Annotated in this window: 63 protein-coding genes, 1 tRNA gene and 1 pseudogene (2 of these 65 cut by a window edge); 38 read left to right on the forward strand and 27 right to left on the reverse strand. The window is 72.7% G+C overall.

Going from position 1 to position 54,718, the window contains the following annotated elements:
• Together O7611_RS01415 and O7611_RS01420 are read left to right on the forward strand one after the other, a co-directional pair.
• Positions 1-96, forward strand: the 3' portion of a protein-coding gene (locus tag O7611_RS01415; protein ID WP_194798740.1) for a hypothetical protein. Its footprint begins 528 nt before the window's first position; the window shows 96 of its 624 coding nt (coding positions 529-624); its start codon lies off the left edge, out of view; its stop codon occupies positions 94-96.
• A 66-nt stretch (positions 97-162) separates the two neighbouring features.
• Entirely contained in the window at positions 163-915 is a 753-nt protein-coding gene (locus O7611_RS01420) for an SDR family NAD(P)-dependent oxidoreductase (RefSeq protein ID WP_194798739.1), read from the forward strand.
• Between the two features lie 28 nt (positions 916-943).
• Here the strand turns inward: O7611_RS01420 and O7611_RS01425 are convergent, their stop codons facing one another.
• On the reverse strand, positions 944-1,735 hold the full coding sequence (locus tag O7611_RS01425; RefSeq protein WP_194798738.1) for an enoyl-CoA hydratase/isomerase family protein: 792 nt from the start codon (positions 1,733-1,735) through the stop codon (positions 944-946).
• 3 nt (positions 1,736-1,738) lie between these two features.
• Positions 1,739-2,557 (reverse strand): PaaX family transcriptional regulator, encoded by an 819-nt coding sequence (locus O7611_RS01430; protein WP_018788949.1) that lies wholly within the window; start codon positions 2,555-2,557, stop codon positions 1,739-1,741.
• A 190-nt stretch (positions 2,558-2,747) separates the two neighbouring features.
• On the opposite strand from O7611_RS01430, the gene O7611_RS01435 reads away from it, so the two are divergent.
• On the forward strand, positions 2,748-2,915 hold the full coding sequence (locus O7611_RS01435; protein WP_013283866.1) for a DUF3117 domain-containing protein: 168 nt from the start codon (positions 2,748-2,750) through the stop codon (positions 2,913-2,915).
• A gap of 145 nt (positions 2,916-3,060) precedes the next feature.
• Positions 3,061-4,560 carry a leucyl aminopeptidase family protein gene (locus O7611_RS01440; RefSeq protein WP_194798737.1) on the forward strand — a complete coding sequence of 500 codons (1,500 nt, stop codon included), beginning with the start codon at positions 3,061-3,063 and terminating at the stop codon, positions 4,558-4,560.
• A gap of 66 nt (positions 4,561-4,626) precedes the next feature.
• On the opposite strand, the gene O7611_RS01445 is transcribed toward O7611_RS01440, so the two are convergent.
• The gene (locus O7611_RS01445) at positions 4,627-5,277 is read right to left on the reverse strand and encodes an O-methyltransferase (RefSeq protein WP_082171245.1); all 651 of its coding nucleotides are present in this window, start codon (positions 5,275-5,277) and stop codon (positions 4,627-4,629) included.
• A 212-nt stretch (positions 5,278-5,489) separates the two neighbouring features.
• On the opposite strand from O7611_RS01445, the gene O7611_RS01450 reads away from it, so the two are divergent.
• Positions 5,490-6,794, forward strand: coding sequence for a S1C family serine protease (locus O7611_RS01450; protein WP_194798736.1), 1,305 nt, complete (start codon positions 5,490-5,492; stop codon positions 6,792-6,794).
• A gap of 72 nt (positions 6,795-6,866) precedes the next feature.
• Positions 6,867-7,283, forward strand: a complete 417-nt coding sequence (locus O7611_RS01455) for a preprotein translocase subunit TatB (protein WP_194798735.1) — start codon at positions 6,867-6,869, stop codon at positions 7,281-7,283.
• Between the two features lie 96 nt (positions 7,284-7,379).
• On the opposite strand, the gene O7611_RS01460 is transcribed toward O7611_RS01455, so the two are convergent.
• The 4 genes from O7611_RS01460 to O7611_RS01475 all read right to left on the reverse strand — a co-directional run bounded on the left by O7611_RS01460 (position 7,380) and on the right by O7611_RS01475 (position 11,701).
• On the reverse strand, positions 7,380-8,483 hold the full coding sequence (locus tag O7611_RS01460; protein ID WP_194803567.1) for an IS30 family transposase: 1,104 nt from the start codon (positions 8,481-8,483) through the stop codon (positions 7,380-7,382).
• A 107-nt stretch (positions 8,484-8,590) separates the two neighbouring features.
• Positions 8,591-9,739 carry an Mrp/NBP35 family ATP-binding protein gene (locus O7611_RS01465; protein WP_013473894.1) on the reverse strand — a complete coding sequence of 383 codons (1,149 nt, stop codon included), beginning with the start codon at positions 9,737-9,739 and terminating at the stop codon, positions 8,591-8,593.
• Between the two features lie 74 nt (positions 9,740-9,813).
• Positions 9,814-10,422: a DUF1003 domain-containing protein gene (locus tag O7611_RS01470; protein ID WP_194798734.1), complete on the reverse strand. Its 609-nt coding sequence runs from the start codon at positions 10,420-10,422 to the stop codon at positions 9,814-9,816.
• A complete protein-coding gene (locus tag O7611_RS01475; protein WP_194798733.1) occupies positions 10,415-11,701 on the reverse strand; it encodes a magnesium transporter MgtE N-terminal domain-containing protein in 1,287 nt (428 codons plus the stop codon). The genes O7611_RS01470 and O7611_RS01475 overlap by 8 nt, the downstream gene beginning before the upstream one ends.
• A gap of 33 nt (positions 11,702-11,734) precedes the next feature.
• Here O7611_RS01475 and O7611_RS01480 point away from each other — a divergent pair, with 33 nt between their 5' ends.
• Together O7611_RS01480 and O7611_RS01485 are read left to right on the forward strand one after the other, a co-directional pair.
• On the forward strand, positions 11,735-12,604 hold the full coding sequence (locus O7611_RS01480; RefSeq protein WP_194798732.1) for a PhzF family phenazine biosynthesis protein: 870 nt from the start codon (positions 11,735-11,737) through the stop codon (positions 12,602-12,604).
• Positions 12,605-12,614: 10 nt separating this feature from the next.
• On the forward strand, positions 12,615-13,148 hold the full coding sequence (locus O7611_RS01485) for a hypothetical protein (RefSeq protein ID WP_194798731.1): 534 nt from the start codon (positions 12,615-12,617) through the stop codon (positions 13,146-13,148).
• A gap of 58 nt (positions 13,149-13,206) precedes the next feature.
• Here O7611_RS01485 and O7611_RS01490 read toward each other — a convergent pair whose 3' ends face one another.
• Positions 13,207-13,902, reverse strand: coding sequence for an HAD family hydrolase (locus tag O7611_RS01490; protein ID WP_194798730.1), 696 nt, complete (start codon positions 13,900-13,902; stop codon positions 13,207-13,209).
• A 108-nt stretch (positions 13,903-14,010) separates the two neighbouring features.
• On the opposite strand from O7611_RS01490, the gene O7611_RS01495 reads away from it, so the two are divergent.
• Positions 14,011-14,967, forward strand: a complete 957-nt coding sequence (locus tag O7611_RS01495) for a DMT family transporter (protein WP_269696073.1) — start codon at positions 14,011-14,013, stop codon at positions 14,965-14,967.
• A gap of 113 nt (positions 14,968-15,080) precedes the next feature.
• Positions 15,081-17,216, forward strand: coding sequence for an APC family permease (locus O7611_RS01500; RefSeq protein WP_269696074.1), 2,136 nt, complete (start codon positions 15,081-15,083; stop codon positions 17,214-17,216).
• A 3-nt stretch (positions 17,217-17,219) separates the two neighbouring features.
• On the opposite strand, the gene O7611_RS01505 is transcribed toward O7611_RS01500, so the two are convergent.
• From O7611_RS01505 to O7611_RS01515, 3 genes are all read right to left on the reverse strand, one after another.
• The gene (locus O7611_RS01505; RefSeq protein WP_269696075.1) at positions 17,220-17,864 is read right to left on the reverse strand and encodes a hypothetical protein; all 645 of its coding nucleotides are present in this window, start codon (positions 17,862-17,864) and stop codon (positions 17,220-17,222) included.
• An 84-nt stretch (positions 17,865-17,948) separates the two neighbouring features.
• The gene (locus O7611_RS01510; RefSeq protein ID WP_194798726.1) at positions 17,949-18,236 is read right to left on the reverse strand and encodes a hypothetical protein; all 288 of its coding nucleotides are present in this window, start codon (positions 18,234-18,236) and stop codon (positions 17,949-17,951) included.
• A gap of 18 nt (positions 18,237-18,254) precedes the next feature.
• Positions 18,255-19,079, reverse strand: coding sequence for an SDR family NAD(P)-dependent oxidoreductase (locus O7611_RS01515; protein WP_269696076.1), 825 nt, complete (start codon positions 19,077-19,079; stop codon positions 18,255-18,257).
• 124 nt (positions 19,080-19,203) lie between these two features.
• Between O7611_RS01515 and O7611_RS01520 the strand changes: the two genes are divergently transcribed.
• Positions 19,204-20,160 (forward strand): HpcH/HpaI aldolase/citrate lyase family protein, encoded by a 957-nt coding sequence (locus O7611_RS01520; RefSeq protein ID WP_135243191.1) that lies wholly within the window; start codon positions 19,204-19,206, stop codon positions 20,158-20,160.
• A gap of 43 nt (positions 20,161-20,203) precedes the next feature.
• Here O7611_RS01520 and O7611_RS01525 read toward each other — a convergent pair whose 3' ends face one another.
• A complete protein-coding gene (locus O7611_RS01525; protein WP_194798724.1) occupies positions 20,204-20,725 on the reverse strand; it encodes a DUF4190 domain-containing protein in 522 nt (173 codons plus the stop codon).
• Between the two features lie 116 nt (positions 20,726-20,841).
• Here O7611_RS01525 and O7611_RS01530 point away from each other — a divergent pair, with 116 nt between their 5' ends.
• Positions 20,842-21,732, forward strand: a complete 891-nt coding sequence (locus O7611_RS01530; RefSeq protein WP_036311415.1) for an SDR family NAD(P)-dependent oxidoreductase — start codon at positions 20,842-20,844, stop codon at positions 21,730-21,732.
• Between the two features lie 4 nt (positions 21,733-21,736).
• Here O7611_RS01530 and O7611_RS01535 read toward each other — a convergent pair whose 3' ends face one another.
• Complete coding sequence (locus O7611_RS01535) at positions 21,737-22,138, reverse strand: DUF4190 domain-containing protein (RefSeq protein ID WP_269696077.1); 402 nt, start codon at positions 22,136-22,138, stop codon at positions 21,737-21,739.
• Positions 22,139-22,310: 172 nt separating this feature from the next.
• On the opposite strand from O7611_RS01535, the gene O7611_RS01540 reads away from it, so the two are divergent.
• Positions 22,311-23,507: an acyl-CoA dehydrogenase family protein gene (locus tag O7611_RS01540; protein WP_194798722.1), complete on the forward strand. Its 1,197-nt coding sequence runs from the start codon at positions 22,311-22,313 to the stop codon at positions 23,505-23,507.
• Between the two features lie 10 nt (positions 23,508-23,517).
• On the opposite strand, the gene O7611_RS01545 is transcribed toward O7611_RS01540, so the two are convergent.
• Positions 23,518-24,171, reverse strand: a complete 654-nt coding sequence (locus O7611_RS01545) for a hypothetical protein (RefSeq protein ID WP_194798721.1) — start codon at positions 24,169-24,171, stop codon at positions 23,518-23,520.
• Between the two features lie 87 nt (positions 24,172-24,258).
• On the opposite strand from O7611_RS01545, the gene O7611_RS01550 reads away from it, so the two are divergent.
• Positions 24,259-24,915, forward strand: a complete 657-nt coding sequence (locus tag O7611_RS01550; protein ID WP_194798720.1) for a TetR/AcrR family transcriptional regulator — start codon at positions 24,259-24,261, stop codon at positions 24,913-24,915.
• Here O7611_RS01550 and O7611_RS01555 read toward each other — a convergent pair.
• Complete coding sequence (locus O7611_RS01555; RefSeq protein ID WP_194798719.1) at positions 24,872-25,279, reverse strand: CoA-binding protein; 408 nt, start codon at positions 25,277-25,279, stop codon at positions 24,872-24,874. The two genes, O7611_RS01550 and O7611_RS01555, sit on opposite strands and share 44 nt — an antisense overlap.
• A gap of 108 nt (positions 25,280-25,387) precedes the next feature.
• Here O7611_RS01555 and O7611_RS01560 point away from each other — a divergent pair, with 108 nt between their 5' ends.
• The 3 genes from O7611_RS01560 (at position 25,388) to O7611_RS01570 (ending at position 27,784) form a co-directional block, all read left to right on the forward strand.
• Positions 25,388-26,479: an IS630 family transposase gene (locus O7611_RS01560; protein WP_269696078.1), complete on the forward strand. Its 1,092-nt coding sequence runs from the start codon at positions 25,388-25,390 to the stop codon at positions 26,477-26,479.
• A gap of 321 nt (positions 26,480-26,800) precedes the next feature.
• Positions 26,801-27,166 (forward strand): hypothetical protein, encoded by a 366-nt coding sequence (locus O7611_RS01565; protein ID WP_013283889.1) that lies wholly within the window; start codon positions 26,801-26,803, stop codon positions 27,164-27,166.
• 3 nt (positions 27,167-27,169) lie between these two features.
• Positions 27,170-27,784: a hypothetical protein gene (locus tag O7611_RS01570; RefSeq protein WP_269696079.1), complete on the forward strand. Its 615-nt coding sequence runs from the start codon at positions 27,170-27,172 to the stop codon at positions 27,782-27,784.
• Between the two features lie 169 nt (positions 27,785-27,953).
• Here the strand turns inward: O7611_RS01570 and O7611_RS01575 are convergent, their stop codons facing one another.
• Positions 27,954-29,999 carry an intein-containing Rv2578c family radical SAM protein gene (locus O7611_RS01575; RefSeq protein WP_269696080.1) on the reverse strand — a complete coding sequence of 682 codons (2,046 nt, stop codon included), beginning with the start codon at positions 29,997-29,999 and terminating at the stop codon, positions 27,954-27,956.
• A gap of 108 nt (positions 30,000-30,107) precedes the next feature.
• A complete protein-coding gene (gene trxA / locus O7611_RS01580; RefSeq protein WP_135243197.1) occupies positions 30,108-30,470 on the reverse strand; it encodes a thioredoxin in 363 nt (120 codons plus the stop codon).
• A 547-nt stretch (positions 30,471-31,017) separates the two neighbouring features.
• Here trxA and O7611_RS01585 point away from each other — a divergent pair.
• From O7611_RS01585 to O7611_RS01635, 11 genes are all read left to right on the forward strand, one after another.
• A complete protein-coding gene (locus O7611_RS01585; protein ID WP_013283894.1) occupies positions 31,018-31,533 on the forward strand; it encodes a MaoC family dehydratase in 516 nt (171 codons plus the stop codon).
• 96 nt (positions 31,534-31,629) lie between these two features.
• Positions 31,630-32,121 (forward strand): hypothetical protein, encoded by a 492-nt coding sequence (locus O7611_RS01590; RefSeq protein WP_194798716.1) that lies wholly within the window; start codon positions 31,630-31,632, stop codon positions 32,119-32,121.
• A gap of 34 nt (positions 32,122-32,155) precedes the next feature.
• Positions 32,156-32,779, forward strand: coding sequence for a TrmH family RNA methyltransferase (locus tag O7611_RS01595; protein ID WP_194798715.1), 624 nt, complete (start codon positions 32,156-32,158; stop codon positions 32,777-32,779).
• Positions 32,780-32,882: 103 nt separating this feature from the next.
• Complete coding sequence (locus tag O7611_RS01600) at positions 32,883-33,569, forward strand: DUF6758 family protein (protein ID WP_332367416.1); 687 nt, start codon at positions 32,883-32,885, stop codon at positions 33,567-33,569.
• A 118-nt stretch (positions 33,570-33,687) separates the two neighbouring features.
• Positions 33,688-33,846: a hypothetical protein gene (locus O7611_RS01605; RefSeq protein WP_013283898.1), complete on the forward strand. Its 159-nt coding sequence runs from the start codon at positions 33,688-33,690 to the stop codon at positions 33,844-33,846.
• A 6-nt stretch (positions 33,847-33,852) separates the two neighbouring features.
• Positions 33,853-34,704 (forward strand): PH domain-containing protein, encoded by an 852-nt coding sequence (locus tag O7611_RS01610; RefSeq protein ID WP_194798714.1) that lies wholly within the window; start codon positions 33,853-33,855, stop codon positions 34,702-34,704.
• 105 nt (positions 34,705-34,809) lie between these two features.
• Entirely contained in the window at positions 34,810-35,502 is a 693-nt protein-coding gene (locus O7611_RS01615; protein WP_269696081.1) for a SigE family RNA polymerase sigma factor, read from the forward strand.
• A gap of 56 nt (positions 35,503-35,558) precedes the next feature.
• Positions 35,559-36,776 carry a hypothetical protein gene (locus O7611_RS01620; RefSeq protein WP_269696082.1) on the forward strand — a complete coding sequence of 406 codons (1,218 nt, stop codon included), beginning with the start codon at positions 35,559-35,561 and terminating at the stop codon, positions 36,774-36,776.
• Positions 36,777-36,786: 10 nt separating this feature from the next.
• Positions 36,787-37,653 carry a PHP domain-containing protein gene (locus tag O7611_RS01625; protein WP_194798711.1) on the forward strand — a complete coding sequence of 289 codons (867 nt, stop codon included), beginning with the start codon at positions 36,787-36,789 and terminating at the stop codon, positions 37,651-37,653.
• Between the two features lie 31 nt (positions 37,654-37,684).
• Positions 37,685-38,299: a MarC family protein gene (locus tag O7611_RS01630; RefSeq protein WP_013283903.1), complete on the forward strand. Its 615-nt coding sequence runs from the start codon at positions 37,685-37,687 to the stop codon at positions 38,297-38,299.
• A 124-nt stretch (positions 38,300-38,423) separates the two neighbouring features.
• A complete protein-coding gene (locus tag O7611_RS01635; protein WP_228531357.1) occupies positions 38,424-39,257 on the forward strand; it encodes a RecB family exonuclease in 834 nt (277 codons plus the stop codon).
• 13 nt (positions 39,258-39,270) lie between these two features.
• Here the strand turns inward: O7611_RS01635 and O7611_RS01640 are convergent, their stop codons facing one another.
• Both O7611_RS01640 and O7611_RS01645 read right to left on the reverse strand, forming a co-directional pair.
• Complete coding sequence (locus O7611_RS01640) at positions 39,271-40,122, reverse strand: oxygenase MpaB family protein (protein WP_194798709.1); 852 nt, start codon at positions 40,120-40,122, stop codon at positions 39,271-39,273.
• 81 nt (positions 40,123-40,203) lie between these two features.
• Positions 40,204-40,632, reverse strand: a complete 429-nt coding sequence (locus tag O7611_RS01645; protein WP_194798708.1) for a Fur family transcriptional regulator — start codon at positions 40,630-40,632, stop codon at positions 40,204-40,206.
• A 161-nt stretch (positions 40,633-40,793) separates the two neighbouring features.
• Between O7611_RS01645 and O7611_RS01650 the strand changes: the two genes are divergently transcribed.
• On the forward strand, positions 40,794-41,276 hold the full coding sequence (locus O7611_RS01650) for a DUF2231 domain-containing protein (RefSeq protein WP_194798707.1): 483 nt from the start codon (positions 40,794-40,796) through the stop codon (positions 41,274-41,276).
• A gap of 9 nt (positions 41,277-41,285) precedes the next feature.
• Here O7611_RS01650 and O7611_RS01655 read toward each other — a convergent pair whose 3' ends face one another.
• Positions 41,286-42,062: a hypothetical protein gene (locus tag O7611_RS01655; protein WP_194798706.1), complete on the reverse strand. Its 777-nt coding sequence runs from the start codon at positions 42,060-42,062 to the stop codon at positions 41,286-41,288.
• 186 nt (positions 42,063-42,248) lie between these two features.
• On the opposite strand from O7611_RS01655, the gene O7611_RS01660 reads away from it, so the two are divergent.
• On the forward strand, positions 42,249-42,425 hold the full coding sequence (locus O7611_RS01660) for a hypothetical protein (RefSeq protein ID WP_194798979.1): 177 nt from the start codon (positions 42,249-42,251) through the stop codon (positions 42,423-42,425).
• Between the two features lie 32 nt (positions 42,426-42,457).
• On the opposite strand, the gene O7611_RS01665 is transcribed toward O7611_RS01660, so the two are convergent.
• A complete protein-coding gene (locus O7611_RS01665; protein WP_228531247.1) occupies positions 42,458-42,961 on the reverse strand; it encodes a flagellar biosynthesis protein FlgA in 504 nt (167 codons plus the stop codon).
• Between the two features lie 278 nt (positions 42,962-43,239).
• On the opposite strand from O7611_RS01665, the gene O7611_RS01670 reads away from it, so the two are divergent.
• Complete coding sequence (locus O7611_RS01670) at positions 43,240-43,461, forward strand: hypothetical protein (RefSeq protein ID WP_228531435.1); 222 nt, start codon at positions 43,240-43,242, stop codon at positions 43,459-43,461.
• A gap of 14 nt (positions 43,462-43,475) precedes the next feature.
• Here the strand turns inward: O7611_RS01670 and O7611_RS01675 are convergent.
• Together O7611_RS01675 and O7611_RS01680 are read right to left on the reverse strand one after the other, a co-directional pair.
• Positions 43,476-43,652 (reverse strand): annotated as a pseudogene (locus tag O7611_RS01675) (FmdB family zinc ribbon protein); the annotation flags it as partial.
• A gap of 27 nt (positions 43,653-43,679) precedes the next feature.
• The gene (locus O7611_RS01680) at positions 43,680-44,327 is read right to left on the reverse strand and encodes a 5-formyltetrahydrofolate cyclo-ligase (protein WP_370584815.1); all 648 of its coding nucleotides are present in this window, start codon (positions 44,325-44,327) and stop codon (positions 43,680-43,682) included.
• An 82-nt stretch (positions 44,328-44,409) separates the two neighbouring features.
• Here O7611_RS01680 and O7611_RS01685 point away from each other — a divergent pair, with 82 nt between their 5' ends.
• From O7611_RS01685 to O7611_RS01715, 7 genes are all read left to right on the forward strand, one after another.
• Positions 44,410-46,596, forward strand: coding sequence for a GGDEF domain-containing protein (locus O7611_RS01685; RefSeq protein ID WP_269696083.1), 2,187 nt, complete (start codon positions 44,410-44,412; stop codon positions 46,594-46,596).
• Positions 46,597-46,605: 9 nt separating this feature from the next.
• On the forward strand, positions 46,606-47,595 hold the full coding sequence (locus O7611_RS01690) for a UTP--glucose-1-phosphate uridylyltransferase (RefSeq protein ID WP_194798703.1): 990 nt from the start codon (positions 46,606-46,608) through the stop codon (positions 47,593-47,595).
• Complete coding sequence (locus O7611_RS01695) at positions 47,592-48,905, forward strand: molybdopterin molybdotransferase MoeA (RefSeq protein ID WP_194798702.1); 1,314 nt, start codon at positions 47,592-47,594, stop codon at positions 48,903-48,905. Before O7611_RS01690 ends, O7611_RS01695 begins: the two co-directional genes overlap by 4 nt.
• A 52-nt stretch (positions 48,906-48,957) precedes the next feature.
• Positions 48,958-49,599, forward strand: coding sequence for a GNAT family N-acetyltransferase (locus O7611_RS01700; RefSeq protein WP_269696084.1), 642 nt, complete (start codon positions 48,958-48,960; stop codon positions 49,597-49,599).
• 169 nt (positions 49,600-49,768) lie between these two features.
• Complete coding sequence (sepX, locus tag O7611_RS01705; protein WP_269696085.1) at positions 49,769-50,551, forward strand: divisome protein SepX/GlpR; 783 nt, start codon at positions 49,769-49,771, stop codon at positions 50,549-50,551.
• A 180-nt stretch (positions 50,552-50,731) separates the two neighbouring features.
• Positions 50,732-50,805 (forward strand) — tRNA-Ala (locus tag O7611_RS01710).
• Positions 50,806-50,924: 119 nt separating this feature from the next.
• Positions 50,925-51,512, forward strand: coding sequence for an adenylate kinase family protein (locus O7611_RS01715; RefSeq protein WP_194798699.1), 588 nt, complete (start codon positions 50,925-50,927; stop codon positions 51,510-51,512).
• Between the two features lie 134 nt (positions 51,513-51,646).
• On the opposite strand, the gene O7611_RS01720 is transcribed toward O7611_RS01715, so the two are convergent.
• From O7611_RS01720 to O7611_RS01735, 4 genes are all read right to left on the reverse strand, one after another.
• Positions 51,647-52,342: a proteasome protein gene (locus O7611_RS01720; RefSeq protein ID WP_194798698.1), complete on the reverse strand. Its 696-nt coding sequence runs from the start codon at positions 52,340-52,342 to the stop codon at positions 51,647-51,649.
• Between the two features lie 109 nt (positions 52,343-52,451).
• Positions 52,452-53,099 carry a DUF6461 domain-containing protein gene (locus O7611_RS01725; protein WP_269696086.1) on the reverse strand — a complete coding sequence of 216 codons (648 nt, stop codon included), beginning with the start codon at positions 53,097-53,099 and terminating at the stop codon, positions 52,452-52,454.
• Between the two features lie 307 nt (positions 53,100-53,406).
• A complete protein-coding gene (locus O7611_RS01730; RefSeq protein WP_269696087.1) occupies positions 53,407-54,135 on the reverse strand; it encodes a methyltransferase domain-containing protein in 729 nt (242 codons plus the stop codon).
• Between the two features lie 162 nt (positions 54,136-54,297).
• On the reverse strand, positions 54,298-54,718 hold the 3' portion of the coding sequence (locus O7611_RS01735) for an SRPBCC family protein (protein ID WP_194798695.1). Its footprint extends 59 nt past the window's final position; only the last 421 of its 480 coding nucleotides appear in the window; the start codon falls outside the window, past its right edge; its stop codon occupies positions 54,298-54,300.

Raw genomic sequence — 54,718 nt, forward strand, 5'->3', positions numbered from 1 at the left:
CTGCCGGCGTTCGTCTCGCCGTACGGCGACGAGCTGGCCATGCAGGCGTTCGTGCTGGGCGTCGAGGCCAACCAGGATCCGGAAGAGGACGACTGACCCCCCGTCACGGGCGGTAGCGTCCGGGAAGGGGCCGGCGCCGGCCGGCGTGGTGGAGGGGGTGCCATGCGGTTCCGGGACAAGGTCGTGCTGGTGACCGGTGGGGCGTCCGGCCTGGGCGAGGCGACGGCACGCCGGTTCGCCGCCGAGGGCGCCAAGCTGGTGATCGCCGACATCAACACCGAGGGCGCCGAGCGGGTGGCGGCGAGCCTGCCGGACGCGCTCGCGGTGACCGTGGACACCGGCGACGCCACCTCGGTCGAGCGCGGCATCGCCGAGGCGGTCGGCCGGTACGGCCGGCTCGACGTCGTCTTCAACAACGCCGGCATCGACGGGCAGCAGCAGGCGCTGCACGAGATGGACCTGGCGAACTGGGAGAAGGTCCGCCGGATCAACGGCGACGGGGTGTTCTACGTGTTGCGGTACGCCATCGACGCGATGCTGCGTACCGGCGGCGGCGCGATCGTCAACACCTCGTCGACTGCCGGGCTGACCGCGCAGGACAACATCTCGCCGTACACGTTCACCAAGGCCGGCATCGTCGGGCTGACCCGTTCCGCGGCGGTCGAGTACGCCGCCCGGGGGATTCGCGTCAACGCGGTCGCCCCGACCGTGGTGATGACGCCGCTCGTGGAGCACTTCATCGAGAACGCGCCGGACCCGGAGCAGATGCGCCGGCAGATGGAGTCGTTCAACCCGAAGCCCGGCATCCCCACCGCTGACGACGTGGCGGGCGTGGTCCTGTTCCTCGCCTCCGACGACGCGGCCTGGGTCACCGGGCACACCATCCCGATCGACGGCGGCTACGTGGCCCGCTGAGCGGGTGCGCGACGCGTTCCCGGTGCGGTCAGCGCCCCTCGAAGACCGGCTTCTGCTTGGCGACGAACGCTGCCGTGGCGGCCCGGTGGTCCGCGGTGGCGCCGCAGATCGCCTGCGCCTGTGCCTCGGCGGCCAGCGCGTCGGCGAGCGTGCCCGCGTCGGCGATGGAGAGCTGGCGCTTGATCGCCCCGTACGCGACGGTCGGGCCGGCGGCGAGCCGGGCGGCCAGTTCCTGCGCGGTCGGGAGCACCTGCTCGTCGTCGTCCACCAGCCTGGTCAGCAGGCCGAGCCGGCAGGCGTCGTCGGCGCCGACCGGCTCGGCGAGCATCAGCAACTCGACGGCCTTGGCGTGACCGACCAGCCGGGGCAGCGTCCAGGAGGCGCCGGTGTCGGCCGCGAGGCCCACGCCGGCGAACGCCATCAGGAACCGGGTCTTCGGGCCGCCGATGCGGAAGTCGGCCAGGAACGCCAGCGAGGCGCCGGCCCCGGCGGCCATCCCGCGTACCGCGGCGACGACCGGCTTGGGCAGGTTGGCCAGCCGGGCGGCGATCGGGTTGTAGTGCGCCCGGACCGTGGCCAGCGGGTCGGCGTCCGAGGTCTCCAGCGTCCGCACGTGCTCGCGCAGGTCCTGCCCGGCGCTGAACGAGCCGCCCGCGCCGGCGAGCACGACCGCCCGGCAGGATCTGTCGGTCTCCAGCTCGGCCAGCGTGTCCCGGAGCGCCTCCTTGAGCGCCACGTCGAGCGAGTTCATCGCCGTGGGGCGGTTCAGCGTCAGGGTGACGACGGCGTCGGTGCGGTCGACGAGCAGCGGCTCGGTCACGTTCTAACGACCCTTCTGTCGGGCGAGGCGGTTGCCGGCGTCGAGGCACTGCTCGACGTACCGGTCGGCGGCCGGCCGGAGCCGGGCCGCGTGCCGGTCGAAGAAACTGGCCGCGCTGGTGCCCGGCCAGCGCTCGGGCAGCAGTGCCGGGGGCAGTTGCGGATCCCGGAACAGGAACGTACGCCACGCGTGCACGAGCCGGAACCGGGCCGCGTACGCGTCCTCGTCGCTGCTGCGCACCGTGACGCCGGAGAGCAGCGGCTTCTGCTCGGCCACGAAGCGCTCGTACGCCCGCCCGATCTCGGCCAGGTCCCACGCGCGGCGGACCACGCCCATCGCGCCCGGTGTGCCGGCCGCGTGCGCGGCGGTGAACCGCTCGTAGCGCACGCCCGCCTCGTCGAGCAGCAGGTCGACGTCCTCACCCGGACGGGTGGCCACCCAGGTGCAGTCGTCGAGCGTGCCGTACCCGAGGAAGGCGAGGTTCGCGGCGAGCCGCTGCCGGTCCCGGCGGGAGGAGGGCGCGGTGAGCACCAGGAGATCGAACCGCCCGTCCCAGCTGTGCCGTCCGGTCCGGTAGATCCGGGACGCCGCCTCGTCGAGTCGACGAGCCGCTTTCGGGGTGATCGAATATCCCGGTCCGGACGCGAGCCGGAGCGGTTCCAGCCAGCCCTGGCGGACCATCCGGGAGACCGCGGTGCGTACCGCCGGTGGGGCGATCCCCAGCGGGGCGAGCAGCTTGACCAGGGCGGCGACCGGTGCGCGGCCACCCCGGGCCCGGAGGTGGTCGCCGTACAGGTCGAAGAGTGCCGACCGTGCCTGCATGACCGCACATTGTGACAGGCCTATCCAAGATAAGCTAGATGCTGTTACATCAATGCTGCTTCGGTTTGGGTCCGGCGGTGTTCATCAGGGAAAATCGTTGGTCGAGCCTTCCGCGATGGTTGCGGATGGCGATGGCGAAGTGGCTGTGGGGCAACTCACCGACCCTGGTGTAGGTCTGAGGGGAGACAACATGGCGGCGATGAAGCCGCGGACGGGCGACGGTCCGCTGGAAGTCACCAAGGAGGGCCGGGGCATCGTCATGCGAGTCCCGCTGGAGGGTGGTGGCCGGCTCGTCGTCGAGATGACTCCCGACGAGGCCACCGCGCTCGGTGACGCGCTGAAGGCGGCCGCGGGCTGATTCGAGGAGTGTCCCGCACGGCGTCCGCCGTGCGGGCGGTTCGTCCTACCCTGAGCCACCGGCGTGCCCGGTGGCTCAGGGTCTTTCCTCGGCAGGCGCGTGGCGAAATGTGCCTGTTCAACCCATTTCGGAGGTACGGTCCAGCGTGCTGGTCATTCGTCTGGTGAGCGGGCCCTCGGGGCCCGACGCTCTCGTCCTGCCCGTCCGTCCCGGAGGGTCGGACTCCCCGGACTCCCTGATCTCGCCGGACTCCACCGCCTCGCCCGAACCCGGACTGGTCCCGACCGCCGTGCCGATCGGCGGCGACGTCCGGGCCGAGGCCGCCGCCGTACTCCCCGCCACCCGGCTCACCGGCGCGGCCGGTGAGGTACGCGAGCACCTGCGCCCCGGTGGCTCCCCGGCGCGGCTGTGGCTGCTCGGCGTCGGCGACGGCGAGGAGCGTGACTGGCGTACCGCAGGCGCGGCGCTGGCCCGCGCGGCGAAGGATGAGACGCAGATCACCATCGCGCTTCCCGCCGACGCGACGGCGGCGCTGCGTGGCCTCGCCGAGGGGCTGCTGCTCGGCTCGTACCGCTTCCGCCTCACCGAGGCCGGCAAGCGGCCCGCCCTGGCCGAGGTGTCGGTGCTCGTCGACGACCCGGACGCGCTCGCCGGCACGCTCGACGCCGCCCGGGCCACCGCCGAGGCGACCCGGCTCGCCCGGGACCTGACGAACATGCCCTCGTCCACCAAGAACCCGGAGTGGTTCGCCGCCCAGGTGACCGAGGCCGCGTCCGGGCGCCCCGGCCTGCACCTGCGGGTACGCGGCCCGGAGGAGCTGGGGGCCGAGGGCTTCGGCGGTCTGCTGGCCGTCGGCGGCGGCTCCGCGAGCGGCCCGCGCCTGGTGGAACTGGACTGGCGGCCCGATGACGCGCGGACCCACGTGGTGCTCGTCGGCAAGGGCATCACGTTCGACACCGGCGGCATCTCGATCAAGCCGGTGCCGGCCATGAAGCTCATGCGAAAGGACATGGCCGGCGCCGCCGCGGTGATCGCCGCGACGCTCGGCGCCGCCGACCTGGGCCTGCCGGTCCGGGTCACCACGCTCGCCCCGCTCGCCGAGAACTCGGTCAGCGGCTCGGCGTACCGCCCCGGCGACGTGATCCGGCACTACGGCGGGCTGACCAGCGAGAGCACCAACTCCGACGCCGAGGGCCGGCTGGTGCTCGCCGACGCGCTGGCGTACGCGGTCCACGAGCTGAAGCCCGACCTGCTGATCGACCTGGCGACGCTGACCGGCGCGAACGCCGTGGCCCTGGGCAAGCGGCACGCCGCGCTCTACAGCGAGAACGACGCGCTCGCGACCCGCCTGCTCGACGCGATCACCGCGGCCGGCGAGCGGGCCTGGCGGATGCCGCTCGCCGACGACTACGTGGAATACCTGGCCAGCGAGATCGCGGACCTGCACAGCTCCCCGGCGCAGGGCGCCGGCTCGGTGGTCGCCGCGCTGTTCCTGCGGGAGTTCACCGGCGACCTGCGGGACCGATGGGCGCACCTGGACATGTCCGCGCCGTCGTGGTCCGACGACACGCACGGCGAGCTGGTCAAGGGCGCCACCGGCTGGGGTGTGCGCGGGCTGCTGCGCTGGCTGGCGACGCTGGGCTGAGTCAGGCGTGCAGGGCACGCCGGCCTGAGTCAGGCGTGCAGGGCACGCTGGGCTGAGCCGGCCTCGTCAGGCCTTCACGGCGGCGAGCAGGCCGTGGCCGACCGGCAGCAGCGCGGGCACCCAGTGCTCCGACTCGCGGATCGCCTTGATGGTCTCCCGCACGGTGACCGTCTCGGCGTCCCGCGCGGCCGGGTCGCCGATCCGGCCGGCCGCCAGCGCGCCGTTGAGCGCGAGCACGCCGCCGGGGCGCAGCAGCCGCAGCGCCGCGTCCACGTACGCGGCGAAGCCGGTCGCTACCGCGTCCACGAAGACCAGGTCGTAGGCGCCGTCCGCGAGCCGCGGCAGCACGTCGAGGGCCCGGCCGGTGATGATCCGGGTACGCCCCGACGGAAAGCCCGCCTCCTGGAACAGCCGCCGGGCGATGCGCTGGTATTCGACCTCGACGTCGATCGTGGTGAGCACACCGTCGGGGCGCATGCCGCGCAGCAGCCACACGCCGCTCACCCCGGTGCCGGTGCCGATCTCCACCACCGCCCGGGCGTTGCCGGCGGCGGCGAGCAGCCGCAGCGCGGCACCCGACCCGGGCGTGACCGCCTCCACCCCCACCTCGTGGGCGAGGGCGCGGGCCGTGCGCAGCACGAGATCCTCGGTGACGAAAGACTCGGCGAAGTGGAGCGCCTGGGCCGTCGAACTGCCGTGACCGGCGACCGTGGCGATGGGACACCTCCGAGGGGCGGACTGGTGCGAGGGGCGGTATGCACTGTGAGCGTAGAGGCGGGCCGGTAGCGGCGCAGCCGCGAGTCCGCCGTGGAGTGCTCACGGAGGGCAACCCCTGACCCCGTTCGCGTCATCCGTGTAATCCTGGATGGGTCCCGCGCGTCACTGTCGTCCGGCTCCGCCGGCCGCCGGCGCGGGGCCAGCGGGACGAAGTGGGAGGCACCGACGTGACCGACGGCTGGGACTGGCGGCGGCCCGGCGGATCGCCGGTGCCGGGTGGGCCGGCGTCCGGACGACCGCCGCAGGACGCGTCGGGTCGGACGGCGTCGCCGTGGTGGTCCGACGCGCTGGCCGACCCCTGGCGCGACCCGTACGCGCCCGCCGCCGTGGTGGTTCCGGCGGCGCCGGCACCGGGGGCGGGGGAGCCGGAACCGGTCACCGACCCGGACCTGCCGGCCCGGCCGGGGATGCGCCAGGTGGTGCTGATCTCCCTGGTCACGGCCCTGCTGGCCGGTTCGCTGGGCAGCGCCCTGACGTACGCGTTCCTGCGCGGCGGTGACGTGCCGACGATCGGCGCGCAGTCCGGCCAGGCCCCGGCGCTGGCCCAGCGCAAGCCCGAGTCGCTGGCCGGGGTGGCCGAGCGGGTCCTGCCCAGCGTGGTCACCATCCGGGTGGTCAGCCTCGGCGGCACCAGCGAGGGCTCCGGCTTCGTGGTGACCAGCGAGGGCCACATCGTCACCAACGACCACGTGGTCGCCGACGGCCCCGGCAAGGCCACCGTCGTGTTCAACGACGGCAGCACCGCCGCCGGCACCGTGGTCGGGCAGGATCCGGAGTCGGACCTCGCCGTGATCAAGGTCTCGCGCAGCGGGCTGACCCCGGTGCAGTTCGGCGACTCCGACGCGCTCGCGGTCGGTGACCCGGTGCTCGCCATCGGGTCGCCGTTGTCGCTCGCCAACACCGTCACCGCCGGCATCGTGAGCGCGCTGGACCGGACCATGCAGGCCGGCGAGCCGGGCGGGCCGACCCGCTACTACGCGGCGATCCAGACCGACGCCGCCGTCAACCACGGCAACTCGGGCGGCCCGCTGGTGGACGGCGCCGGGCGGGTGGTCGGCGTGAACTCCACGATCAAGTCGCTGGTGGCCGACGGGCAGGAGGCGGGCAACATCGGCCTCGCCTTCGCCATCCCGATCAACCAGGCGAAGCGGATCACCGAGGACATCATCGGCACCGGCAAGGCCCGGCGTACGGTGATCGGCGCCCAGGTGGGCGGCACCGGCGCCACCGGCGGCGGGGTACGCCTCAACGCGGTCGAGCCGGCGGGTCCGGCGGCGGCGGCCGGACTGCGTACCGGGGACGTGGTGCTCCGGCTGGACGGCCATCCGATGACCGATCCGACCGACCTGGTGGCCCTGGTGCGCAAGTACGCACCCGGTTCCGTGGTGACAGTCGAGTACCGGCGCGGGTCGGCGCGGCAGAACGCGTCGGTGACGCTCGCCGCGGATGCGAAGTGAGGACCCGTCACCCCCTCCCCGATGGTCACCTGACGTGCGTAGTCTGGCCCTGACACGGACGAGGAGGCCGCGGTGTTCGAGAACCTGAACTGGTGGGAGATCGGCGTCCTGCTGCTCCTGGCGCTGTTGATCTTCGGCGATCGGCTGCCCAACGTGATCAGCGACGGCCTCCGCATGGTCCGCAACCTGCGCAACATGGCGCGCAACGCGACCGGTGACCTGAGCCGCGAGCTGGGTACGGACATCCAGCTGGAGGATCTGCACCCCAAGGCGTTCATCCGCAAGCACCTGCTCAGCGAGGACGACGAGCAGGCGATCCGCAAGCCGCTGCAGAGCATGTACGACAACCTGCGCTCGGACGTCACAGGCGTGCACGACGAGCTGAAGGACGTCGCCAAGGCCGCCGACCTGCGTACCCCGAGCGTGGCGACCAGCACCCCCACCCCCGCGCCGCCGGCCCCCCGCCCGTCCTACGACGACGCCACCTGACCGAGCGCCCTCCCGCCGATCGTCCCCCGATCGCGCCGTCGATCATGAAGTTGACGGCGCGACACGCCGGGCGGGGTCAAGGGGTGAGTGCAATCGTCAGGTGGTGATGAGTTGTGCGAGGCGTTGGGCTGGGGTGTTCCAGCCCAGCGTTTCGCGGGGCCGGGTGTTGAGTTCGTGGGCGACGTGGTCCAGGCCGCGCTGGTCGATGGCGCGGAAGTCGTAGCTGCTTTTGGGGAAGTACTGGCGTAGGAGCCCGTTGGTGTTCTCGTTGGTGCCGCGTTGCCAGGGGCTGTGGGGGTCGCAGAAGTAGACCGGGCAGCCGGTGGCGACGGTGAACACCGGGTGGGTGGCCATTTCCGTGCCTTGGTCCCAGGTCAGCGACCGGCGCAGGTGTGCCGGCATGCGGGCTGCCAGGGCGGTGAGGACACCGATGACGGCTTCGCTGTCGCGGCCGTGAGGCAGCGCGCCGAGCATCACATAGCGGGTGGTCCGTTCCACCAGGGTCACGATCGCCGAGGCTCCGGCCTTGCCGATGACCAGGTCACCTTCCCAGTGCCCGGGCACCGCCCGGTCGGCAGCCTCAGCCGGCCGGTTACTGATCCGCAGGTCCCCGATCCAGGGCCGCCGACTACGGGCGGCACCCGCGGCCCGCGACTGCGGGCGCCGCTGGGTGCGACCCGAGCGCAGCGCCACCTGCCGGGTCAACTCCGCCCGCAGGCTGCCCCGCGACTGCACATAGATCGCCTGGTAGATCGTCTCGTGGGACACCTGCAACTCCGGCCGGTCGGCGAACGTGGCCCGCAACCACGCGGCGATCTGCTTCGGAGACCACCTACGCGCCAGTTTCCCCGCCACCACCTGCCGCAGCCGCGTGCCCGCCGCCAACTTCGAGACCACCGGCCGCCGCCGGGCCCCGTCAGAACGCCGCTGCGCCCACTGCGCCTGATACCCCCACCGATACGGACGCCGAGCCCGCCCGGACGGCAGTGACCGCCCGAGCGGGTTCTTCGTCCCGTGCCGCGCACTGTTGTTCCGCGCCACCTCCCGCGACACCGTGCACACCGGCACCCCGAGAACCTCCGCGATCTGCGAGATCGTCCGACCCGACCCCCACAGATGCTCCAACACCTGCCGATGCCCGAACGTCATCACACCCGGCCTCGCCACCAGCCCCTCCAGCCCAACCAAGATCAGTTGCACTGAAGCCTAGAAACCGCCCCGCCCCGGCGACCGTCAACCTCATGATCGACCCCGGCCCCGTCCCCGGGCCGGCCCGGGGACGGGGAGCGGCGGGAGCGGAGGCGGGGTCAGCGGCCGGCGGGCTTGAGGCCCAGGGGCTTGCCGAGCAGCGACTCGCGGCGTACGGCCAGGCGGTCGGCGACCTCGAACAGGGCCTTCGCGGCCGGGGCGTCCGGCTGCGCCAGCACGATCGGCTGACCGGCGTCGCCGCCCTCGCGGACCCGGGTGTCCAGCGGGATCTGCCCCAGCACCGGCACCTGCGCGCCGATCGTGCGGGTCAGCGACTCGGCCACCGCCGCGCCGCCACCGGCCCCGAAGACCTCCATCCGGGAACCGTCCGGCATCTCCAGCCAGGACATGTTCTCGATCACGCCGACCACCCGCTGGTGGGTCTGCAGCGAGATCGCGCCGGCCCGCTCGGCCACCTCGGCGGCGGCCGCCTGCGGCGTGGTGACGACGAGGATCTCCGCGTTCGGCAGCAACTGGGCCACCGAGATCGCGATGTCGCCGGTGCCCGGCGGCAGGTCGAGCAGCAGGACGTCCAGGTCACCCCAGTAGACGTCGGCGAGGAACTGCTGAAGCGCCCGGTGAAGCATCGGCCCGCGCCAGACCACCGCGGCGTTGCCGGGGGTGAACATGCCGATCGAGATGACCTTCACGCCGTGCGACTGCGGCGGCATGATCATGTCCTCGACGCGGGTCGGCGCGCCGTCGGCGCCGAGCATCCGCGGCACCGAGTGGCCGTAGATGTCCGCGTCCACCACGCCCACCGACAGGCCGCGCGAGGCCAGTGCGGCGGCCAGGTTGACGGTGACGCTGGACTTGCCGACACCGCCCTTGCCGCTGGCGACCGCGTAGACCCGGGTCCGCGAGCCCGGCTGGGCGAACGGGATCACCGGCTCGGCGGTGGCGCCGCCACCGCGCAGCTTCGACTGGAGCTCCTGGCGCTGCTCCGGGCTCATCACCCCGAAGATGATCTCGACACCGCTCACGCCGGGTACCGCGCCCACGGCGGCGGTGATGTCACTGCGCAGCTTGTCCTTCAGCGGGCAGCCGGCCACGGTGAGCAGCAGCTCCACCCGGACCACGCCGTCCTCGCCACGCTCGGCGGACTGGACCATGCCGAGTTCGGTGATCGGCCGGCGGATCTCCGGGTCGTTGACGGTGGCCAGGGCGGCCTGGATCGCGTCGGAGACGGTGCTGACGGGTGCTGACATGCCCGCAATGCTACGTCGCGGGTCATCGGCCACCGCCGCTGGCGGGGGCGGTGTGAGCGATTCGATGGCCGCGGTCAGCCCTCGTAGCGGCCGTCCCGCGCGTAGTCGCCGTCAAGATCGTCCCGGGGTTCGTCCAGCGGCTCGCCGCCGCCCGTCCGGCGGCCCTCCCGCTCCTGCTGCCGCCGCTCCAGCTTGCGCCGCCGCTCGGCCGCCTCGTCCAGCTCCTCACCCAGCCGGGTCAGCTCCGAGCGCAGGAAGTCCCGCGTCGCCACCTCACCCATCGCGATCCGCAGCGCGGCGATCTCCCGGGCCAGGTACTCCGTGTCGGCCTTCTGCAGCGTGGCCCGCCGCCGGTCCTCGTCCAGCGCGATCCGGTCCCGGTCCGCCTGCCGGTTCTGCGCGAGCAGGATCAGCGGCGCCGCGTACGACGCCTGCAGGGAGAGGATCAAGGTCAGGAACGTGAAGGTGTACGGGTCGAAGCGCAGATTCGCCGGCGCCAGCGTGTTCCACAGGAACCAGGCCACCAGGATCAGCGTCATGTAGACGAGGAAGTTCGCCGTACCCATGCCCCGGGCGATGCCCTCGGCCCAGCGGCCGAACGTCTCCGCGTCGATCCGCGGCAGGTGCAGGCTCCGCGGGGCGCGCGGCTGGTCGAGCCGGTCGCCGCGTCGCTGATCACTCATCGTCGCCGTCCAGGGTGCCGTCGTCGGTGGCGGACGAGGGGGAGGCCGCGTCCCGGTCCCGCCAGTCGCGCGGCAGGGAGTGGTCCAGCACGTCGTCCACTGTCACCGCGCCGACCAGCCGGTTGTTCCGGTCCACCACCGGCATCCCGACCATGTCGTACGTGGCCATCCGGCGGGTGATCTCGGGCAGCGGCGTCGACGTGCGCAGCGGGTCGATGTCGTTCACCACGATGCCGCCGAGCAGGTCGGCCGGCGGTTCGCGGAGCAACCGCTGGAAATGCACCATACCCAGGTAGCGGCCGGTCGGCGTGGTCAGCGGAGCACGGGCCACGAAGACCTGTGCCGCCACCGCGGGGGACAGCTGAGCCTCCCGGATCCGGGCCAGCGCCTCGGCCACCGTGGCGTCCGGCGGCAGGATCACCGGCTCCGAGGTCATCACGCTGCCGGCGGTGCCGGAGGCGTAGCGCAGCAACTGGCGTACCGGGTCGGCCTCGTCCGGCTCCATCAGGTCCAGCAGCACGTCCTGCTCCGGCGGGGGCAGCTCGTTCAGCAGGTCGGCCGCGTCGTCCGGCTCCATCTCCTCCAGCACGTCGGCGGCGCGCTGACGGTCCAGCGCGGCCAGGATCTCCACCTGGTCGCGCTCGGGCAGCTCGCTCAGCACGTCGGCGAGGCGTTCGTCGTCGAGCGCGGCGGCCACCTCGTTGCGCCGGGCGTCGGGCAGATCCTGGAGGGCGTTCGCCAGGTCGGCCGGGCGCATGTCCTCCAGGACGGCGAGCAGGTTCGCCGTACCCCGGTTGTCGCCGACCGCGCCCAGCCCGCGGACCCGGTCCCAGTCGACCTGGTGGAGGTGGCCGCGGCGGGTGAGCCGGCCGGTGTGCTCGCGCACGGCGACGCGGCTCAGCGCCCACTCGCCGCCGCGGCTGGACTCCATCGCCACGTCCACCACCGAGCCGGCCTGCCCGCTGTCGAGCTGGACCCGGCGGTCCAGGAGCTCCTGGAGCACCAGCAGCTCGTTCGGGCGCTTCTCGAACCGGCGCAGGTTGAGCGTGCCGCTGCCGAGCACCACCGCGTCCGTGTCGATGGAGGTGATCCGGTTGATGGACAGGAAGATGCGCCGCCGCATCGGCATCTCGGCGACCAGACCGACCACCTCCGGCGGTCGCTGGGTCGCCCGCATCCGGGCCACCGCGTCGCGGACGCGGCCGACCTGGTCGCCGTTGGGGTCGAAAACGGCGACTCCGGCGAGTCGAGCGAGGTAGACCCGGTTCGGCGTGCTCACGGCCACCAGCCTAAGGGCCTAGTCTCTAACAACATGTCGACCTTGGGCTACGAGATCGTGGACGTCTTCACCGACCGCCCGTTCGCCGGCAACCCGCTGGCCGTGGTGTTCGGCGCGGAAGGGCTGGCCACCGAGCAGATGCAGGCGCTCGCGCTGGAGTTCAACCTGTCCGAGACGGTCTTCGTGCTGCCGCCGACGCAGGTGGGCGCCACCTACCGGGCCCGGATCTTCACCCCGGCCGACGAGCTGCCCTTCGCCGGGCACCCGAGCGTCGGCGCGGCGGTGACCGCGAGCCGGCGCGGCGTCTTCGGCGCCGGCCGGATCACCCAGGAGTGCGGCGCCGGCGTCCTGCCGATCGAGGTGACAGCCACCGGCGCGACGCTCACCGGCGGCACGCCCACGCTCGGCCCGGAACTCGACCCGGAGCCGCTGCTGGAGATGGTCGGCCTCACCGGCCCCGACCACGTCGGCCCGCCACCGCGGGTCGCCGGGTGCGGCCTCGAATTCCCCTACCTTCCGGTACGCCCGGACGCGGTGGCCCGGGCACGGTTGAACACGACGGCGGCGCAGCGGTACGGAGTGGAGCACGTCAGCCTCTTCTCCTGGGAGCCCGATTCGCAAACCGCGCACGCCCGGGTCTTCGTGCCGGGGCTCGGCGTACCGGAGGACCCGGCGACCGGCTCGGCCGCCCTGGGACTGGGCGTGTGGCTGGTCGCCAGCGGTCTGCTGCCCGGCGAGGGCCGCGCGGAGTACACGGTCCGGCAGGGCATCGAGATCAACCGCCCGTCGACGCTCGCCTGCACGGTGACCGCGTCCGGCGGGCTGGCGGTGGGCGCGACCGTCTCCGGCCAGGTCATGCCGGTGGCCCGAGGCGAGATCACCGTCCCCCCGTTCATCGGCTGACCCGCGAGGGATGGGGCAGGATGGCGGGGTGAGTGACGAGGTGGACGAGCGGGTGACGCCGCCGCTTGTGGACGAGGCGGTGAAGAAGGCCGCGGTCTGCTGGGTGAGCACCGCCGGTGGCCCGGCCTACGCGCTGTGGTGCCTGCCGTTGGAGGGCACCCTGCTCGTGGTCACCGGCCCCGGCGAGCAGGCCGCACCAGGGCTCGCCGACAGCGACACGGCTGACGTGACGCTGCGCGGCGACCACGGCGGGCGGATCGTCACCTGGCCGGCGCGGGTGACCCGGCTGCGACCCGGCACCGAGGAGTGGGACACCGTCGCGCCGCTGGTCGCGGCGAAGCGGCTCAACGCCTCGGGCTCCGCCGCCGAGCTGGTGGAGCGGTGGGCGGCGCAGGGGTGCGCGCTCAACCGGCTCGCGCCCGCCGGCACCGCGGTGACCGGCGCGGACCTGCCGGACGGCTCGCTGAGTGAGCAGCCCCGACCGGCCCCTGTGGTGCGGGCCGTCCGCAAGCCGTTCCGCCTGCACCGCGTCCGCCGCCGCTGACGCCGCGCCCGACGGGCCGAGCCGCGTCCAGCGAGCGGGTCGCGGCCGCTGAGCCGGGTCAGGCGACGGGGACCGGGTCGAGCAGGTCGAGCACGTCCGTCAGTGAGGTCAGCGACGGCCCGTCGAAGCCGTGGTCGGCGTTGAGGACCACGTGGTCGGCGAGATCCGGCGCGGCCAGCCGAACCGCGCTCAGCCCGGCCCGTTCCGCGCCGGTCAGTTCCTGGCTGTCGCCGTCCCCGACGTAGAGGCAGTCGGCCGGGGACTGGCCGAGCCGGTAACACGCGGCCAGGTAGAGCGCCGGGTCCGGTTTGCAGCGTCCGAGGCGTACCGAGAAGACCTGGGCGTCGAGCAGCGGTGCGACGGCGAGCTGCGGCAGGAACGCCGGCAGTTCGTGCGTGCAGTCGCTGACCAGCCCGGTACGGACGCCCCGGTGGCGCAACGCGGCCAGCACCGGCACCGCCTCCGCACGCAGCCGGGTGTCGGCGCGTACGGCCCGGTGCCGGGTGGCGACGGCGGCGCGCACGGTTGCGTCGGACGGGTGTACGCCGAGCCGGGCGCACACCCAGCGCATCGTCGACTCGGCGTTCCCGAAGGAGCCGCTGGCCCGCTCGTAGAAGCTGCTGTCCAGCACCTCCACCAGGGCCTCGGTGGAGCAGCCGAGCATGTCGGCGGTGGCGCGGTGGGCGGCTCCGCGCCGTACGCCGTGAGTCAGGGTGCCGAAGAAGTCGAACAGCACCGCCTGGAATCGGAGCATGAGGGAACGCCTCCGGACGTCGAGGGGGAGGATCGCCGGGACGCGCATGATCGTAACGGAGTGCTGACGTTCCGTGTCGGTCGGGTGCCCGTGTGAGGATTACCGTTCGTGCCTACCGTTCCGCATCGCCCGCCGCTCGACGCGCTGACGGTCGGCGCGCTCGCCCTGGCCGTCGCCTCGGTCTCGTCCTCGGCGCCGCTCGTGGCGTTCGCCGCCGCGTCGGCGCTGGCGGTGGCGTTCTGGCGTACCGCGTTGTCGGCGGCGGTCCTCGGCCCGGTCGCGTTGATCCGGCGGCGCGCCGAACTCCGCGCGCTGACCGTCGGCCCGGGCCGGCGCGAAGGGCTCTACTGCGTACTCTCCGGGGTCGCCCTTGCCGCCCACTTCGCCACCTGGATGCCGAGCGCGCAGCTCACCTCGGTGGCGGCCGCGACCGCGCTCGGCGCCACGCAGCCGGTGTGGCAGGGGTTGATCGCCCGCGGGCAGGGGCGGCGGCTGCCGAGGGCGGTGTGGGCCGGCATCGGGGTGGCGGTGCTCGGCGCGGTGCTCGCCACCGGCGCCGATTTCGGCGTCTCCGGCCGGGCGTTCGCCGGTGACCTGCTCGCCGTGGTCGGCGGCCTGTTCGCGGCCGTCTACACCGCGTTCGGCGAGCGGGCCCGGGCCAGCATCAGCACCACCACCTACACCACCGTCTGCTACGGCGTCTGCGCGGTGATCCTGCTCGTGGTGTGCCTGGTCGGCGGGGTACGCCTGCACGGCTTCGACGGCCCGACCTGGCTGGCGATCCTCGGCCTGGTGGCGGGCGCCCAACTGCTCGGCCACTCGATGTTCAACTACGCCCTGCACCGGGTCTCGGCGACCACTGTGAGCGTGCTGATCCTGCTGGAGGCGCCCGGCGCGGCGCTGATCGGCTGGGTGTGGCTGGGGCAGCTGCCCCGGCCGCTGGCGCTGCCGGGCCTGGCGCTGCTGCTGGCCGGCGTGGCGGTGGTGGTGCTCGGCGGGGCGCGGGCCGGTCGCCGTGCCGCACCGGTCGCGGCCCCCGCCGACCCGACCCCGCTCGGCGACTGAGCGACGGGCCTCGACCGCGGCACTCGCGGCCGCGAGCCGGCCGCCGCGCCGGTCGGGGCGAAGTCGCGCCGTTCCGGCCACCGGGCCGTCCGGTTTGCACGAGAGTGCTCAGAGTGGGAGCGGACCGGGACGACGCGGCGGAGACGGGCACCGTCGTCACGCCCTCGGCCGAGTTCCCGCCGCTCGACGACGAGGAACGCGCGGCGCTCGGCCGGATCGGCGAGCGCTGGCGCGGCCCGCGTCGCGCCGACGACCTGCCGGTGGACCCGACGCTGGGACGGCACGACCACCACCCGGCGCCGACCCGGTTCGGGCGGCTCGCGCCGATCGACATGTTCACCGTGGCGCAGCCGGACGAGCTGGTCGCCACCGGTGCGGCGGACCTGCCCGGCGACCGGGCCGGCCGGGCCGCCGCCCGGGCCCGCCGGGCGCTGCTCGGGCCGCCGCTGTCCAGCGCGTCGGTGCTGTACGAGCGGATGCGCAAACTCGTCGCGCTGCCGGTGCTCTCGTCGGACCTGCTCAGTTCCGTGGCGTACGGGCCGGAGGCGATGCTCGCGGTGCTGGTGCTGGCCGGGAGCGCCGCGCTCGGACTGGCCCTGCCGCTCGCCGCCGTACTGGTGCTGCTGATGATCGCGGTCGGCCTCTCCTACCGGCAGACCATTCCGGCCTACCCGCACGGTGCCGGCTCGTACATCGTCGCGGGGGACAACCTCGGGCGTACGCCGGGACTCGCCGCCGCGGCCGGGCTGATGCTCGACTACGTGCTGACCGTGTCGGTGTCGGTGGCGGCCGGGGTGCACGCGGTCACCTCGGCGCTACCAGGGCTCGATCCGTGGGCGGTGCCGCTCGGGGTGCTGGTGATCGTCGTGCTGCTCGCCGGGAACCTGCGCGGCGTACGCACCGCGGGGAACATCTTCGTGCTGCCCACGTACGCGTTCGTGGTGGTGCTTGTCGCGGTGCTGGCGGTCGGTTACGCGAAGGCCGCCTCGCGGGGTTTCGCGCCGCTGCCGCCGCCCTCGGTGCCCGCAGCCGAGGGCCTGGGCCTGCTGCTGGTGCTGCGGGCCTTCTCCTCCGGCGCGGTGTCGATGACCGGCATCGAGGCGGTCTCCAACGCGGTGCCCGCGTTCCGCCCGACCGAGTGGCGCAACGCCCGCACCACGCTCGGCTGGATGGTCGCCATGCTGGTGACGCTGTTCGCAGGCCTGATCGGGCTGATCCACCTCGACGGACTGGTGCCCCGGGCGGACGAGACGCTGCTGTCCCAGCTCGGCCGGGTCACCTTCCCGAGCGGACCCTGGTACGCGATCCTCCAGGCCACCACCGCGCTGATCCTGCTGCTCGCCGCGAACACGGCGTTCAACGACTTCCCCCGGCTGTTGTTCTTCATGGCCCGGGACGGGCACGCGCCACGCCGGTTCCTGCACATGGGCGACCGGCTGGCGTTCAGCAACGGGCTGGTGGCGCTGGCGCTGACCGCGGCGGTGGTGTTCGTCGCGTTCGGCGGGCACACCGAGCGGCTGATCCCGCTCTACGCGGTGGGTGTGTTCCTCGCGTTCACGCTGTCCCAGACCGGGATGGTGGTGCACTGGCGGCGCCGCCGGGGGCCGGGATGGCGACGCCGGCTCGCGCTCAACGCGGTCGGCGCGGCGCTGTCCGGGCTGGTGCTGCTGACTGCGGCGGTCGCCAAGTTCACCGAGGGCGCGTGGGTGGTGGTGCTCGCCGTGCCGCTGCTGGTGCTGCTGTTCCGCCGGATCCACAGGCACTACGACCGGCTGCACCGCGCGCTGGCGCTGCATCCGCCGCCGTCCGCGCCGCCCGCCGAGTGCGACGAACTGCCCCAGCAGGTACGCCACCTGGTGATCGTGCCGGTGGCCCGGCTGAACCGGGCGTCGCTGCGCGCGCTGGCGTACGCGACCTCACTCGGGCGGCCGACGCTCGCCGTGCACCTCGCGCCCGAGGAGGCCGAGGCGGACCGGTTCCGGGAACAGTGGCGGGCCTGGGGCGACCACCTGAAGCTGGAGACGATCGTGTCGCCGTACCGGTCGGTGATCGGGCCGCTGGCGCACTACCTGGAGGCGCTGCACGCCGCGAGCCCGGACCTGACGCTCACCGTGATCGTGCCGGAGGTGGTGCTGCGCCGGCGGCGGTATCGGCTGCTGCACAGCCGCGCCGAGCAGCGGCTACGGGCGGCGTTGCGGGCGCTGCCCGGCGTGGTGGTCACGAGCGTCCCGGTGCACGTGTCGCGGTGACGCTCAGAGGTATCCGGCGAAGTGGTCGGCGACCAGCGCGGCGACCGCCTCGGCGTCCCGGCCGAGGTCCACCTCGATCACGCGGACCCCGAGCGAACGGGCGCCGGCGACCGCGTCGGCGGCGACCAGCTCGTCGCGCGCGATCCGGTGACGCCACGCCCGCTCCGGGTCGCTCACACCGGGATGCCGGGCCGTCGCCCGCGGCAGCCGTTCCACCTGGTACGCGCGGAACTCCGGCGTCGGCACCAGCACCACCATCTGCCCTGTCGACTCGACGACCGGGGCGACCAGTTCGGGCCGCAGCCCCCAGCCCTCGGCGACCACCCGGCGGCCGCTCACCAGCGCGCTCAGGTCGTCGAGCACCCACTCGAAACGGCGCGGAAACCCGGCGAGGGTCTCGGCCGCCATCCGCTCGGGGTCGGTCGTCACCCAGGTCGCCTCCGCGCCGGGGCCGTCCGGCGGCTCACCCCGTCGGATCCGGTCGGCGATCCGCCGGTCGTCGTGCCCGCGCGCGTCGTGGCGGTCGTAGAGGTACGCGGTCAGCCCGTACCGCAGTGCCAACGTGACCGCGAGTGTCGTCTTGCCGGCCCACTGCGCGCCGCCGATCCAGAGCGCGCGGCGGGCGGTGGCCAGGGGATCGAAGTCCATGCCCCGACCCTGCGCCTGACCAGCTCCAAGATCAAGTCTTGTTCTCGGCGTCCCCGCGTGATGAAGTGAGGGAGAAGGGGCAGCTCAGACGTCGCGTACCTCCAGCACCCGGGTGGCGGGTGCGGCGTCGCCGAGTTCGGCGCGCAGCGCGACGCGGTCCGGGTCGACAAGGAACGCGTCCAGCCCGGCGCGGGCGGCGAACCGGATGACGTGCACCTCGGTCTCTCCGTCCCCGGTGCGCAGCCGGCGTTCCAACCGGCCGCGGTGCCGGCCGAGCAGCGCCAGCACCGCGTCCTCGTACCGTCGGCCGGCGTCCACGTCGGCGCTCAGGTCGACGAGCGCGACCAGCAGGACCTCTTGCTCCGTGGCCATGTGTCCCCCTCGGTGTCGTCAGGCGTCGAGCCCGACGGCCTTCGCGCTGGCCGTCCACAGCCGGGCGGCCAGCGCCGGATCGGCCGCCTTGGGCCGGGGCCGGTGCGGCTTGCGGTCCGCGTAGTAGCCGCCGTCGGTCAGCCGGGACGGATCCTGGCAGGCCAGCCAGACCAGCGTCTCCGCGCCCTTCTCCGGGCTGCGGAACGGCAGCAGCCGCATGCCGAGCGCCACGATCCGGCTCTCGTTGCCGAAGCGGGTCCGCACCACGCCGGGATGGAAGGCGTGCGCCGGCACCTCCGGCCAGCGCCGCGCGGCCTCGGCGGTGAACAGGATGTTCGCCTGCTTGCTGGTGCCGTACGCGCGGAACGGCCGGTACGAGCGCAGCGCGGAATTGAGGTCGTCCGGGTCGAGCACGCCGCTGCGGTGGGCGTCCGAGGCGGTGACCACCATCCGCCCGATCCGGTCTCGCAGCAGGTTGCTGAGCAGGAACGGGGCGAGGTGGTTGGCCTGCATGCTCAGCTCGAAACCGTCGACCGTGGTGATCGGTTCCAGCACGATCGCGCCCGCGTTGTTGGCGAGCACGTCGATCCGGTCGTACCGCTCGCGCAGCCGCTCGGCGAGCCCGCGCACGTCGTCGAGCACCGCGAAGTCGGCGCGGAACAGCTCCGGCTGCTCGCCGCAGCACTCGCGGACCCGCTCGCCCGCGGCGCGCAGCCGGGCCGGGTCGCGGCCGACCAGCACCACCTGGTCACCGCGGCGCGCCAGCTCCTCGGCGGCGGCCAGCCCGATGCCGGAGCTCGCCCCGGTCAGCACCACGATCCGACGCTCAGTGAGATCTTCCACAGGTCCATTCACCCCGGTCACGGCACGAGGTTACCGTGGCGTCACCACGCCCTTTGGGATCGTTAAGTTCTCGAAATCCACCGCTGCGCCGGCACCCGCGCCGGACGCTGGAAGGAGCGCATCCATGACCGCTGTCGGTCGTCCCCGCCGATCCTGCCTGGCGGTGCCCGGCTCCAGCGTCAAAATGCTCGGCAAGGCCCAGGGCCTTCCCGCCGACCAGGTCTTCCTGGACCTGGAGGACGCGGTCGCCCCGCTGGCCAAGCCGGACGCGCGCAAGAACATCGTGGCCGCGCTGAACGAGGGCGACTGGACGGGCAAGACCCGCGTGGTCCGGGTGAACGACCTGACCACGCCGTGGACCTACCGGGACGTCATCGAGGTGGTCGAGGGCGCCGGGGCGAACCTGGACTGCATCATGCTGCCGAAGGTGCAGAACGCCGAGCAGGTGCACTGGCTGGACCTGCTGCTCACCCAGATCGAGAAGACGCTCGGCCTGGAAGTGGGCCGGATCGGCATCGAGGCGCAGATCGAGAACGCGGCCGGGCTGGTGAACGTGGACGCCATCGCCGGCGCCTCGCCCCGGGTCGAGACGATCATCTTCGGCCCGGCCGACTTCATGGCCTCGATCAACATGAAGTCGCTCGTGGTCGGCGCGCTGATCCCGGACTACCCGGGCGACCCGTACCACTACATCCTGATGCGCATCCTGATGGCCGCGCGGATGCACGACAAGCAGGCCATCGACGGCCCGTTCCTGCAGATCCGGGACGTGGACGCGTTCCGCGAGGTGGCGAAGCGCTCGGCGGCGCTGGGCTTCGACGGCAAGTGGGTGCTGCACCCCGGCCAGATCGACGCCGCGAACGAGGTCTACTCCCCGGCGCAGGCCGACTACGACCACGCCGAGCTGATCCTCGACGCGTACGACTACTACACCTCGGAGGCGGGCGGGAAGCTCGGCGCGGTGATGCTCGGCGACGAGATGATCGACGAGGCGTCCCGCAAGATGGCCCTCGTCATCGCCGCCAAGGGCCGCGCCGCCGGCATGTCCCGCACGTCCACGTTCACGCCGCCCGCGTCCTGACCGCGCGCCGGGCCGCCTCCCTGCCGGGGGCGGCCCGATCGCGTCAGTAGCTGCTGGTGCTGCTGGCGCCGACCGCGATCACGATCATCACGATGTAGAAGATGATGAAGGCGATCAGCAGGGCGGTCAGGATCCAGCCGACGATGATTGCGGCCTTCGCCATGCCCTCGCCCTGCTCACCGGTCTCCCGGATCTGCTTGCGGGCGACGTGGCCCATGATCGCGCCGATCGGCGCGGTGATGCACGAGGTGAAGCCGACGAGCGACAGCACCAGCGCCACGATGGCGAGCGTGTTCGTGCGGGACGCCGGCATCGCATAACCGGGATAGGCGCCCGGCGGGGGATAGGCACCCGGATAGCCGGGCATCGGCGCCGCGTACTGCTCGCCGCCGGGCGGGGCGTAGGGCGACTTCGCGCCCGCGTACGGGTCCGCGACCGGCGCGTACGGGTCGGCCTGCGCGTACGGGTCGGCCGGGCCCGGCTGACTCGGCACGGCCGGCGGGCTCGACTGCTGCCCGGCCGCCAAGGGATCCTGCCAGCCACCGGGCGGTGGGGGATAGGTCATCTGATCATCTCCAGGTACGTGGTCGCGCTCAGGGTAGCCACCCCGTGCGCGACACGGACGTCCCCTTTCCGGCCACCGCGTTGCCCGTGGGGTCGGCACCGGGCAGGATCCTCGGCATGGCACTTGACGCGCGTGGAGGTCGGTCGCGACGGGACATGAGCCGGCCGGGGTCGGTGCGGCGCCCGCGCGGCGGCGAGCCGGTCGGCGCCGCCGACTCCGAGCGGCCGGCACCGCTGCCGGAACCGGCCACCATGCGCCTGGACGGCCGGGTCGCGCTGGTGACCGGCGCGGGCAGCCCGGACGGCATCGGGTACGCGACCGCGCGCCGGCTGTCCGACCTGGGCGCCCGGGTCGCGATCGTGTCCACCACCCGGCGCATCCACGAACGCGCGGGCGAGCTGGGCGTCACCGGTTTCGTCGCCGACCTCACCGACGAGTCGGAGGTGGGCGCGCTCGCCGACGCGGTGGCCGAGCAGCTCGGCGACGTGGAGGTGCTGGTGAACAACGCGGGCCTGGCCAGCCGGGCCAGCCCGGAGGTGCTGCGGCCGGTGGCCCAGCTGACGTACGACGAGTGGCGCGGCGAGATCGACCGCAACCTGACCACCGCGTTCCTGTGCAGCCGGGCGTTCATCGGCGGCATGGCCGAGCGGGGCTGGGGCCGGATCGTCAACCTGGCCGCCACCGCCGGGCCGGTCAACGCGCTGCCCACCGAGGCGGCCTACGCGGCGGCCAAGGCCGGCGTGGTCGGGCTGACCCGGGCGCTGGCGATGGAGATGATCGCCGACGGGGTGACCGTGAACGCGGTGGCGCCGGGCATCATCCACACCGCGGCGTCCACGATGGCGGAGATCAAGCAGGGCCTCGGTACGCCGGTCGGGCGTCCCGGAACGCCGGACGAGGTGGCTGCGGCGATCGCGTTCCTCTGCTCGCCGGCCGCGTCGTACATCACCGGGCAGATGCTTGTGGTCGACGGCGGCAACAGCGTCCGGGAGGCGCAGTTCCGCTGAGGCGTCAGTAGGTGCCGTTGTCGGAGTTGGCCCAGATCGCCAGCCCGATCCAGCCGCAGCAGACGAGCAGGCCGATCGCGGTGAAGATGTAGCTGAGGACCAGGCCCCAGGTGGCGAGCTGGTCGCCGTCCTCGCCGGTCTGCCGGATCTGCCGCTTGGCCAGGTGGCCGCAGACGATGCCGGCGGGCGCGAAGACGAACGCGAAGACGAGCGACAGGATGGCGAGCACGTTCGTGCCACGGGGTCCCGGCCCCTGTCCGGGCGGCCCGTACTGGCCGTAGGGCGGCTGCGGGGCGTACGGGGGCTGGTGGCCGTACTGCGGATGCTGCTGGACGTACTGCGGCTGTCCGTACGGCTGGCCGTGCGACGGCGGCTCGTACGGCGACGGTGGCTGCTCGTCTGTCACAAGCGCCCCTTCCCCCAGGTCAACGGCCCTCTTACTTGCGGACGCTACCCGCAGCGGTGAACCTTTTCACAGCGGTTGTGTGGACTGGTCACCTTGGCGCGGCCGGTCCCGGGGCCGATACTGACCGAGCGTTCAGTTACCCATGAGTAAGGTGCCGACCCCGGAGGCTGAGATGGCCCGACTCGCCCAGACACCCGGACTGACCGACGTGCAGCGGTCGATCCTGGAAACCGTCCGGGAGTTCGCCGACAAGGAGATCATCCCGCACGCGCAGCGGCTGGAGCACGCCGACGAGTACCCGAGCGACATCCTCGACGGCATGCGCGAGATGGGGCTGTTCGGCCTCACCATCGACGAGGAGTACGGCGGCCTGGGCGAGTCCCTGCTGACCTACGCGCTCGTGGTCGAGGAGCTGTCCCGGGGCTGGATGTCGATCTCCGGCATCGTCAACACCCACTTCATCGTGGCGTACCTGATCTCGCAGCACGGCTCCGCCGACCAGAAGGCCCGGCTGCTGCCCCGGATGGCCACCGGCGAGGTGCGCGGCGCGTTCTCGATGTCCGAGCCGGAGTGCGGTTCCGACGTCTCGGCGATCAAGTCGAAGGCCGTGCGCGACGGCGACGACTACGTCCTCAACGGCCAGAAGATGTGGCTCACCAACGGGGCGTACTCCTCGGTGGTCGCCACCCTGGTCAAGACCGACACCGGGGCCGACTCGGTCTACGGCAACATGAGCACCTTCCTGCTGGAGAAGGAGCCCGGCTTCGGCGAGACCGCGCCCGGCCTCACCATCCCCGGCAAGATCGACAAGATGGGCTACAAGGGCGTCGAGACCACCGAGATGGTGCTCGACGGCGTCACGGTGCCCGCCTCCGCCGTGCTCGGCGGCGAGGAGAAGGTCGGCCGCGGCTTCTACCAGATGATGGACGGCATCGAGGTCGGCCGGGTCAACGTCGCGGCCCGCGCCTGCGGCATCTCGATCCGGGCGTTCGAACTCGCGGTCGCATACGCCCAGCAGCGCCACACCTTCGGCCAGCCGCTCGCCAAGCACCAGGCCGTCGCGTTCAAGCTCGCCGAGATGGGTACGAAGATCGAGGCCGCGCACGCGCTCATGGTCAACGCGGCCCGGCTCAAGGACGCCGGCCAGCGCAACGACGTCGAGGCGGGCATGGCGAAGCTGCTCGCGTCCGAGTACTGCGCCGAGGTGGTCCAGGAGGCGTTCCGGATCCACGGCGGCTACGGCTACTCCAAGGAGTACGAGATCGAGCGCCTGATGCGCGAGGCGCCGTTCCTGCTGATCGGCGAGGGCACCTCGGAGATCCAGAAGACGATCATCTCGCGCGGCCTGCTCAAGCAGTACAAGCAGTAGGGGCCCCGGCTCACCGCTCGGGCCGGCGCGCGGCCTGCTCGGCGGTGGGCAGGTACCGCCGCGCGTGCTCGACCAGCGCCGTCGGGTCGTCGGCGTACAGCCGGATCTCCCGTACCGGCTCGCTCGGCCCCTTCGGCAGCCGCACCGACAGCGGCTCGCGCAGCACCACGTCGACCGCCGTCTGGCTGCCGATGCCGAGGTTGAGCACCGCCGGGTCGTCCACGTCGTACTGGACGGCCCGGCTGGACGGCAGCGACCGGCGGCGGATTGCCACCCGGGCGACCGCGTCCCACGGGATCGTGACGTCGACCGAGACGCCGTTGCGCACCCGCAGGCCGACGTCGTCGACGACGTGCGGATGGATCCGGAGGGCGGCCAGCAGCCCGATCATCCACAGCACACCCCAGACGCCGAGCGCGACGGCCGCGTGCCGCACTGTCGGCTGGTCGACCGTGTGCCGCAGGATCACGTCGAGGATCGGGATCTCGATCGTGGACAGGGCGATGAAGGCCAGCAGGATCGGCTGCACGCCGCCGACGTAGGCGTACGTCTGCGCGCCCGGGGCGACCGGATACGGGCGGCGCAGGATCCACCGGGCGAGGCTGCGCCACATGCCCCACTCGTACGCCACCGCACGCCGTGCCAGCCGGATCGCCCGTCCCATCACCGCACCCCCTTTTTTCAATACGACTGCAATGTAAACGCGCGCCGGTGGGGAGTCAATGCAGTCGTATTGTGAAAGCATGGGGGCATGCCGAAGCGGGTCGACCACCGGGAGCGTCGCGCGCTGATCGCCGACGCACTGATGCGGGTCGCGGCCGAGCAGGGGCTGGAGGCGGTCAGCCTGCGTCACGTGGCCGCGGCGGCCGAGGTCAGCCCCGGGATGGTGCAGCACTACTTCCGCACCCGGGACGAGATGATGGTCTTCGCGCTCGCAGTGGTGCGCGACCGCAACGAGGCCCGGATCCGGAGGGCGGTCGAGCCGCTCGGCGCGACGCCGGCGCCCCGGGCGCTGCTGCGCGCCATGCTGGCCGAGCTGCTGCCGCTGGACGAGGACCGGCGGGCGGACGGGCGGGTGGCCCTGGCCTTCCTCGCGTACACCGCCGTCCGGCCGGCCGTGGCCGCCGCCCTGCACGACGAGACGGCCGCGCTGCTGGCGTTCGTGGCCGGGCAGATCGCCGCCGGCTCACCGCTCGTCGCGGACGGACGGGTGGACCCGGAACGGGCCGCGGTCGGACTGCTCGCCGTGATGGAGGGCCTCGGCATCTACGTGCTCGGCGGCCACTACCCCCCGGAGACCGCGCTGGCGGCGCTCGACGCCCAGCTCGACCTGATCTTCGGGCCCGAACCGCCGCCCGGTGCCGTCAGCCGCGACGAGTCAGCCCGGCGGCGGCCCGCTCGACGATGAGGCACCTGTCCTCGACGTAGTCGAGGCCGGCCTCCTCGGCGATCCGGCGCGCCTCGTCCGAGAAGATCCCGAGCTGCAACCACACCGCCGGGGCGCCGATCGCCACCGCCTGCCGGACCACGTCGACCGCGTCGCGGGCCGGGCGGAACACGTCGACCAGGTCGACCGGGTGCGGGATGTCGGCGAGCGTCGGGTACGCCTTCTCGCCGAACAACTCGTCCACAGTCGGGTTGACCGGGATGATCCGCCAGCCGTGCCGCTGCATCTCCAGCGGTACGCGGTGCGCGGCCTTGCCCGGGTCACGGGAGGCACCCACGACGGCGATCACGGCGGAGTCGGCGAGGATCTGCTGTGCGGAACGCATCCCCCGAGACTAGTGCCCCGTCTTTGAACGTTGATCGTGTAATCCATCGGTTCTGAGGACGGATCGGGCAGGCTGTCTCCCAGCACTCGTCAGGGGAGGTGGTGGCCGGTGGGTAGACGGCCGGAGGTGTTCGTCCGGCAGGTGTCGATGGCCGAGGGTCAACGGTTGCAGCGGATCACCCGCACGGCGAAGGACCCGGTGAAGCTGCGTAGGGCGATCGTGGTGCTGATGTCCGCCCAGGGCCAGCCGGCCCCGGACATCGCCCACCTGCTCAAAGCCAGCGAGGACTACGTGCGGGACGTGATCCACGCGTTCAACGAGCGGGGGTTCGACGCGCTGGACCCAAAATGGAACGGGGGCGCACCGAGACGGATCGATGAGCAGACCCGTGACTGGATCTGCGTCATCGCCCGGTGCGACCCCCGGTTCCTCGGCCGACCGTTCTCGTGCTGGTCCCTGGCCAAGCTGCGCGACTACCTGATCGACGCCGGCTACGTGGCGACGATCAGCGCCGAGACCATTCGGCGGATCCTGCACGAGCGTGGCGTGTCGTGGCAGGCAACCAAGACGTGGAAGGCCAGCAACGACCCCGACTTCACGTCGAAGATGCGCCGGATCCTGGACCTCTACGACCATCCACCGGCCGACGGTCGGGTGTTGTGTGTGGACGAGTTCGGGCCGCTGAGCCTGCAACCCCGTCCCGGCCGGGCCTGGCGCCCTCAGGGTCAGCCCGTTCGGCTGCGGGCCACCTACACCCGCGACCAGGGTGTGCGGCACATGATCGCCGCCTTGGACCTGGCCACCGGGAGGCTGCACTACCGCATCCGTGACCGGAAACGGTGGCGCGAGTTCCTGAGCTTCCTCAAGACCCTGCGCCGCCGCTGGCCCGACCAAAAGCTGTATCTGATCTGCGATAACTTCTCCCCGCACAAGCACCCCGAGGTCCGCGCCTGGTGCGCCGCCAACCAGGTCGACCTGGTATTCCTACCGACCTACGCCTCCTGGCTGAACTGGATCGAAGCCGAGTTCGCCGCCGTGCGCTACTTCGCCCTCAACGGCACAGACCACCGCAGCCACGCCGAGCAGGACGCCGCCATCGGCGACTACATCCGATGGCGCAACCAACGCGCCAGACCGAAATCCGCATTCGCCGCCGGCTCCAAGATCCGCCACCCGGATTACCCGTTCAAGGCTGCATGACGGGGCACTAGCTCCCTCGGTGCGGCGACGGCAGGGATTTCTGTCCGGTGGACGGTTGACAATGGGCTTTTCCGCGCCGCGCAGATCTGCGCCGATAACGATTTCTCCAGAGAATTGCGAGTGGCATCGTAAGGGGTTTCTGCATTCACTATGGCCCCTCTTGGTGTGATATGGATCACACATAGACGGCATCGCTTAGTGTATTGTCGATTTCAGCTTTCATTGATCACCTGGCCGGGATATCCAATCGTTCGATCATTGGATATGTCGATGATTGCTGTCTGGTTCTGTGCAGGTGTTCTCAACACGGGGAGAGTGCAGATGAGTAGTAACCTCGCAACCAGTAAGCGTCGCGGCCTGCTCGGTGGGCTGTCGGCCGTCGCCCTGGCGACGGCGGCGGGTGCCCTGATGGTCCCTTCGGCCGCTCAGGCGCACACGTCCACTGTCGACCTCAGCCGCTCGGGATGCAGCTACGCCGGGCAGAGCAGCCACGGCTACGCGAAGACCTGGAAGGGTAGCGGGAGCTGCAGCGGACACGCCTGGCTTCGTGTCAACTGGGCCGGCAACGTCAGCAGCTGGTCGCACGATGCGTCCAAGGTCGAGTTCTACGCTCCCGGCAACAACGGCATTGTGTGGAGTGAGCACAAGAGCTGCGAGACCTGCGGCTCGAAGAAGATCAACCACTAGCTCATGCGGATGTCCCATGCCGGACAGCTGCGCGTTTCAATCGCTGCGTTGCTGATCGGTGGGCTGTTCGGCTGCAGTGCTTCTCCGCCCGCTGACCGAGGCGGAGGCACTGCAGCCGGCAGTTCCGGTCAACACCTCACCGAGAAGGAGCGGGCGGACGGTGCCGCTGCCCAGGAAGCTCTGCTTGGCGATGGAGTGACAAGCCGAGCGGACTACGAAAAAGCAACCGAGTTTTTGGGCAAATGTCTTCAAGCGCATGATGTGCAGCTCGTCAACACGGGCTGGAACCCGGTGAATCAACAAGTGATGACCATGTGGTACCGGAACCCAGAACTGTCTGACGAAGAGGTCGGGGCCATCGGTGACGAATGTCATGGGGCCTGGCTCGGGCGAGTTGAGGACCAGTTCGCCAAGAGTAATCCTCCCCGCATGAAGCCCGAACTCATGCTTGTCGTCAAGGAGTGCCTCAGGAGCAAGAACCTGGCAGTCAGTGATCGAGCGGTGGGGATCCCGGACCTCGACGCCGAACTCGGCGAAGATCGGCGCCAGGACATTCGCACTTGCGTCACACAGGCGGTCTCACAGCTTTACCCCGACTCGCCGGTGGCCATCTACTAGCGACGACGTCACATCGCGCTTGCGGTGGCACGTCGACCGGCCCGCCGTCCCCCGAGGCGCACGCGCACCGGGGGACGGCAAGGCATGGGCCCGATCCGGAGGGCGATCAAGGCGTTCCACCCCGTACCCGGGTCGGCTGGCCGAACCGAATGGGCAGCGTACCCAGGCGCTAGAGCAGGGAGAGCTGCTCGGCGGCCGGTGCGGGCGGCGGGGTCTCGGGCAGCCGGCGATTGTCGCCGGTCTCGCCGCGGTGCAGCCCGTGCCGGCGTGCCGCCATCCGCACCCGCGCTGTCACCTCCCGCTGGTACGCCTGCGGCGCGTACGAGCCGGCCTGGTAGAGCTGCCGATAACGGGGCACCAGGTGGGGGAACTCCCGGGCCAGCCAGCGGGCGTACCACTCCCGGGCACCGGGCCGAAGATGCAGCGGCAGCGGCGTCACGCTCGCGGCCCCGGAGGCGGCGATCGCCGCGACCGTGGCGTCGATGGACTCCTCGTCGTCGCTGAGGCCGGGCAGGATCGGCGCCATCAGCACGCCGACGGAGAAGCCGGCGTCGGTGAGGGTGCGGACCGCGTCGAGGCGGCGGCGCGGGCTCGGCGTACCAGGCTCGGCTGCCCGCCAGAGCGCCTCGTCGACGAACCCCACCGAGTACGACACACCGACCCGGGTCACCTCGGCGGCCTGGCGCAGCAGGGGCAGGTCGCGCAGCAGCAGCGTGCCCTTGGTCAGGATGGAGAACGGGTTCGCGAAGTCCCGCAGCGCCTCGATGATCGGCGGCATCAGGCGGTAGCGGCCCTCGGCCCGCTGGTAACAGTCCACGTTGGTGCCCATGGCGACGTGCGCGCCGCGCCAGCGTGGGGCGGCCAGCTCGCGGCGTACCAACTCGCCCGCGTTGACCTTGACGATCACCTTGCGGTCGAAGTCGGCGCCCGGGTCCAGGTCGAGGTAGGTGTGGGTGTTGCGGGCGAAGCAGTTGTGGCTGACCACGCCGTTGGCGATGAAGTCGCCGGTGCCGGTGGTGATGTCCCACAGCGGAAGCTCCAGGCCGAGGTCTTCGACGGCGGTCACCTGGAGCCGCGCCGCGCACTTGAGCGCCATGCCCTCGATCGAGCGCCGGGCGGTGACGGCCGGGTCGGTGAGGTGGAAGAAGCGCAGCCGCTCCGGCAGCCCGCCGGTGAGCCGGAGCTGACGCGCCGCACCCGGTGCGTCCGGCACGTCGAGGGCCCACCGGAAGCCGAACCGGTCCAGCGCGCCGGCTGCGCGGGCCCGGCTCTCGTCGTCGGCGACGCTGATCCGGAACACGCCCCGGTGGCAGGTGCCCACGGCGTCGAACATGCCGGCCAGGTAGCCCAGCGCCCAGTCGTCAGTCGCCTCGTCGGGTGGCGTGAACAGCCCGGTGACGACGTCGGCCGGGCCGGCTGTGCGTACCACTGTGGTCGTCGCCCGGCGGCCCGCCCGGGCGGTGGTTGCCCGCTCGACGGTGACGCCCGCGTCGGCCAGGTAGCGCTCGGCCCGGTCGAGCGCCTCCGCCTCGGCGGTGGCCAGCCGGAACCGGGTGTCGCGCCGGTGGCCGGCGGGGTGGTCGTCGCGGACCAGGGCGTGCAGGTAGCCCCGGCGGTAGTCGGCCGAGCGCTTCGGCGCCACCACGAACCCGCCGGTGCCGAGCAGGCGGTTGCGGGTGGTCAGGTGCGGACGGCGTCCGCCGCCGCGCATGGTCCCGGTGACGTGCTTCCAGCCGCGTTCGGTGAGGAACCGGTGGTCGGCGCTGGCGACGAGCGTGGTGCCGTCGGCCAGGGTGATCCGGTAGGCCCGCTTCACCGTGGACCACTTGTCGAGCACCGTGGTGACGACGTAGTGGCGGTAGGCGCCGCTGCGCCGGGTGCCGTAGATCCGATCGCCGGGCTCCAGCTCGCTGATCGCCCTGGTGCGGCCGTCGGCCATCAGGATCGGAGTGTCGCCGCCCAGGCAGTAGACGCAGGCGTGCGAGCAGCCCCGGTAGGGGTTGATCGTCCACTCGAACGGCACGCGTGACTGGCCGGGCACCCGGTTGATGATCGACTTGGCGCGGACCTCGTAGAAGGTCATGCCGGCGAAGTCGGGGGTGTCGAAGGTGCGGGTGACGGCGCCGGGCAGCGCCAGCGGCAGGGGTGGAGCCGCCGGCGCCGCCCGATCGGGAGTCCCCTCGTCCGGGGGAGCGGAGAGGTTGTCCCAGCGCATGGAGTTATTCGAACACGTGTTCGAACAAAGCGCAAGCGAGCCCCGCCGGTACGGGACACGCCGCCGGCCGGCACCCAGGAGGGGCGCCGGCCGGCGGCGTGCGGAACGTCAGTGGTTGTGCTCGGCCAGCTTCTTGCGGACGTCGTCCATGTCCAGCGCCTGGACCTGCTCGATGAGGTTCTCCAGCGCCGACTCCGGCAGCGCGCCCGGCTGGGCGAAGACGATCACGCCGTCACGGATCGCCATGATCGTCGGGATGGAGCTGATGTTGAACTTGGCCGCCAGCTCCTGCTGCGCCTCGGTGTCGACCTTGCCGAAGGCGATCTCCGGGTGCTTCTCCGAGGAGCGCTCGTAGACCGGGGCGAAGCGCTTGCACGGGCCGCACCAGTCCGCCCAGAAGTCGAGCAGGACGATCCCGTCGCGCCCGGTCACCTCGTCAAAGTTGGCCGTGGTCAGCTCAACCGTTGCCATTTGCTCTCTCCGATCACCGCGGATTGTCGTACGTCCGGTGGAACCAGGGTCAGTCCGTCCGAATTCCCGTCGCGCGGGTGACGAAACGCTGAGCGCCCGGACGGTGACCCTGGGCACATCGAACACCATCTGTTCGCCCCGTTCGTGCGGAACGCAAATGCACGCCGCACTTGCGTGACGGGACGTGATGGGAGCGTTTCCAAGGAGATCACGCTCAGTTGCGGCTACGTATCGGTAACTTTGGGCTTGACGAGCATCTATCCGGCCTGCGGAGATCGCTTACCGACCTCACGTCGGTTACTTTTAGTAGTGTTACGAAAAGATAAATGTGACCTCCGTCTCTGTCGGCGACGGGTGGTCGTACGGCAGAATTCTTCGCATCAGAGCGTGGGCGGCGGGTGCCGGGGAGGGCCCCGCCGCTCATTGCGTCCGGACCTCGGTGGCCCCCGGTGTGACATTTCCGCCGGGCGAGCGCCCCGCCCCTCGCCTTAACAAGCGATAAGGCATGCTGTGCCGAACTCCATCGCCGCCCGTGAAGGGGACAAGGATGCAGTTCGGCCGCTACTACGAGGAGTTCGAGGTCGGCGCGGTCTACCGGCACTGGCCGGGCAAGACGGTCACCGAGTACGACGACCACCTCTTCTGCCTGCTCACCATGAACCACCACCCGCTGCACATGGACGCGCACTACGCCGAGTCCGCCTCGCAGTTCAAGCGCAACGTGGTGGTCGGCAACTACATCTACTCGCTGCTGCTGGGCATGTCCGTACCGGACGTCAGCGGCAAGGCGATCGCCAACCTGGAGATCGAGTCGCTGCGGCACGTCGCGCCGACGTTCCACGGCGACACCATCTACGGCGAGACGACGGTGCTGGACAAGCGGGAGTCGGCCTCGAAGCCCGACCGCGGCGTGGTCGCGGTCGAGACCCGCGGCTACAACCAGGACGGCACGCTCGTCTGCGTGTTCCGCCGCAAGGTCATGGTCCCCAAGAAGGAGTACGCGGCCGCCGCCGTCCCGGACGGCGTCGACCCGGAGCGTCCCAGCTTCCCCGAGCCGCGCTGACCTCGCGTTCCGTCCGGCCACCGGGCCTCGTTCTCCGTTCGGCGGGGACGGGGCCCGGACCTCGTCCGGGGGCTTATGCTCGGGCTGGAGGTGCCCATGAGCCACTCCGTAGCCGGAGAGCCGCCTTCCGCCGGTCGCCGCGCCGCACCGCTCACCACTGCCGCCTACTCCGCGGCGGAGTGGGACCTGTTGACCGACCTGCCGGGCCGCGTCCTCGTCGCCGCCGCCGCACCCGGCCCCGGCCGACCGCCGCGTGGCGTCGCCGCCGGACTGGCCGGCCTGGACGCGGTGGCCGCCGGCCGGGCCTTCGACAGCGATCTCGTCCGCGCCGTGGTGGCCGCCATCTACGCCCGCCACGACGGCGTCACCGAGCGGGACGAGCGCCTGACCGACATGGTCGACCTGCTGGCCGCCGCCCGGGCGACGGTACGCGTGCTGCGCCGCCGGGCGGATCCGGCCGACTCGGCGGCGTACCGGCAGTGGGTGGAGTCGGTCGCCGCCCGGGTGTGCCGGGCCGGGCAGACCACGCCGAGCCCCGCCGACACGCGCTTCCTCGACCGGCTGGGCGGCGCGCTCGACCTGCGCTGACCGGGGGCGCCGCCGGGCCGTACCCTCGGCAACCGTGACCGACGACCAGCTCGACGTGGGTGTGGGGCCGTGGCCCGGTGACCCGCCGGACGACCCGCGCTACGACCCGGAGCTGCTCACCGCCGGGGACCGGCGCAACGTGGTGGACCGCTACCGCTACTGGCGGCGCGAGGCCGTGGTGGCCGACCTGGACCGGCGTCGGCACGACTTCCACGTGGCGATCGAGAACTGGCAGCACGACTTCAACATCGGCACCGTGGTCCGCAACGCCAACGCCTTCCTCGCCGCCGAGGTGCACATCGTCGGACGGCGGCGGTGGAACCGGCGGGGCGCGATGGTGACCGACCGCTACCAGCACGTCCGGCACCACGCGACGATCGAGGAGTTCGTCGCGTGGGCGCGCGACGAGCGGTTGCCGGTGGTCGGGATCGACAACCTGCCCGGCTCCCGGCCGATGGAGACCGCGGTGCTGCCGCGTCGCTGCGTGCTCCTGTTCGGCCAGGAGGGGCCGGGACTGTCGGCGGTGGCCCGATCGGCCTGCGACGCGCTGTTCTCCATCGCCCAGTACGGCTCGACCCGGTCCATCAACGCGGGGGTGGCCAGCGGCATCGCCATGCACGCCTGGATCCGGTCGTACGCCGGGCCGCCGCCGGACTGAACCCGCGCGTGGGTCCACCGCCGGACGGAAATCCCACGATCGTCGGCCCGCCCCGCTTGACGCCCCGCGGGTCCGGGGTGACGGTGAGGGTGTGACTGTCGCGGTGAGTTGTCCGAAGTGCGCGGGCCCGGTGCGCGAGCCGGATCTGATGCACGCCGAGCACCGGTGCGTGCGCTGCGGCCCGGTCGCGCCGCTGCACGTACCGGAGCACATCAGCGCCGAGATCATGGCCAGCGTGGTGGAGCGGATGGCCGCCGACCCCGACCCGACCGGCCGGCTCCGGATGCCGCTGTGGTGCCCGTGGCCGCTCCCGCCGGGCTGGACGCTCACCGGGGTGGCGTGGGCGGGCGACGACCGCGCGGGCGTACGGGCCACGCTCGTCGCCTGCGCCGGACCGGCCCCCCTGGACGGTGGGCCGGCCGACCTGATCTTCGTCGCCGAGGAGCCCGGCGTCGGTCTCGGATCCCGCTTCGCGGGACTGCCCGGACCCGACCCCGGCCCACAGGTGGAGGAGGCGCTCACCGATCCCGGCCCTGGTCATCCCGAGCGGCTGCCGCACGCGAAGATCCGGGTGGGCGGCCATCCGACTCCACTGTGGCTCGTCCGCTCCGAAACGGATCGAAGCGCGTACGCCGGCGAGGCTCGGGGAATGTGGCTCCATGCGATAGCCTGGCCGGCGAGTGCGGGTCACCTCCTCGCGGAAGAAGTCGTGCTGCACGACCTCACCGAGTGGACACCGCCCGAACTCGTGTACGGCGCACCGTCTCCGTACCTGCACGGGCGGGCCTGACCGGCTCGCCACGGCGAGTCGGAGAGCGGACGCAGATATTCACGGTAAGACACCATGCTGATACTCTGGGTGCCGCTGCGGTAAACGGACCCGGCGCCGCGCGAGAGGATGGCCCGCTATGGTCAAGAAGGTCCTCACCTGGGCCGGCATCGCATTCTTGATCTTCTTTGTTGCGTACCGGCCCAACTCCGCCGCCGACGTCTTCAAGTCTCTCGGCGGCGGCATCATGGACATCGCGCAGGGCTTCGGCGACTTCTTCACCAACCTCGTCGCCTAGCCACCCATGGGAAGCCCCTCCGGTCCACCCTTCGACCCGGACGACCCCGACCGGGCACGCCGGGAACGCGACACCGAGCCGATCCCCCGGATCGACCCGGACGACCCGGCCGGTTACGGCCCCGGCCCGTACGCGGACGCGGACGACGCCGGCTATGGCAGCGCCTACACCGGCGAGGGGCGGTCCGGCCGGGCCTGGGCACGGGATCCGGACGGCTTCCCGGACCAGCCGATCTCCGAGGAGGAGCTGGCCGGGTTGCGGTCCGACGCCACCGGCATGGCACCTCGCCGGGTGCTGCCGCTGGAGGACGAGCCCAGCTCGCTCGTAGCGCGTTACCTCTTCCCCACCGAGCGCTACCGGGGCGAGTGGAAGCGGCACTGGATCCACCTCACCACTCCGATCATCGTCGGCGTGGTGGCCACGTTCGTGCTCGGCTACCTCTCCGGCTTCCTCGCCGGGCGGGACGTCGGCGCGTTGACCACCGTCGCCGTGCTGCTCTGGTTCGGCGTCATGGGCTGGGTGGCCTGGAAGGTCGCCGACTGGTGGTACGACCGGTTCATCCTGACCAACAAGCGGGTGATGGTGGTCAACGGGATCATCACCCGGCAGGTCGCGATGATGCCGCTCACCCGGGTCACCGACATGAAGTACGAGCAGAGCCCGACCGGCCGCGCCCTCAACTACGGCACGTTCGTGCTGGAGTCCGCCGGTCAGGAACAGGCACTCCGGGTGATCAAGAACCTGCCCAACCCGAACGAGCTCTACCTGCGTGTGGTCGAGGAGATGTACGAGCCGCAGGCGGTCGAGGCGCGGCTCGGCAAGGAGGCCGACGAGGCCAAGGCCGACGACGGAGCCTGAAACTTTTCGTCCGAACATCGGATGAACTGCACACCTTCCGCCATCGACCCGGGTGACCCGGCCGTGGCATCCTGCCAGGCAGGACGGGGGGAGATGAGTGTGGTGGTGAGCAGAGATCCGCTGGAGGAGGAGTTCCGCGAATTCGTCGCGGCCCGGTCCGGCGCACTGCTGCGCACCGCCTACCTGCTCGCCGGTGACTGGGCCACCGCCGAGGATCTGCTCCAGACCGCGCTGACGAAGACCTACCTGGCCTGGAAGCGGCTCGGCGGGATCGAGGCCATCGAGCCGTACGCCCGCCGGGTCATGGTCAACACGTCCACCAGCTGGTGGCGGCGCCGCTGGCACGGCGAGCGTCCCACCGAGGTGCTGCCGGAGCGCGCCGGTGTCGACGAGATCGAGCAGCAACTCGACCGGGACGCGCTCTGGCGGCACCTCCAGGCGCTGCCGGCCCGGCAGCGGGCGGTGCTGGTGCTGCGCTTCTACGAGGACATGTCCGAGGCGCAGACCGCCGCGCTGCTGGAGATCTCCCCGGGCACCGTCAAGAGCCAGACCTCCCGGGCGCTCAACACGCTGCGCCGCCGGCTCGGTTCCCAGGCGGCCCTGGGCCTGCCAGCGCCCGCCGACGCGCCCGCGGCGGCCCCGTCCGCCTCGCCCACGGGCGGCCGGGCCGTCCCGCCGGCCCGGGGCGCCGAGCCGGCCCGTACCCCGGCGCGGCAGCCCGCCGCCCGGGTGCCGCGACCGGGCCCACCCGCGGCTCCGGTCCGCCCCGCCGTCCCGATCCCGGCGAAGAGCCGATGAGCGGCACCCGGCAGCACGGCGACAACCGAACGGGCAGCCCGGAGCGTCCATTCCCCGTGAGCGACGACGAGCTGGAGCGGGCGCTGCGGGAGACCCTGTCCCGCCGCGTCGAGACGTCCCGCCCGCTGCCCGCCGACCCGGCCGGGGAGGTCCTGCGCCGGGCACGGCGCACGGGCCGGCGGCGTACGCTCACCGGCCTCGCCCTGGCCGGGGTCGCCACCGTTGTCGTCACCACCGGGGTGGCCCAGTTCAGCGCGCCCGGCGGCGACGGCGGCACGCCCACAGTGGTGCTCGGCGACCCGCCCGTCCTCTTCCCGTCCCCGCAGACCTCCGAGCCCTCCTCGGTCACCCGCTTCGGGCCGGTCCGCGCCGAACTCGACCTGCTCGTCGGTGACCGGCTGGACACCAGCGGCGGCGAACGGCGGCAGCTGACCGGGGTCAGCGGCGTCGAACGGGCGCAGCGGATCCACGAGCAGGAGGGCTGGCTGCTCACCTCGGCGGCCACCGTCGCCGGCCGTACCCTCTGGTGGGTTCCGGTCGGTGGCACCGCGCCGCAGGTCATGCTCGCCGCCGCGGACGCGGTGGCGGTCTCCCCGGACGGCCGCCAGGTCGCCTGGCGGGACGGCACGGACCTGATCGCCGCCGGTGTGGTCGCCGGCCAGCTCATCGCGCCGGTCCGGATCGCCGCGCCGGAGGGCGCCGTGCCGGTCGGCTTCACCGGCGACGCGGTGCTGATCCAGCAGCCCGGCGACGGCGGGATGAGCGTCTGGAACCGCGCGCTGGGCGGGCAGCCGGGCCCGGTGAACCCGGACGTGCGCACCGTCTACGGCACCCGGCCCGACGGCCGGGTGGTCGGCCTGGTCGCCGCCGGGCGGGACGAGGAACACTGCCTGGCCCTGCTCGACCCGGCCCGCGACCTCGCCCCGGTGCGTACCGGATGCGGTCTGAAGCTTGCCACCGACGGGCTCGGCGCCGTCTCCTTCGACGGCCGGTGGCTGCTCGCCAACGGCACGTCGCGCACCGCCCTCCTGGTCGACCTGCGTGACCCGGCCAGCCCGGTCACCCACCCGGCCGGCCCGCTGCTGGCCGGGGGCGTGTCCTGGACCCGGGCCGGGGTGGCGCTGCACGTGGACGCGACCGGCGGGCTGGTCCGGGTCAAGCCCGAGCGGGTGCTGGCCGGTGACCGGCCCACGGCCTCGAAGGTCGAGGGGCTGGCGCCGGAGGACCGCCCGGTGGTGGTGGCCGACGTGCCCACGGTGCCGGACGGGGCGTAGCGTCGGACGGGTGAGCGTCCCCGCCCGCATCGACCTGCACACCCACTCCACCGCCAGCGACGGCACCCTGACCCCCGCCGAGCTGGTCCGGGCCGCCGCCGACGCCGGGCTCGACGTGGTGGCACTCACCGACCACGACACCACCGCCGGCTGGGCGCCCGCCGTCGCCGCCCTGCCGCCCGGGCTCACCCTGATCCGCGGCGCGGAGATCTCCTGCCGGTGGTTCGGCGCCGAACCGGCGATCCCGCTGCACCTGCTCGCGTACCTGTTCGACCCGGCCGAGCCACACCTGGCCGCGGAACTGGCCCGGGTCCGCCGGGCCCGCGAGGAACGTGGCGAGCGCATCGTCCGGCTGCTCCAGGCCGACGGCATCCCGGTGAGCTGGACGGAGATCCTGACCGGTGCGGGCGGCGGCACCGTCGGCCGCCCGCACATCGCGCAGGCGCTGATCCGGGCCGGTCTGGTCGCCACCACCACCGAGGCGTTCGGGCCGGACTGGCTCGGCGAGCGGTACCGGCTGCCCAAGGACGACATCGAGGTGTTCCAGGCGGTGGCGCTGGTGCGGGCGGCCGGCGGCGTGCCCGTCTTCGCCCACCCGAAGGCCAGCCGGCGCGGCCGGATCGTGCCGGACGAGCTGATCGCGGACCTGGCGGCGGCCGGCCTGGCCGGGCTGGAGGCAGACCACGAGGACCACGACCGGGCCGAGCGGGAGCACGTCCGCGGGCTCGCCGCCGACCTGGGACTGCTGGTCACCGGCTCGTCCGACTTCCACGGCACGCACAAGACCGTGCGGCTCGGCGCGCACACCACAGGGCCCGAGGCGTACGAGCGGATCGTCGCGCTGGCCCGCGGGGTGACCCCTGTCGCTTCGAGCTGAAGCGATCCGACGGCACGGCTACCGTGTCCGCGTGGATCTCAAGCTCTTCGGCGAGGTCTTCGTGACCCTGCTGGTGATCGTCGACCCGCCCGGAATGATGCCCATCTTCCTCGCGCTGACCGGGCCGCTGCCCGCGCGCGACCGGAACCGGGCCGCCTGGCAGGCCGTGGCGCTGGCGCTCGGGGTCATCGTGATCTTCGCGGTGGCGGGGCAGACGATCCTGGCGTACCTGCACGTCGACCTGCCCGCCCTCCAGGCGGCGGGCGGCCTGCTGCTGATCCTGGTCGCGCTGGAGCTGCTGACCGGCAAGGCGGACGACCCGAGCAACCAGGTCACCTCGAACATCGCGCTGGTGCCGCTCGGCACCCCGCTGCTGGCCGGGCCGGGCGCCATCGTGGCCACCATGCTGTTCGTGCAGCAGGCCGGCGGCGCCGTCGACTACCTCGCCATCGGGCTCGCCATCGTCGCGGTGATGGTCACCGTCTGGGTGGTGCTGCGCTTCTCCGGCGGCATCGTCAAGGTGCTGCGCCCCGGCGGCATCGAGGTGCTGACCCGGATCGCCGGTCTGCTGCTGGCCGCCATCGCCGTGCAGCTCATCGCCGACGCGATCGCCGCGTTCGTGACCCAGTACCTCAACAACGCCTGAGCGGGCTCGTCCGGTGTCGTACCCGGATGGCAGGATTCTCCGGGTGCGACGACAGTCAGCAGCCAGTGGCTCCCGGGCTCCCCGACCCCGCGCCGAGCAGTCCGAGCAGCTCGGTTTCGAGGGCATGCCGGAGCGCCTGTTCGTCTGCACACCGAGCAAGCTCGGCGCGTACGCGGACTGTCCCCGCCGCTACCGCTACGCCTACGTCGACCGGCCCGCGCCGCCCAAGGGCCCGCCGTGGGCGCACAACTCGCTCGGCGCGAGCGTCCACACCGCGCTGAAGAACTGGTACGCGCTGGCCCCCGACCGCCGCCGCCCCGAGGTGCTCGGCACCCTGCTCAAGGGCACCTGGGTCCGCGAGGGCTACCGCGACGACGAGCAGGAGCGCGACGCCTTCCGGCGGGCGCTGACCTGGCTGGAGAGCTACGTGGCGGGCCTCGACCCGGCCGACGAGCCGGTCGGCGTGGAACGGGTGGTCGCGGTCAAGACCGCGGTGCTCGCGTTCAACGGCCGCACCGACCGGATCGACTCGCGTCCCGGCCCGGACGGGCGGCCCGAGCTGGTCATCGTCGACTACAAGACCGGCCGCACCGGGCTCGACGCCGACGACGCGCGCGGCTCGCAGGCGCTCGCGCTCTACGCGTACGCGGCCGAGCGGGTGTTCCGCAAGCCGTGCCGCCGGGTCGAGCTGCACCACCTGCCCACCGGCACCGTCGCCGCGCACGAGCACACGCCGGAGTCCCTGCACCGGCAGCTCACCCGCGCCGAGGACACCGCCCGCGACATCATGGCCGCCGAGCGCGCGGTGGCCGACGGCACCGACCCCGACGCGGCGTTCCCGGCCGAGCCGGGCCCGCGGTGCGGCTGGTGCGACTACCGGCGTACGTGCCCGACCGGCGCGCAGACCCCCGGCAAGGACCCCTGGTCGGCGGTCGAGCGGTTCGCCGACGCGGAGTGAGCGTGGGACGCCGTCAGGCCGCGGTCAGGCGGGCGGCGCGTTCCTTGGCGGCCTGCTGCAACGGGCCCTCCCGGTAGCGCCGGGGCACCGCGGCCAGCGCCAGTCGCAGCGCCCGCGCGCTCAGGTCCGCCGACAGAGCGGTGGTGGGCAGGCCCAGCCCGCCGTAGAGCCGCAACGCCCACGGCGGCAGCATCCCCAGCGCGGTGGCGGCGATCCCGAAGTACGCCCAGCGCGGCGGCCCCAGGTTCAGTCCGACCCGCGCCGGCAGGCTGAGCTTCCACGGGATCGGCGGCGCGGTCAGGAACACCGCCGTCTCGGCCGCCTCCCGGGTCATCCGCAACTGCGGGCGTACGTCCCGGTAGTAGTCCGCCACCTCGGCGGCGGTACCCGGCACGTCGTCCGGGTCCAGCCCGACCAGGGCCGCCGACCGGCGCTGCTCGGTGTAGTAGCCGTCCACCTCGTCGTCGGTGAGCGCCAGCCCGGCCCGCCGGGCGGTGCTCACGAACGACTCGACCTCGGTGACGTGCACCCAGCGCAGCAGCTCCGGCTCGTCGATGCGGAACTCCGCACCGGTGAACGGGTCGGTGGCGCGCATCCGGGCGTGCCGCGTTCGCAGTCGTCGCCCGGCCGCCTCCGCCTCGGCGGTGGTGCCGTAGATCGTCGTCCCCACGTAGTTCGCCGTGCGGACCAGCCGGCCCCAGGCGTCGGTGCGGTAGTTGCTGTTCTGTGCGACGCCGGCCATCGCGCGCGGGTGCAGCGCCTGGAGGTAGAGCGAGCGCAGGCCGGCGACGATCAGGATCGGTTCCTCGTGCACCTTCCACGTGACCGATCCCGGACCGAAGAGGCCGAGGTCTTCGGTGTCCACCGATCAAGAGTGCCACGCGCCGTCGCCGGGCGTCCTCGGTGCGGCCGCCAGTCGTGGGTGCGGGCGTCCTCGGTGTGGCTGTCAGTCGTCGGCGGAGCGGCGGGACTGGCAGGCCGGGCAGAGGCCCCAGAAGGTCACTTCCGCCTCGTCCAGCTCGAAGCCGTGTGCCACGTTCGGGTCCAGGCAGGGGGCGCTGCCGACAGCGCAGTCCACGTCGGCGATCTCGCCGCAGCCCCGACACACCACGTGGTGGTGGTTGTCGCCGACCCGGGCCTCGTATCGCGCGGGACTGCCGGCCGGCTCGATCCGGCGGGACAGGCCGGCCCGGGACAGGGCGCCGAGCACGTCGTAGACGGCCTGGGTGGAGACCGAGTCGATCCGTCGGCGTACCCGCCGGGTGATCTCGTCGACCTCCAGGTGACCGCCGGCGGAGAGCACGTCCAGCACGGCGAGACGCGGCCGGGTGACCCGTAGGCCCCTCGACCGGAGCAGCTCCTCACCTGTGGACATGGATCCATGACAGCACGGGGCAGGCGGGCCGACAAGCGAACGTTGTTCACCCGTGGCCGGGGCCACAGGTGAACCGGCACCGCCACGCGTTCGTGTATCGAGGAAGACGGCCTCACGCCGTACGCTGAGCGCGCCAAACCACCCACTCGCCGGAGGTGTCGGTGTTCAGGGAAATCAACGGTCTGCCGGTCCACGTGCTCGTCATCCACGCGGTGGTGGTGCTGGTGCCGCTGCTGGCACTGCTCGCCGTCGCGTACGGGGTGCTGCCCCGCTGGCGCCCCCGCCTCGACTGGGCGGTCGCGGCGCTCGCCGTGGTCACCCCGATCCTCGCCTTCGTGGCGACCGAGTCCGGTGAGGAGTTGGAGGGGGTCCTGCGCGCGAAGGGCTACCCGCCGGACCGGCTCCAGCAGATCAGCGAGCACGCGTCGTACGGCGACACGCTGTTCTGGTACGCGCTCGGGCTCGGCGTCGCGGCGCTGCTGCTGGTGCTGTCGACGAGCCGCTTCGTCGCGGGCCGGAACCTGCCCCGCTGGCTCCCGGTGGTGCTCACCGTCGTGGTGGCGGTGCTCGCGGTCTTCGCGCTCGTGTACGTCTACCTGACCGGGGACAGCGGCGCCAAGGTGGTCTGGGACGGCGTGGTCTGACCGCTGCGGTCAGAACAGCACCCGCGAGCACAGCAGGCAGGTGAGCAGCACCAGCACCACCGCCACGGCCGCCCCGATGCCGTAGGTGAGCCGCTGCGCGCGCTGCTCCGCCTGGTCCATCGCGGCCATGTCCTGCGGCGGGAGCCGGCGGGGCGGTGACGGCTGTACGTGTACCGGTGGCCGCCAGCCGGGCGGCGGAGGCGTGCTCGGCGGCGGTCCCGCGTACCCCGAGGGCGGCGGGCCACCGGCGGGCGCGCCACCCCCGAACTGCGGGCCGGCGGGCGCGCCGCCCCCGAACTGTGGGCCAACGGCGGCCGGGCCGGCACCGCTCGTGCCCGGCCACGCGCCGCCGGCCACCGTCCAGCCGCCTGCCGCCTCCGGCCGGGCCCACGGGCTCTCGGTGGCCGCCTCGCGCGACCAGGGGCTGGCGTTCCCGGCCGCCTCGGGGTTGTCGGCGGCTGCTCCGGTCGTCTCGACGCCCTCGGCGACGGCCGGCTCTGCCGGAAGGGCGTCCGGCTCTGCTGTGGGGGCGGCCGGCTCCGCCGCGAGGGAGGCCGGCTCGGGCTGCCCGGCGGTCCCGGGCGGAACGTCGGTGCGGTCCGGTTCGGCGGTGCGGTCCGGTTCATGGGCCCCGCCGGTGTCACCCGGCCGAGATCCGGGACCGGCCGGGCGGGCGTCCGCGCTGTCCCGGGGGACCGCCCCGGGGGCGTTCTCCCCGGCGGGTGCCGGTTGGTCCGGGCGTCGCCAGGTCTCGTCGTCGGGGCTGCCACCGCTCGGCGTCGTCACGCCGTCCGACGCTACCAACGCCCCGGGCCGGTCGGCCGCCCGACGCGTCGATCACCGTCACCCCGGCCCGTCGCGCCCGGTGTTTGACGTTCCGACGGCTCCCGGCCCGGTACGGCAGGGCTCGGGACGATCCGACCGGTCCCGGGAATCGAACCGGCGGCCTGTACGGCGGTATCGTTGCTGATCGTGACCGAACCCGCCATCCGGACACCGCGCGACGACGACGACCGCGTGGTCGACCTCAGCGACGACTTCGTGGTGCTGCCCGAGCAGACCAGCGACGACACCGACCGTGGCTGGGGCGAGCGCCCCGGCGGCAACGACGACTGGCTGCTCGCCGAGCGTCCCCCACACTGGGGCTGATCGCGCCGCGGCGGGCTGCTCGCCGGCTCGCGTCAGCCGCGTACCACCACGGCGAAGCGGCTGCCTTCCGGCAGACCGATCGCCCGCCGGGCCTGCTCCGGCGGCAGCGCCAGGTAGAGCGCCGAGGAGCCGTCGACCGCCCCGGTGGCGCCGACCACGTCGAGCACCAGGGCGCGTGGAGCCAGCAGCGTGGGGTCGGGCGTACCGCCGGCCGGCACGACGAGCAGGTCGACCCGGGCACCCGGGCGCAGCACCGCGAGGGCGGCCGGTTCGGCCAGCCGGATCGGTACGCCGACCGCACCGGCCGGCAGCGCGGGGATGCCGCCGGACGGCGACGCCGTCGCCGAGGTGGCCGGCAGGACGCGGGGTGGTGGGCAGGACGGCGGCGTCTGCAGCACCGCGGCGGCCAGCCCCAGCAGCACCGCGACGAGCGTCACCCGCAGCAGTGTCCGGCGCCGGGGCAGCCCGCGCCAGCGGACCGGACGCAACGTCGTCTCGCGATCCGCCACCGCTGCCTCCCGCCGCCGGTCAACCATCCGACCGCAGGCTAGGCCCGGCCTCCCGGCTCCCGCCGCCCCACCGCCCGCCCCTGTGGATAACCCGCCCGCTTGTGGAAAACCGTTCCCCGGGACCAGCGCGGAGGCCCGGTGCGGCCGGGACCGCCAGCTCGGGGAGGTTGCTGCTTCCGGACCGGCGGATGCAGCAACCTCGCCGAGCTGGCGAGCATCCGCCACCGGCCGACGCAGCAACCTCGCCGAGCTGGCGAGCATCCGCCGCGAACGGAACGTGGCCGCCCCCGAGCGGGAACGGCCACGTGTCGCGTGCGAGAGCGGGTCAGGACGAGCTGGACGCCGCCGGTGCCTTGCTCGCCGTCGACCCGGAACCGGACGAAGAAGGCGATCCGGACGAGGAAGACGAGCCGGACGACGAGGACGAGGAGTCCGACGACCCGGACGAGGACGACTCGGACTTGGCCGGCTTGCTCGTGGTCGAGGAGCCGTTGTCGGACCCGGACGAACGGGAGTCCGTGCGGTAGAAGCCGGAGCCCTTGAACACGATGCCCACCGAGTTGAAGAGCTTTCGCAGCCGCCCCTCACACGCCGGGCACTCGGTCAGCGGCTCGTCCGAGAAGGACTGCACCGCCTCGAGCTGGTGGCCGCACGCGGTGCAGGCGTACTGGTACGTGGGCACGTTCTCCTCCGGATCTTCGGCACGGCCTTCTGGCACTCGTGGTCTTCGAGTGCCAATGGTGCGTCATGACCCCCGGGTTCGTCCAGCGGAAGCGCCCGGGCCCACACCCGGGACCGCCACCAGCCCGTCCGCCGGAGTGATCACACAGTGCACCGGACGGTCGTGCGGCAGGGCGGGCACCGCCTCCACCAGCTCGCCGTCGTGCAGCAGCGCCACCGTCGGCACCGTGGCGGGCACCCGGGCCAGCGCGCGGTCGTACGAGCCGCCGCCCCGGCCCAGCCGGATGCCCCGGCGGTCCACCGCCACCGCCGGCACCACGACCAGGGCGGCTCCGGCCACCGCGGTCCGCCCCCGGGGCGGTGCGGTCGGCTCGCGCAGGCCCCGGCCGGCGGCGCGCAACAACTCCGGGCCGGTGTACCGGGCCCAGTCCAGATCCAGGTCCTCGCGCAGCACCGGCAGCAGCAGCTCGGCGTCGGGCGGCAGCGCGGCGAGCAGCACGTCCGGCAGGTCGTGCCCGCCGGGCTCGGAGGCGACCGGCACGTACGCGCTCATCCTGGCCGGCCGCAGCCGGCGTACCAACGTCACCAGCTCGGCCTGGACGGCGGCCGCCGCCACCGCGCGTTCGGCCGCGGACAGCGACCGGCGCGCGGCGAGTAGCGCGATGCGCATCTCCCGCTTCGCATCGTGCGCTTCATCCGAAAATTCCGGCACGCAACACTCCTGACGCAACGCTTGCCTAATGGTCGCTCTGTGTCAGCATCGCACCAAGGGAGCGGAACTTCCGGGGGGAAGATTGACGCTACGCGGGCGGTTGACGGCGGCTTTCCTCGCGGTGGTCCTCGGCCCCGTCCTGCTCGGCGCGTTCTTCGTCGGGGCCACGCTCAGCGCCGTCGACCGCAGCCGTGCCACCGAACGGCTGGGCCTGGCCGCGGCCGGTGTCCGTACCTCGATCGACGCGCTCTGCCAGCAACTCCGCGCGGCCGCCGACGCGGTCGCGCTGGTCGGCGACCCGGTCGTCCGGTCGCGTGCGGCCGACCAGGTGGTCGCCCGGGGCCTGGCCGCCGCCGTGCTGATCGCCGACGCCGCCGGCCGCACCACCTACACCACGCCGAACGGGCCGGCCGGGCGCTGGCAGGACTGCGCCGGCGCGCCCGCCACCGGCGTCGCGGCGCTCTCCGCCCAGGTCCGGCTCCGCGACCCGGCCGGCACCGACCTGGGCGCGGTCGCCGCCGCCCAGCCCGTCGACCGGGCCTTCGTGGCGCGGCTCGCCGCCGTGACCGGCGTCGGGGTCACCCTCGACGACCCCGGCGGCATCACCCACACGACCGAGGACCAGGGGGTACGCGCAGCGGTGCTGGCCGCCGCCGGCAAGGCGGACGGGAACCGGGTGACAGGCACCGGCGACGGCCGGTACGTGCGGCGGGTCGGCCCGTCTCCCGGTCAGCCGCTCCCACTGGTGCTGTCGGTGCCGGGGGAGCGTGCGCCCGGCCTGTACGGGGCGCTGATCGCCGCCGTCGCGCTCGCCGCCCTGCTCGCCGTGCTGGCGGCCTGGCGGCTGGCCCGGGTGACCACCCGGCCGCTGGGTGAGCTGGCCGGCGCGGTGGACCGGGTGGCGCGCGGCGACCTGAGCGCCCGGGTGCCGGTGCGCAGCCGCGACGAGATCGGGCGGCTCGCAAGCGCGTTCAACCGGATGACCCGGGAGACCGGCACCTACGTGACGGCGCTGACCAGCAGCCGTGACCAGCTCCGCAACCACCTCGCGGTGCTCGGTGACACGCTTGCCAGCACGCACGACCTGCAACGCATCCTGCGGGTGATCCTGGACAGCGCGATCGCCGCCACCGGCGCCCGGGCCGGCGCGGTGCTGCTCGTCGACGGCGACGGCGTCCTCGTCGGCCGGTGCGTGGAAGGGCTGACCGGGCGCTGGCCGACGAGCGACCCGGCCGACCCGGCGACGCTGCGGGTCGCGGTCGGCGCCGGGGTGCTGGGAGCGGTGGCCGCCACCGGCGAACCGCTGCGCGGACGGTGGGCGCCGCCGGACACGCCGACCGGGGAGCCGACCTGCGAGACGTACGTGGCGGTGCCGTTCGCCACCCCCGGCGGCACCGAGTCGCGCGGCCCGGACCGGCCCGGCCACCCGCCCGCCGACGGCGACCCGTCCGGCTCGGCCTGCGCGGCGCTCGGCGTACTCGTGCTCTACGACCGGCTCGGCGGGCACGGGTTCCACGACGACGACGTGGTGACGCTGCGGACGTTCGCCGGGCACGCGGCGGTCGCGGTGGAGAACGTCCGGGTGCACGAGGAGGCGCAGCGGCTCTCCCTCACCGACCCGCTGACCGGGCTGTGGAACTACCGCTACCTGCGTGAGTCGATCCGCCGTGAGGTGGAGCGGGCGAACCGGTTCGGCCGGATGCTCAGCGTCCTCGCGCTCGACCTGGACCGGTTCAAGAACGTCAACGACACCTGGGGCCACGCCGCCGGGGACGCCGTGCTGGTCGAGTTCGCCCGCCGGGTACGCGGCGTGATCCGCGAGGTGGACCTGGCGTTCCGGCAGGGCGGCGAGGAGTTCGTGGTGCTGCTGCCGGAGACCGACGCCCGGGGCGCCACGATCGTCGCCGAGCGGCTCGGCGCGGTGGTACGCGACCAGCCGGTGACCGTCGAGGGGAGCGGCGACGAGCCGGTGCGGGTGCCGGTGACCGTCTCCATCGGCATCGCCGTCTACCCGGACCACGCCGCCGGCGGCCAGCAGGTGCTCGACGCCGCCGACGACGCGTTGTACGCGGCGAAGGCCGCCGGACGCGACGGCTACCGGCTCGCCCCGGCGCCCGATCCGGTGCCCACCCAGGAGATCCCGGTGGTGGCCGCCGGTGCCGGCCCGCCGGACGGGCTGCCCCGGGCCGGCGCGGCGGATCCGGCGGGCACCGTCCAGGGCGGCGCGTCTTCCGGTCCTCACCCGCCGCGGCAGAGCCGTGGCCGATAGTCTCGCGACATGTCGGAGCACTCAGCGAACCCCTCAGCGACCCCCGGTCGCTCCCGCGCGGTCAAGGCCGTGATCCCGGCCGCCGGCCTGGCCACCCGGTTCCTGCCGGCCACCAAGGCGGTTCCCAAGGAACTGCTGCCGGTCGTGGACCGGCCGGTGTTGCAGTACATCGTCGAGGAGGCCGCCCAGGCCGGTATCGACGACATCCTGCTGATCACCGGTCGCGGCAAGACCTCGATGGTGGACCACTTCGACCGCCGGCCCGACCTGGAGGAACGGCTCGCCAAGAAGCCCGAGCTGCTGGCCGAGGTCAAGCGCACCGAGGAACTCGCCGCGATCTACACGGTCCGCCAGCCGGAACAGCTCGGCCTCGGCCACGCCGTCGGGTACGCCGAGTCGCACGTCGGCGACGCGCCCTTCGCGGTGCTGCTCGGCGACGAGTTCGTCAAGCCCTCCGAGCCGCTGCTGCCGGCCATGCTGGAACTCCAGGCCCGCACCGGCGGCGTGGTGCTCGCGTTCTTCGAGGTCGACCCGGCCGAGACCAGCCGCTACGGCATCGCGTCGGTCGAGCCGGCCGAGTCGGAATACGCCGACATCGCCGAGGTCGTCAAGGTCACCGGCATGGTGGAGAAGCCCAACCCGGCCGACGCCCCCAGCAACCTCGCCGTCCTCGGCCGGTACGTGCTCCCCGGGAAGATCTTCGACGCGATCCGGCGTACCCAGCCGGGCAGCGGCGGCGAGATCCAGCTGACCGACGCGATGGAGCTGCTGCGTACCGAGGGGGTGCCGGTGCACGCCATCGTCTACCGGGGCACCCGTTACGACACCGGCATGCCGCTCGGCTACCTCCAGACCGTCGTGCAGATCGCCGCCGAGCGGGACGACCTGGGCGCCGAGTTCCGCAAGTGGCTGACCGAGTTCGTCAACAACGGTGACGAGACAGTCACCGCAGCCGTCCTCAACGGCATCCGCGACGCGTCCGGCGGTGCCGATACATGACCGCGACGGCCGACGCCGAGGCGGCCGCGAACGAGTTGACGCCGCTCGCCGACTACCTGGGCAGTGTGCTGCGCAGGTTACGCGCGCTGCCTCCACTCGACCTCGACCTGACCCAGGCGTACGGCAACGTGCTCGCCGAGGACGTGGTCGCCCCGCACTCGTACCCCGCCTTCGACCAGGCGGCGGTGGACGGGTACGCCGCGCGCTGGGAGGACATCTCCGGTGGGAGTCGGGGGCCGGGCTATGTCCCGGCCCCCTCCGGTATGCCCGGCGGCCGCAGCATCCGCCTCAACGTGGTGGGTGACCTGGGCGCGGCGAGCTGGCGGCCGGTCCGGCTCACCCCCGGCTCCTGCTTCTCGGTGGCGGCGGGCGCGCCGCTGCCGATCGGCGCGGACGTGGTCGTCCCGGTGGAGTGGACCGACCAGGGCATGGCCGCCGTCGAGATCTTCCGCGCCCCCAAACGGGGGTACGGCCTGCGCCGCGCCGGGGAGGAACTGGCCGCCGGCACGCTGCTCGCCCGCGCCGGCGCGTACGTCTCACCGGCCCTGGTAGCGGTGTTCGCCGCCACCGGCATCGGGCACGTGGTGGTGCGGCCCAGCCCGCGCGTGGTGATCGTGGCGACCGGCGACGAACTGGTGGACGTGGGCCGGGGCAGCCAGCCCGGGCAGGTGGTGGACACCAACTCGCACGCGCTGACCGCGGCGGCGGCCGAGGCGGGCGCGCTCGCGTACCGGGTGGGGATCTGCGACGACGACCCGGAGGCGCTGCGCGGCCTGCTGGAGGACCAGACGCTGCGCGCCGATCTGATCATCACGACGGGCGGCACCGGCACCGGCCCCGGCGACATGGTCCGCCGCATCCTGTCCCGCCGCGACGGCGGCCGGGCCGGGCCGGTCACCTTCACAGAGGTGGCCCTCTATCCCGGAACGGCCCTCGGGTTCGGTACGGTCGGCGCCGAGGAGGTGCCGGTGGTGTGTCTTCCCGGTGAGCCCGGCGCGGCGCTGATCGGCTTCGAGGTGCTGGCCCGCCCGGCCATCCAGCTGCTGGCCGGCGCCGAGCCGGTGTTCCGGCCGAGCGTCCGCGCACACCTGCTGGAGACGGTCTCGTCCCCGGTGGGGCTGCGCGAGTTCCGGCCCGCGCACGTGGCCGAGCGGCGCGGCGGCGGGTACACGGTCCAGCCGCTCGCCGGTGGCCCGTACACGCTCTCCGGCCTGTCCGACGCGAACGGCCTGCTGGTGCTCGGCGAGCGGGTCACCACCGCCGCTGCCGGGTCTACCGTGGATGTTCTCCTGCTGGACCGGCGCCGGTGAGCGCGAGGAGTGAGCTTGCGAGCCCCGCAGTCGCGAGCGAAGGGCCGGCTCGGTGAGGTTCCGGCGGGCGCCGGGGTGGCCGGCGGTGCTGGTGGACGGTCCGGTGGTGCTGCGGCCGTACCGGCGTTCGGACGCCACCGCCTGGTCGGAGATCCGGCGGGCGAACCGGGAGTGGCTGGCGCCGTGGGAGTCCCATGTGCCCGGCGGCTGGTACGAGACGAACTCGCCCGCAGCGTTCCGCCTGGTGCACGCCGACCAGCGCAAGTCCGCGCGTACCGGTGAGGGCATGCCGTTCGCCGTCTGCCTGCGCGAGGACGGGCAGGAGCGGCTGGTCGGCCACGTGAACGTGGGCAGCATCGTGCGGCGGGCGTTCTGCTCCGGGTACGTGGGCTACTGGGTGGACTCCCGGGTGGCCGGTCGTGGCGTGATCCCGACCGCTGTGGCGCTCGCCGTGGACCACGCGTTCGGGCCGGGCGGGCTGCACCGGATCGAGGTGAACATCCGGCCGGAGAACACGCCGTCCCGGCGGGTGGTGGAGAAACTCGGCTTCCGCGAGGAGGCCTATCACGTGCGCTACATGCACATCGACGGCGCGTGGCGAGACCACATCGGATATGCGATGACGGGCGAGGAAGTAGTAGCCGAGGGCGGCTTGCTGGCGCGGTGGCACCGCGTACGTGACAACCGCCGCTGAGGCACACGCCCGGCGCGGCGCACTGTGAACCGGGTCGGCGGCCCGTAACCTCAAGTAACTGCAAGCTGTGGCAAGCGCTGCCCGCCCGCACGAAGTGCGCCGTAAACGACGGTCGACGGAAGAAGTTGCGGCGGTGCGGCGCTCGCCTCGAACTTTGGTGACGGGAGGGGTGAGGGTGCCCACGTCGGTGCTCCTCGCCGTCCTCGCCGCCGCCGGTCTGCTCGCCCTCGCTCCGGCGCTGGTCCGCCGGTACGACGCCACCGAGCGGCTGGTGGCGGAGCGGGCGCAGTCGACGGCCCGGGTGCTCCAGCGCCGGCGTCGACGGCGCACCGTGCCCGGGCGACGACCGCTGCACCCGCCGCGCTCCCTCGTCGTGACCCTCAGTGAAGACTCCGACACGGGTAGTCTTGCCCGTCCGGTCTCCGCGCCACCGCTGCGCCGGCGCTCCGGGCGGCTCCGGCCCGTCTCCGCGGTGCCGGCCCAGTCCCGCCGACGGCACCCGCCCCGCCGACGGCACACCCCGGCGATCTACCGCCGGCGCCGGGTGCTGGCCGCGCTGCTGCTGCTCAACCTGGTCGAGCTGGGCGGCGTGGTGCTCGTCGGACCCGGGTTCTGGATCAGCGTCTCGGTCACCGGCACGCTGCTCGTCGCGTACGTCGTACACCTGCGGCAGCGTGCCCTGGCCGAGCGCCGACGGCGGCGTGCGGACGCCCGCGAGGCGGCCTGGCTGGCCGCCCGCCAGGCCGAGGTACGCCGCGAGCAGGCCCGGCGCGCGGCGGCCCGGCGGGAGGCGCAGCGCCGGCTGGCCGCCCAGCGCGAGGCGGTCCGGCGTACGGCGATGGGGCTGGACCGTCCCGCGGACCTGCCACCGGCGGCGAGCGGCGGCTCGGTGTCCTATCGGCGGGCGGGCGGCCTGCGCGGACGCCCCTACCAGTCCGGCCGAGGTGCCTGACCGCCGTGCCGGCGCTTCGCTGGTGGCGATCTTGGAAGGTTTGGGCCCTTCCGAGGGCCTTTTCCTTCCAAGATCTACGGGGCGGCGGGGCGGTTCGCGTCGTGGGGGCGCGACCTGTTAGCCTTGTCGTCGGCCCGCCCGGTGAAAGCCGGGTGGGACCGACGCTGGTTCGCCGGCGGAGGGGCTGTGGCGCAGACCGGTAGCGCACCTCGTTCGCATCGAGGGGGTCAGGGGTTCAAATCCCCTCAGCTCCACCCAGTTCAAAGGCCGTTTCCCGTGGTGGAAGCGGCCTTTTCGATCTCGTACGGCCCGGCCCGCCGGAAGCACGTCGTACTGCCAGCTTGGCACTTCGGCGTACACCTCGGGAGCACAGATGCCCAACGTGGCCCTCATCGCCGGACCGCTCGTCGACCTGGCCTCCGCTGCGTCGGCTCTGGCAGACGCCCTCGGCCTGCAGGTCGTCAGCGCAGGCAATGTCTTCCGCCGGCACGTGCAGCAGAAGACTCCGTTGGGCGAAGAGGCGAACGGTCATATGCGGGCCGGACAGCTCGTCACCGATGAGCTGATGGTCAGAGCCGTCGCCGGCGCGCTAGCGGACGTCGACGGTGGCTGGGTGCTGTACGGCTTCCCTCGCAAGATCCGTCAGGCCGAGTTGCTGGCGCGGGGCGGCCATGTACCCGACACAGTGATCGAACTCGTCCTGACCGACGACCAACTCCACCTCGCGATCCAGCGCCGGGTGGAACGACGGATGGAACTCGATCCCCAGGTCGCTGTGCGACGCCGGCAACTCCTGCGCACGTACGCGAACGCGCAGGAGAACCACCAAGCACAGATCGAGCCGTTGCGCGCCTACTACCGGGCGCGTGGCCTGCTGCGGACCGTCAGCGGCTTCGGCGATTTCGAAGACGTAGCAGCCAGAATGATCCCCATCGCCTCCCAAGGCCAATGCGGCCCGTGAGATCGAGCAGGTAGGCCAGGCGACGTCCGCACGTTGTCAGGGCAACCCTGGACGGGCCGCACGCGCCACCACCTGGGCACGCGCGGCCGTTGCTCCGCCGGCGTTACGGACCCGGCCGCCCGACACGCCCGCCGTCAGTCGAACAGGCCGTCGAGCGCCTTCTGCTCAAGGTCGCGCCAGCGCTCGGCGTCCTTCAGCGCCTTGGCGATCTCCTTCTCGTCGAGATGGTGGGCGCCCTCCTCGCGGATGCACGCGACGCTGAACGGGCCGCCGACCGACGGCGAGGTCCGCTCCAGGGCCTCCAGCACCCGTACCACGCCCACCACGCCGTACTCGACGGTGCGCGTGGTCATCCGGAAGTGGGACAGCAGCGCGCCGGCCTGCTGGGCCATGGGCGCGCCGGAGCCGATGGCGTGGAAACCCACGTCCTCGTAGCGGCCGATGAGCCCGTTGGGGTTGATCTCTACGATCCACGGTCCGCCCTGGCTGAAGCCGGCCGCGAGCAGGTACGCCGACACCCCGCCGCCGCTGCCCTCGCCGGGTACGTCCGGGATGTAGTTCTCGTAGTGCTTCTTGAAGACGGGCAGGACGCGTTCCTGCAACTCGTCGCCGATGTCGGGTGCCTCGAGGATGGCGGTGGCCGAGTCCTGGAGAAGGGGGCGCAGGTCGTTGAGCACTCCCCGTGCGCCGCTGCCGCCCCAGGCGGCGCAGTCGCCCAGCGGGTGCAGCTTCTGGGCGGGGAAGCTCAGACCGCGGTCGCTCTCGGTGATCTGGGAGTCGGCGCCGATCACCACCCCGTCTTTGCAGACAACGGCGAGTACGACGGTCATATGGTCCTCCTGGGCAGGGGTGCGGGGTTGGGCGCGAGGTACCCGACGCCCCGCCTGCCTACACCCCGTCAGGTGTCGGCCCGCTCACTGCCCCGGACGGGAGGCCCTCTCAGCCCGCAGGTGGGGACTCGCGGACGGCAGCTGCTCTCCCAGGTATTGGGGCAGTGCCGCACACGTAGGTCGCCGACTCCAGGAACTCAGGAGTCAGCCGGACCCCGGTGAGGTGCTCAGCGAGGGCGAACGCCGCCTCGGTGTGGACCGTGTAGTCGGCGTCGTCGTCCTCGCTGAGGTCGAAACCGACCTGCCGCATCACCTCCACCAGGCCGTCGGGGTCGCTGCCGTCCCGGTGGGCAGGAAACAACGGCTCGAAATGCAGCCGGAGGACTCCGTCGTCGAGCCAGAAGAAGTGATCGACCGCGTTGACGTTGCGGAAGTGGGACACCAGCCGAGTGCCTCGGGAGAGCGGGACGATCACCTCGTCGAGGGTGCCGAGGTAGCCGTTGGGTTCGACGGCGAGTGCCCAGTCACCGACAGCGGTCACGCCGACGAACGCCCGTTCACCGTCGTGGTCCTCCCACGCGTCGTACGCGGGATCCAGCAGCTCGGCAGCACCTCGCACCCGGGACTCCTGCCGCGCGCCGAGTCTGTCCAGCAGCTTGCCCGGCGTCAGTCCTTCGACCAGCGTCAAACAGTAGGCCTCCAGGAGGCCCGGGAAGCGGTCAGTCAACCAGGCGTAGTCCGACGCGGTAGCGCTCACGTCCGGATCTTCGCAGGCGCCACCGACACTCCTGGTGACCGCCATCAGAGCAGGTCCGACCTGAGCCCGAGGCGCGCTTCAGTGCCCTCTCGAGCTTTCGGCGCTGCCACCGGGTGCGTTACCGTGACGGCTCGTGGAACGTCCTGGACCTCGATGCCCGGCCGCTGTCCGATGCTGTCGGCGATGCGGCGTAGTAACGCCGGCACGCTGTCCTGGCCCGGGCCCACTGGGTTGGCCTGCGAGAAGTGCTTGATGGTCCACGACCGCGGTTCGGACGGCATGGCGGCAGTCTGCCAGTGCTTCCGTCTCAGGTGACGATGGCCGCGGTGAGGAAGAACGTGACCGCGTACGTGAACCGGCCTGCCTCGACGGCCTCGTCGAACCCGTCTTCGAACGCGCGAGCTTCGGCGGGTTCGAGTACGCCGCGCTGAGCCGCTGTGGCAGCCCAGCTGCGCAGGCCCAGAACGTTGTCGGCGGCGGCCGGGTCGCGAACCAGCAGTGTGCGGGGCTCGACGGTGATGTCGGCCAGACCGAGCGTGGCGAGAATGCCGGCGTGCTGGTGGGCCAGGGTGCCGTTGCGGAGGAGGACGTCGGCCCGGAACCGCAGCACACGTCGCGCCAGATCCTGGTCGGTGATGTCGAGCACCTGCGTGTCGTAGTCGGGGTCCGCGAGGACGATGCGGCCACCCGGCCGGACGACCCTGACGAGTTCCCCGATCGCGGCGTGGGGATCGGCGAGGTGTTGCACCGTGCGGTCGGACCAGGCGCCGTCGAAGGAGTCGTCGAGAAACGGCAGCCGGTGGGCGTCGGCGACGGCGCATTGCGTCAAGCCGCGCGCCTGCATGGCGGCAGTCATGGTCACGGCGCGGTCCACCGTCACCACGCCGGCGTCGTGTTCGTCTCGGATGCGGACCGCACTCGCCCCGGTGCCCGCACCGACCTCGACGTAGCGCCGGGTGGGCGCCGGATGGAGCAGCTCGCGGACCCGATGCTGATACGCCTGGTAGAAGGGCTCGTCGGCGAGGCGGTCGAGCACGCCGACCCACGAGTCCGGGTCTGACTGCCGGTCGACGTCGGTGAATCCGTGCACGATCCGGAGCCTATTGCGCCGCCGTCGGCTGTCGCGGCAACGGCGTGGGGTGCATCGTGAGGTGGATCAGCCCGTGCTCCTGGTGCACCGTGCCGCCCGGGCTCGGCGCTATCCGGCCTCGGTGAACAGGTCGGCGTAGCGGTTCAGGTACAGCGGCCAGCCCTCGTCGTGGCCGACGCCGTCACGAACCGACTCCCAGCCCGGACCGTGCCGGTCCAGGTTGCGGTGCTCCAACTCGACCCGGGTGCGCTGCGGTGTCTCGGCGACGAACCGGACCTCGACCTCGCTGGCATTCTCCAGATCCTGTTCGAGCTGCCATGCCGGGCTGATGTCCCAGCTGAAGACGAGCCGGTCCGGCGGTTCGAAGACGAGGATCCGCGCCCAGGCGCACTCACTGCCGTCCTCGGCGCGGTCGTAGATGTGTCCACCGACCTTCGCCTCGAACACCGTCTCCGCGATCGGCGACGACAGCAGGTTGTGCTCCTTCGGCTTGAAGTCGCCGAACCGCTCCGTGAACACCGCGAAGGCG

It is taken from the genome of Micromonospora sp. WMMC273 (genome assembly GCF_027460285.1).
Taxonomy (GTDB): Bacteria; Actinomycetota; Actinomycetes; order Mycobacteriales; family Micromonosporaceae; genus Micromonospora; species Micromonospora aurantiaca.

Bases quoted from the DNA above. Each gene is read 5' to 3' on its own strand.
- O7611_RS01420 (WP_194798739.1), top strand. From the start codon at position 163: ATGCGGTTCCGGGACAAGGTCGTGCTGGTGACCGGTGGGGCGTCCGGC.
- O7611_RS01430 (WP_018788949.1), bottom strand. From the start codon at position 2,557: ATGCAGGCACGGTCGGCACTCTTCGACCTGTACGGCGACCACCTCCGG.
- O7611_RS01435 (WP_013283866.1), top strand. From the start codon at position 2,748: ATGGCGGCGATGAAGCCGCGGACGGGCGACGGTCCGCTGGAAGTCACC.
- O7611_RS01465 (WP_013473894.1), bottom strand. From the start codon at position 9,739: ATGTCAGCACCCGTCAGCACCGTCTCCGACGCGATCCAGGCCGCCCTG.
- O7611_RS01470 (WP_194798734.1), bottom strand. From the start codon at position 10,422: ATGAGTGATCAGCGACGCGGCGACCGGCTCGACCAGCCGCGCGCCCCG.
- O7611_RS01480 (WP_194798732.1), top strand. From the start codon at position 11,735: ATGTCGACCTTGGGCTACGAGATCGTGGACGTCTTCACCGACCGCCCG.
- O7611_RS01485 (WP_194798731.1), top strand. From the start codon at position 12,615: ATGGGGCAGGATGGCGGGGTGAGTGACGAGGTGGACGAGCGGGTGACG.
- O7611_RS01490 (WP_194798730.1), bottom strand. From the start codon at position 13,902: ATGCTCCGATTCCAGGCGGTGCTGTTCGACTTCTTCGGCACCCTGACT.
- O7611_RS01505 (WP_269696075.1), bottom strand. From the start codon at position 17,864: ATGGACTTCGATCCCCTGGCCACCGCCCGCCGCGCGCTCTGGATCGGC.
- O7611_RS01510 (WP_194798726.1), bottom strand. From the start codon at position 18,236: ATGGCCACGGAGCAAGAGGTCCTGCTGGTCGCGCTCGTCGACCTGAGC.
- O7611_RS01520 (WP_135243191.1), top strand. From the start codon at position 19,204: ATGACCGCTGTCGGTCGTCCCCGCCGATCCTGCCTGGCGGTGCCCGGC.
- O7611_RS01525 (WP_194798724.1), bottom strand. From the start codon at position 20,725: ATGACCTATCCCCCACCGCCCGGTGGCTGGCAGGATCCCTTGGCGGCC.
- O7611_RS01530 (WP_036311415.1), top strand. From the start codon at position 20,842: ATGGCACTTGACGCGCGTGGAGGTCGGTCGCGACGGGACATGAGCCGG.
- O7611_RS01540 (WP_194798722.1), top strand. From the start codon at position 22,311: ATGGCCCGACTCGCCCAGACACCCGGACTGACCGACGTGCAGCGGTCG.
- O7611_RS01545 (WP_194798721.1), bottom strand. From the start codon at position 24,171: ATGGGACGGGCGATCCGGCTGGCACGGCGTGCGGTGGCGTACGAGTGG.
- O7611_RS01550 (WP_194798720.1), top strand. From the start codon at position 24,259: ATGCCGAAGCGGGTCGACCACCGGGAGCGTCGCGCGCTGATCGCCGAC.
- O7611_RS01555 (WP_194798719.1), bottom strand. From the start codon at position 25,279: ATGCGTTCCGCACAGCAGATCCTCGCCGACTCCGCCGTGATCGCCGTC.
- O7611_RS01565 (WP_013283889.1), top strand. From the start codon at position 26,801: ATGAGTAGTAACCTCGCAACCAGTAAGCGTCGCGGCCTGCTCGGTGGG.
- O7611_RS01570 (WP_269696079.1), top strand. From the start codon at position 27,170: ATGCGGATGTCCCATGCCGGACAGCTGCGCGTTTCAATCGCTGCGTTG.
- O7611_RS01575 (WP_269696080.1), bottom strand. From the start codon at position 29,999: ATGCGCTGGGACAACCTCTCCGCTCCCCCGGACGAGGGGACTCCCGAT.
- trxA (WP_135243197.1), bottom strand. From the start codon at position 30,470: ATGGCAACGGTTGAGCTGACCACGGCCAACTTTGACGAGGTGACCGGG.
- O7611_RS01585 (WP_013283894.1), top strand. From the start codon at position 31,018: ATGCAGTTCGGCCGCTACTACGAGGAGTTCGAGGTCGGCGCGGTCTAC.
- O7611_RS01590 (WP_194798716.1), top strand. From the start codon at position 31,630: ATGAGCCACTCCGTAGCCGGAGAGCCGCCTTCCGCCGGTCGCCGCGCC.
- O7611_RS01605 (WP_013283898.1), top strand. From the start codon at position 33,688: ATGGTCAAGAAGGTCCTCACCTGGGCCGGCATCGCATTCTTGATCTTC.
- O7611_RS01610 (WP_194798714.1), top strand. From the start codon at position 33,853: ATGGGAAGCCCCTCCGGTCCACCCTTCGACCCGGACGACCCCGACCGG.
- O7611_RS01635 (WP_228531357.1), top strand. From the start codon at position 38,424: ATGCCGGAGCGCCTGTTCGTCTGCACACCGAGCAAGCTCGGCGCGTAC.
- O7611_RS01645 (WP_194798708.1), bottom strand. From the start codon at position 40,632: ATGTCCACAGGTGAGGAGCTGCTCCGGTCGAGGGGCCTACGGGTCACC.
- O7611_RS01665 (WP_228531247.1), bottom strand. From the start codon at position 42,961: ATGGTTGACCGGCGGCGGGAGGCAGCGGTGGCGGATCGCGAGACGACG.
- O7611_RS01690 (WP_194798703.1), top strand. From the start codon at position 46,606: ATGTCGGAGCACTCAGCGAACCCCTCAGCGACCCCCGGTCGCTCCCGC.
- O7611_RS01695 (WP_194798702.1), top strand. From the start codon at position 47,592: ATGACCGCGACGGCCGACGCCGAGGCGGCCGCGAACGAGTTGACGCCG.
- O7611_RS01715 (WP_194798699.1), top strand. From the start codon at position 50,925: ATGCCCAACGTGGCCCTCATCGCCGGACCGCTCGTCGACCTGGCCTCC.
- O7611_RS01720 (WP_194798698.1), bottom strand. From the start codon at position 52,342: ATGACCGTCGTACTCGCCGTTGTCTGCAAAGACGGGGTGGTGATCGGC.